The following is a 57,671-nucleotide window of genomic DNA, read 5'->3' on the forward strand; positions in this document are numbered from 1 at the left end:
AGGTTATTGAGGTCAGACTCCATACGGACATGTGAAAGTTCCAAATCCTTAACATCCTCTTCCAGTCTTCTTACCTTGTTTTCAGAGTTACTGTAATCTTTTGTGGGTTTTTCTTCCTTCTCCTCCATTTCATCCTGATAGATATTTAGTGTTCTCTCCTTTCTCTCAAGTTTCATGGAGATATCGTTCTGCTGGGCTTCAATGGAATCAACTGTAATTCCACCTTCCTCTAAACCTCTTAAACGTTCACTGTATTTTTCAATGAACTCTTCGTTACTTTTTACCCTGTTTTCCATCTGAGATATGTACTTGTCAGTTGCATTGTACTGATCTTGAAGCTCTTTCAGGTTAGATTGAAGTTTGCTCTCATTATCCTTAAGGAAGACTTCCTTCTCTTCGATTTTATTTATCTTTTCTGATAGTAACTTCGCAAGATCATTTTTGTTCCCATCCATGCAGTTCTTGAAGGGTGAATCATCTGGAATCTTACTCCAGTTAAGTTGGATCTTAGCTTCGAGTTCTGCAACATCCATCATGAGTGAATCCATACCACCTTTTTTAGCCAGATCCTTCTTGATTTGATCGATCCTAATTTTTAAACCCTTTTTAGTGTTTAAAAGTTCTCTCAAGGGTTCCAATTCTGTTTCATTGTAGGGTGCTGTTAAACTTGCACATTCTATTTCCATATCCTCAAGTTCAGATTTCAGGAGCTTAACATCCTCATTCCCACTTTTAATTTCAAAAACACCATTTTCCAGTTCTATTCTAACGGATTGATAGGCATTCCAGCTCCTATCTTCTCTGTCTAATGTGAATTTTTCCCCGTCAAGGTATATTGAACCCTCTAATCCTCCTGAAGCACGGATGTTCAGGCCAATAGCATCCAGCTTGGTCCTGGTGTCCCTTATACTGTTTTTCAGTCTTTCAATTTCATCCAGCTGGGATCTTGAAGGTGCATTGATGGATCTGTACTGTTCCTCCTTGGATTCAAGTTCCTCCTTAAGTCCATTCATTTCCTTAAGTATGGAACTTTTATCCTCAAGCTGAAGCTCCCTCAAAACTGTACTGTGCGCTATCCTCGCTGTTGTTTTTTCCTCTGAAAAATCTTCTATGGTTGATTTAATGTCTTCAACTTCTTCTTTAACCTGTTTTATACTAGATTCAGCTTTCAAGAGCTCTGATTTTCGTAATTTTTTCTCTTTTTCTAAGGAATCATTTTTAGATTCCAGATCATCTATCTCTTCACTTATATAGGTGATATCGTTGATCTTTTCCTTCAGGGTGTTGTAACGTGTGTTGAAATTTTCAACTTCTCCAACTAACCTTTCCCTTTCTTCTTTATGAGTTCGGGCTTCTTCAATGGTTTTTTGAAGATCTGAAAGTTCTTCACGTGCTTCATTTAAGCGTAAGGTCTTCTTTTTCTTCATGAACTCGTTGTCTTCAAGGTTACGCATGAGCTCATCCTTTCTGTGAAGTTTATCCCTGGATTTTTGGAGTTCTTCCTTTTCCTCTTTCAAGGATTCTTCTAACTTTAACAGGGGAGATTTTTTTCTATCCTTCCTTGTTGCTGTGTAGTACTCTGAAAATCTTTCATTCAGTACTTCAAGAATTCTCTTTTCTTCCCCAGACTCTATTGATGCACCGATCATACGCTGGAGGGATGAGAAGGTTTCACTGTTGAGTTCATCAATGATTATGGGTTCTCCCTGAACCATCCAGAGGCACTGGCTTACACCCCAGAACTGGGGTTTGGTATCACCTGTTCGAGGCAGCTCACCACCTGTGATACCTGCAACAGCCCTGTCTGCAGCATCCCCCTCAGATAAACGCTCCCAACCATTCGAGTTCCACTTCTCAAGGGCACTCATTGGCTGGATGAACCTTTTGGTTACCTTGTAACGGTCCCCATTATTTCTAAAGGTTACCATGGCCTGAGGTGCCAGCTGGGAATCGAAGGGGATGAGTGCTTTGATGTTTTTGGATCTGCTTGAGTGTTTGGAGAAGAGAATGGTTCTCAGGGATTCCATGAGGGTGGTTTTACCACTTTCATTGGGGCCGTGTATAACATTCAAACCATCCTGGAACTGGATCTCCACAGGGTCCCTGAACTTCTTCCAGTTCTCAAGGATTATATTTTCCACGATCATTGTGAAACCTCCTTAACCATCTGATAAAGCATTAAAGACGCTCTTTTAAGAACTTCTGGACTGGCGTTCTGCACACTCTCCATATCCCTGATGTCCCTGAAGATGGCTTCAGCATCCTCAGCTGATATGCCTGAAAGCTCCTGTGTCTTGGGATGATACTTCATAAGGGCCATCAAAGCCTGGAAGGTCTTTGGAACGTAGGAACCCTCGGGTATCATGGCCTGGAACTCCAGCATGTTCGGCTTCAAATAGAGATCATCCATGTTGAGGTTGAAAAAGAACAGATCATCTGCTTTGAAGTTTTCAAGGTAATCGAAGGAATCCTGACCAACAACACCCCTCAACTTAAGGTTCAAAACCAGATTTTCCTGGTTCTCTAAACTTGTTTCAAGGCTTTTTATATCATCTAAACCGTTGATCTTTGATTCCATCTGCTCCCATCTGAGCTTACCCACACGTGCTGGTTTTATCAATGGTTTTTCACCCCTCTCAAGGTCAACCATCACTGCATTACCACTGTTCTTCTCACCAAATTTGGTTGTTTCAGGAGTTCCCGGGTAAAGGGTTTTTTCTTCATACTGGAAGAGTGAATGCCATTCACCAAGTGCCAGGTAATCAAGATCTGCAGTATCAGCCCTCTTTGGATTGATTGGGAAGTTAGACTCATCTGTGAAACCTGGTATCTGGAGGTTTCCATGGGCAAGTCCAATTGAGATCTTGTTGTCCTCCCTTTCTATCCATGCTGTGGGATCCTCCTTGGACTGTTTCTGCTTCACAGGACATGGATAGAGTGTAACATCACCTGGAAGGTTCACGGGTTCAGCCTCCTTTAATATGTGGATGTTACCAGCTGCATCCCACACAGGGTTGTTGTAGGCTGAATCCCTTGTGAGTGGGTCATGGTTTCCAGGCAGTATGTAAACTGGTGTTCCAATACCTGATAGATTCTGGCATGTTTCATGGATCAAACTGGAATCAACTTCGTTGCCATCGAATAAGTCCCCAGCCACCAGTATAAAATCAACATCCTCTCCACTTTCCAACAACCTTCGAACAGTTTCCATCCGAATTTCACGTGCCAGGTCAGCTTTACCCCCTAACCTGGAGTACTTAATTCCCAAATGCCAATCTGCAGTGTGTAAAAACCTCACCATATCTATGAATCCTCCCTTTTGAAAGTTTCATGTTATTATTATTGCTGTTTGCAGATTGTATTAACTGTTATTTAATGGTTATTATTTGAGTTTGGGAGGTTTGTAAATCTGAGGAAGGAGTTAAATTGGTTAATATTTCTAGATTGAATATTTAAAGAAATAAAATTAAAAAATAAGTTAAATCAATACGTTATTTATTTAAATATAAAATTTTATAAAGGAACACCTTTTTTAATAGCTTCATTAAGCTCTTGCATCATGAAACCCATTCCTTTACATTTACTGAGTGGATTGTAAATATTTTTATCTGTAAAAATATCATTAACCATCTTAGTATAGTTCTTACCACCTAAAACAACAATATCCTCATATTTATAGAGTTTTTGTGTTGAATCAGCAGCCTTTAATTCATCAATACTTATGGGATTGGATTTTTTGTTGTTGAAACTCACGTTGTAGGGTTCAGGTACGATATCATCTGGAAAGAGAAAGCCATACTTGGCTGAAAGTATGCACCAAGATTCTGGATAAAACTTCTCAGCATATTCACGACATTTACCTGCAAAGGACCCAATGTAAACATGTTTAGCCATTGTTGGTCCAGTTTCTGGTTCTTTATCCCAAATCTTTTTACTTCCACAGGGCACTACACAAATCGTGTTCTCACTCATAGTTACCTCTCCAAAATATTTTTTAAAATAGCTTTTATGAATAAAAGTAGATTCTCCTCTTCAACACCATCCTTACCTGGAGTTAGAGGGAAAGCACCAACAGAAGGAATTGGCTTGGAGGAGATCTCATGAAATATCCTTTCCTCATCTCCAGGGTACAAAACGTAGGCACCCTCAGTGAACAGTATGGCATCCTTGTAGGTGTGCATCTTGTAAACATCTCCATACTTATACTTACGTGAGATCTGTTCCTCAGCATCCCTCTCATTTACCAGCTCTTCTTCAGCATCATAAATTTCATCTGAGGGAAGGTTTGAGCCAATTTTCTCATAAAAATCAAGAACCCTACCCTCAGACTTGTACTTGGCATCGAAATGAACGAAATAAGTTTCACCCTCAAATTCTATGAAGATAGTATAATCTGGCCTAAAAGGTAATGAATAAGATTTATATTTGGTGTTTTGAGAGAATAGACGATTGTACATGAGATTCAATGTTATTTCCCTATCATTGAATTTGATGTTAAATTTTTGAAGAGAATCACGACCCCTTTTAACTTTTATGGACCATTTATCCTTACTGATCTTGTAGATATCAGTGTAAACCAATTTTTGGTTACTTAACTTGTTTAAAACTTTTATAAGCTTGAAGTAACACCAGTACTCATAGAGTTCACTTAATTTACGCTCATATCCCTTGATACGATCCTCTACCTCGTCCCACTGGAGTCTGAAGGAAAATTCGAATTGGATGAAGTACTTAAATATGTCTCTGTAACCTTCCCTTTTCTGTATAACCTGTGAATTTAGGGGTAAATAGTTGAGTTTACCAACATTTCTCACCCATTTTTCAGATAAATAATCCTGAACTATTCTCTGATACTTGTAAAGCTCATCAAGAACGTAACCCTCATCTTTAAGCTCTAAAAGTTGTTTTATAAGATCTTCTATCAGTTTGTCCAGTAACTCCAAGAAGTACTTGAGAAAACGATTCTCAGAAGTGTCTATGGTTTCATGATGGTACCTTTGGGTTATTGTATCAGGAACGTATCCTTTTAAACTACTTGGCCAATCCTTGGGTGTATCATCAGATTTGAAAAGGTGCTCTGGTCTTGATATAACATCCAACATCTCTGAAGGTCCTAAATTTGATGCAAAACTTGCAGGAACAACCTCCACGTAGCTTTCCAAGAGACTGTACATGTTCCTTTTTATGTACTCGTAGGCTGTAGGAAGGTTTTCAAGTCTGAACAAATATTCCAAGAACATGAAATCTTCATACAATGTTTCTTTAGGTTTTCTGTGAAATTCAAGGTATTGGGCTAGAGGAGAATCCATCTCGTAGATCATGCCAGAGGCAACTTCAGATAGATCCCCAATCATGGCAGGGTAATGATCCAGGTAACCTATCTTCTTGGACCGAACCTCAAAGGGACAGGGAACAGATTCAACACCACCCATCTCAACATCGAAGAAGGACTTTCCAACGTAACTGTGAAAATTGAGAATCCCAGCACACTTGTAACTCTCATCAGAACTGATCTTGAACCTTAATTCCTCAAAGATTTTGGCTTTACCCTGTTGAATTGTCTTTAAAACTTTGGGTTCATCTTCAAATGGGATTTGGGTTTCAAATAATACTTGATACTTGGTTTCTTCAAGGAGCATTAACTTAGAAAGATCATTTAGTTCGTTGTTGGAGTGGTACTGAATGGGTGTTTCATCGTCTGGTTTTTCAACTAGGGGAACATTCTCAAGGGTTAAAAATCCCTTTTTAAAGGTTTCTCCATTTTTTAAACCATTTGTAATGGCACTTATAGTTAAAAGACCTAATTCATTCCCTTTTTTATCCTGAAGATGTATAAGAACTCTCTGTTCCACCATTAAAAAAGTCCCCTAATTTATGAATGAAACATATCTCTGCTCGTAGAGTACCTTATCCATCTCCTGGATCTTCAAGGCAGATGAAAGATATTTCACGTTTTTATCTGATTTCAGATCTCCGAAGTAACGGGGTGAAGGTTCCACAGCCTCGGTGTAACAGAGTTCAAAGAGCTCCATTAAAACATTCTCAAGAACCCTCTGGGACCCATGTAACTTAGGTAACATCTTCTGTTTGATCTGAGCATCGAAGTAACGCATCCAATTATCCCAAATCTCTGGGCCGCCCTCGTAAATCCAAGCAACGTACATGAAACGTAATATCTCATCGATTACCCTGAAACCAAAATCAAAACCTGCCTTTCCAAGGACTTCCTGGAAGTTGTTGACTTCATCTGCCAGTACATCCCAAAGGTAGTCTCCTCCCTCAATTTTAACATCCTCTAACTCTTCTTTTAATTGTGAGAGTTTACAATCTCTGATTTCAAGGTTAGAGAGTGGATCTTCAAGGTACTCTGTGTTACCTGTTAACTGGTATTTTCCATAATCATTCAACATGTAACTTTTAGCAGGGGAAGTTGAAAATTCGATGGTGTTCGCCCTATCCAAAACCTTAGGACTGAACATGTAGGTTGTTTCATCCACGTTAACCGTACCAACCACTAATAAGTTACCCGGTATTTTCAGTTCATTGGGAACGTTATTATCCTCGTTTGAATGTAATGGTATGGCCTCTTGACTTTCCATGGATGATAAAAAGTCAGCGAAGTATCTTTCAACATGTGAAAGGTTCATCTCATCCAGAATTAGGAAATGTGGAATTTGGGAGTTCTTTGAAGCTTCTGTGATTAAGGTTAGGGCTGTGGTTTCTTGGTAGTTCTTGGTGATGATGTTGTAGAAACCAAGTAAGTGTCTGTTTTCAGTCCAGTTTGCACCTACAGGGACGATATTGTAGTTTGAGAGCTGATATCTGGCAAAAAGTTGAGCTAACTTAGTTTTACCAGTACCAGAGTTACCAGTTAAAATAACGAATGGTTTCACCTTCAAAGATAATAAGAAGTTTTCAACTATCTTTGGATCGAAGAAGTAACCTGATTCAACTAAAAATTCATAGAATGATGCGGATGGGAGCTTTTCAGATCCATTGTCTTCATTAGATATGTTTTCTCCGATTTTGGACCCATTTTTCATTCTATCGATCATCAAAATAAAATCTCTGACTTTTTCAGGTAGCATAGGATCATCCAATCTACCAATTACAACAACGTCACTTTTTTTATCTCCATCTTGAACTGAAGTCCATTCTCCTTCATAATTTTTTTCAAAAAACGCCTTAGAAAAGTTTCCACCGAGTTTACCTCTATGAATCACGTAGATATTTCCTGATTCATCATTTGCAAAGGCTCCTGCTACCGATCTTCTAATTCCAGTTAGTGGGAAATTTATTTCACATATAATTGTATGCCCTGAATCTTCTTCAGGTTCTTCGACTCCAAAACCATTCCAATACCTACTCGTTTCAATCTTTCTTGAACATAACCAAATCCCAAGTTTGTTTGACCAATAGAAATTTCCTTCTTCCTGGCCGCCTTGAAAACCAGCTTTACCACTAACAATTTTATCAGCAGCGTTTTTGAAAATTTCAACAAATTTCTTTTGACTTTCTGCTATTTCACTTTCATTTTCGATTATTTTCAGAGGTTCATCTTCTGAAACGAGTAAATCGTACATATTTAAAACTTCTTTTAAGTCTGATTCAAGCTTTTCTTCTGATGGTAAATTGTTTAAACTGTAATATTTTGCATAGATGTTACCTGCTTCGTAGAAAGGTGCATTTGGGGAATTTTCCACTTCTAAGTCTATTGATTCTAAAAAATTATCAGATACTTGTATTAAACCATTTAATTTGTCCCTAAAATTTTTTGATTTTGTATTTAAAATTTCATTAGCCCTTCTATTTCCATATTTGTTCTTTAAATCAGTAGCACCTTGATTGAGTGAAAGATAAACACCACTCATATCTTCTTTAAACAAATAAACAGGATAAAATCCTGATTGAGCGCTTGTGGTTATTCTTTTATCAAATATTGCAACCCAGGGGGAGTATGTCCAATTACCCTGACCTGCTGAACCAGTTATTTTGTACTTGTTGGGTTCATCTATAATTTTCTTAAGGTCCTTTGGAAAATTAGTTCTTAATGCGGTTGCTATGGGATTTCCAGTGAAATTTTCATTCATAGCCCTTTTATAATTATTCAAAACCTGTTCAATATCTTCCTTTAACATAAAACGCCCCTTCAAGATTAAAATCAACTTATGTATAAAACTAATTCATTATTAATTACTTAAAACTTTTTATAATCTGAAATAAAAAGTAGATCTGTGATAGAAATGGTGAAAACTGAAGAATTTGTCAATCAGATCTATGGTGTTATATCAGAAACCTTCAAAACAGAAACGATCCATCTAAAGGGAAATAATGGGGTTAACAACATAGTTTTGTTCGATGAACCTGAATTGATCCCTGGAGAAAAGAGTAGGTACAGAATAGCTTATCCTACCATGGCAGTTTTTAATGGCGAGAAATTGATTTTGATCATTGAGGCAATTAGCAAAGCACCTACACCACCTAAAGAAATCGTTGGACCAATTCCAGTGTGCATGATAACCAGAAAAATCATCATCAACAAGAAAAATGGACAAAACTTGGAGTACTCTTTGGCAGATAAAGATTCTAAGTTCCTGCTTTTAGTTGTAGTTCCAGATCAAGGTGAAGGTAGTCCAAAGAGTGATCAAATCTCAGATCTGAATGAGAAATTCAAAGGAGTTTTAGATTTGGATAGTGAATATTCAAACCTTGAGGATTTTGCTATATGCGAGATCAGTGATATTGATTCGGTTTTGAACAAACTTTTGTTGGATAATAATGAAAATATCCAATAATCTTGTGTTTAAACACTATTAAGACTATAAAAATAATAAAATCGGATTAATCAACATCAAACTGGCCAATAAATCTTGGTTAATGGAATTAAAGTCCGAGCCTCTGAATCAAAGTTATCGTAGTACTGTAAAATTAATTTAACCAGTAGATCTAGGTCAACCAAGGTTAATGGAATGTTAGATCTGTCTGCTTCGTATCGGGCATCCTTCGAGAAGCCTCCGGTTGATACGTACAATCCCTTATCACCCTCTCTTAATCCGCCACTAAAGCTTCTTATTTCCCTTGAACCCATTGATCCATTTCTATGCTTTACTTCAACCACTATTCTTGGTTCCTCTAGGCCTAAACCATCGGGAGATGCTATTATGTCCCTACCCCTGTCTGGGCCTTTAGCAGATACAATTGTTTTGTAACCCATACCTCGCAATAAACCTGCAACTAACTCCTGCATTTCATCCCAATCCAATTTAACAACCTTATCCTGAATAAACTCCTGGGACCTGGAAATTACATCATCTTTTAAGAGATCACTTTCTTCAGAATCTTCTTCAACAGCCTCGGAAACCTTTTTACCCTTTAACAGGTTTAATATCTCCTTTGAAGCCTCATTGTTTATCTCAAAAAGAGTTGAAATAGCTCCCAGTGTGTTCTTTGTGGAAGTTGAGAGATCGTCTCTGTTCACTTCTCCTTTCCATTCAACCTTCCTAACATCACCATATTCTCCTGGTTTTTCTTCACAGAAGTTGGGTTCATAGATGTAATCTGAACTTATTTCCCCCACGAGGTAAACCCTTTCATCGGTATTGTAGGAAATAACAATATCACCTATTTTAATGTCAAAGCGGAATTTACTGATTTGAGAGGATACTATACTTATCTAACCCTTACTTTTTTCTGGAAATCTTTCTTTAATCTTAGTTTTTATGGAACTCGGAGTTTCAACATTGGATAAATCTCCTATTTTCCATCCAATTGCAACTGCACTTTTATCTTTAAATTTATCAATTAAAAATCCGCCTTCACCTGCTCTTACCATCCACATTTTCTTAGACATGTTATCATCTTACTCTTAAAATTCCATTATTTTGTCAAAATTTTGTTCAAACATATTTACTGGGGTTATATTTATGTAATTTTCATTTTCTATGGGTGGTGTTTTAACAAAACTCATATTACCCGGATAAACAAGTAATCCCTCCACATCATACCCCTTAAAAAGAGGAGACCCTTTCAAATCTTCTAAATAACTTAGTACCTTGTACAAAGATTCTAATTTTGGAATATAGCTTTCTTTTAGTGTAAATTTAACATCTCCAATAAAAGCTTTTTTTACATTATCAGATTCTATCATTATGGTTATATCAGGTTTTATCATAGTGTTTAAGCCTGAATCACTTATTTCACTTATCAATCCGCCATAATATGTGGAGTGTGTTCTGGCATCTAATTTTATTTCCCATATCACATTCGCAACCACGTCATTTTTTCTAAGTTTTAAACACATTTTTGCAGATATTAAATTAAATGAACCTGTCTCCACTTCCTCAAGTACGAAACCATTTTTTTCAAAGTTTTCACAGATCTTAGCAATTGACCATATTTCATAGATGGTGTAAAATTCATTCAAAGCCATTTCAACGCCTTTATCTAAACTTAAGGCTGCAATAAAGTTTATATAAATAATTATGTCCTTAACTACTCTGAAAACATTGTAAATATCCACATAAAACTTGTTGTTTTGTGAAAGTAATTTTTGTTTTATCTGTGAATCATCCAGAACTTCTAAAGTAAAAAAAGACCAGAGATCATATTTATTCATCAAAGAATCGCTGCTACGAAAAATATGATTGACCCTTTCTTTAAGTTGCTTATCTGTACCTAATTTTTCTTCAATGAGCTTAGATGCATATTTCATGTAGTATGCAGATTGAAACATCATCTGATTCAGTAATGTTTCATGTGTGTGATACTTTTTAGTGTACAGGTTGTAGGGTGATGTGTTGATTAAGGAGGATAAAACTAAATTTGAACCATTGTAATCCTGCTTAATGTTGATTTCTTTGTGTATTGGGCCGTTGTGATACAATTGGAGTAGTGAATTTTCCAGTAGTTTGACGTTGTGATTCAGGAGATTGACTAAAAATTCATAGGATATGGGAAAGTTATCCAAAAATTGATATGAAAAATTATCAATGGATTTTAGATCCCTTCGCATAACTTTAACAACATAACTTAAAAAGGAATTTACGTCGTCAAAGACTTTATTTGACACGTAACTGTAAACATCTTCTGGAGTTTCCTTGCCATTGGAAAGTTTCCAAGGGGCTACACGTATTTTTTCAATTATTTCATTATCGTATTCTATTATTATATCTCCAAATGTGTCATACAAATCTTTAGAAAGTTTTTTATCATTTCCAGAAATTCTGAGATATATCTTTCCTTTGTCAAGGAGTTCCTTGGCGTTAAGTCCATTGATACGTATCTTTTCTACGTCATCTAAACTATCAATCTTTATAAGGCAATGATTCAAAGTTACGTCGTTATCCCAGTAATATTTGTAACTATCAGATTCCATTGATATCACTGGTACCAAAGTTTAAACTTTCCAATTTCCTCATGGAATGTTCCATGCCATAGTTCTCTAAAATTCCTCTGATGGTTGAGAAGTTAAGATCGTTCTCAAAGAATGGAACCATGATGGATGAAATAGATAAATCTGCAGCTTCTTCTTCAAAGTACGATGAAAATAACAAAGTTTCTTTAAGAATACCAATTCCTAAAGGTTTTATTTGGTTTAGATCTATAAAAACGTTTATTATTTTATTTGCAGCTTCTGAGTCTCCTTCATACTTGCAGATATCCATAAATTCCCTTCTAAATTCTGGTGAGATATCCAAATCATTTAGAAGCTGGTGGTTTGTTGTTATCTCAACGAAGGTGAACCTTCTTTTAAGGGCATCTCCCAACTTAAATAGAAACGTTTTATCGTAGACATTAAGTGTTCCCACTACTCGGAAATCTGTTAATCTCTTTTTTAATTCCTCTAAATCAAATTCTTCATCTATTTCCCTTTTTAGAATTTCTCTTATCTGTTTGACATCATCAACACGATGTTCCTTTTCTAAATAAGTGAAAAATATACCTAAAGCAGTGTCAATTTGAGTTCTGTTTATCTCATCTAAGATCAACACTTTTCCAGACAACAGTGCATCTAAAAGGAACCTTCTCTCCTTGGAATAAATTAAATTACCTTCATCTGTGACTTGAGGAACAATTCTGCAAACTAAATCGTAATAATCAGTACCAGAATGAACAGTGTACAATGAATAAGCATTCTTCTCAAGATATTTTTCACTTAAGATCTTAGATAAAACTGTTTTTCCAGAGCCTGGAGGGCCATAAAATATTACATTTCTACCCCTTTTAAGTTCTCCCAGGGCGATCTGCATTTCTTGATTGTAATTAGTTTCTAAAAATTTTAAAAACTTGTTTTCTGGTTCATGATGACAACCGATTTTCAACCATTTATCAAATTTTTCTTGATCAAGGGCATAGTTACCTAGTTTAGCACTGCACATCCAATGGGAGAAAGCGTCAAATAACTCAAAAGTTAATTCTGGGATTTCATCTGATAAACGTTCAACCAATCCTTTCAGTTTATCATTGTTATTAATATAATCTGTTAGTTCACCAGTTATCTTATCATCAGTACCTAGGATCTTCATTAGGAAGTTGAATGTTGTAACTGTCTTTCTATTTATGAACCAATACTCTGGATCCAGGTAATACAAAACAGGGGTCAACATTGCGGACTGGAAACCTTTTTTGTATGGGCCATTTTTGAATTTTTGGATCAGCTGTTTTTTTACTTCTTTATCATCTGTCTCAAGCAAATTACTTATTAATTCATAGATTGCCAGTGTTAATTCGGGCAAATCTTCTTTTTTATAACCAAAGGCCCTAATATCACTTACTGCTGCAGGAGCGATAGATGGTTCTTTAATGGGCAATAAATAATTGATCAGAGGATCATTTAAATTGTATGCTGTGTTTTTATCCTTCTTTAATGTTTCAAAGCACTTTTTAACTTTGGCACGTTCAAGCCTATATTTTTCTGTATGTTCTTGTCCTTCTTCAGTAACTAAATAGGTGTCTTGGAATTCATTGAACAATGTTTTTATTATTTCAATGGATTTAATTCCAGTATCCTTTGAATTTTTATTATTCTCCATAAAGTCAAATATATCTTTATAATAATCCGATTTTTTAATGTAGGCTTCTTTGATTTTATTCCACTTTATTTCCTTAAGTTCTGTTACAGTTTTTCTATCAAAGAAGTTTTCTTCATCTACATCCAATTCATCAGTTATTAACCAGTTAACTTTTCTAAAATGGAAATATTCCTCATCTGGATCGATTTTAAGTTTTTCTGCTTCTTCTGGACTTATATAATCACTTTCAATTATGCCTATGCTCAAAATTCCTTTATAACCAGCATTTGCAACAACTATATCCCCTTTACTTATCACTTTTCCAAAATTCCATATCATAAAACCGTTAATTCCAGCTCCCTCGGGATACCACTCTGCAAATTTGTCCTTAACCTCTTGTAATGATTCAAACTTTGAATAATCCATTTTTACAAATTCAGGACATCCAAACCATCCCACTCCAATATAACCCCTTTCTTTAAGAGTTCCCCATATTTGGTTCCTTTTTTCATAGTTTCCCGGAGTTATTTTCCAGATTCTTTGGTTCATTTGGATTTTATTTTCAAGTTCATCCTTAAAAATTTCAGAATCTGAATATTCTAACGGAGGTAAAAATTTGTACAAGAAATGCATAAAGCAGACAGTATCCATTTCAACTTTTATATGTTCTTCCTTGAATTTTAGGATAATATCATTCAAATACTCGAATTTCTGTCCAAGTGAAAGGTTCTCATAAGACTTGTTAAACTTATTTGAATTGAAATCTTCATTTATTAAACTTGCAAAGTACTCCAGATGTTTGGTTTTATATATTGGTAAAATTTTAGTGGGATTGTAACAGAATATTATTTTCTTTGCTATATTTTTATCTTCACCAAAAAATTTTATATCCTCCCAAGGTGCATCAACCTTTTCTGCTATGGAAAAAGAATCATCAACCACAATTTTGAGGAGTTTTTTGAAGGAATTTAAATCATTCCGGGCATTTTCAGCATATCTAGCACTCCCACATCTTAAAAGACCAAAATCTTTCAATCCAAACTCTATGAAATACAAAAAATAAGGCTTTTTACCAGGATTGTAAATAATTTCAGGAGTAATGGAATCGATCGTCTCGGGGTGTTCTTTATATGGATATAAACTGAGAAATTCTTCGTAGTATCCTCTTGAATCTTTAAAATCTTCTTCAAATTCTTTTTTAAAATTTTCAGCTTTTGAATTGAGTTCTGTTATATCCATATTTCCCCACCAATTGCAAACTTTATTTTAATTTATAATGAAAAATTAACTTCTTTTTAAACGTTAATTAATAGATATCATTAGTTATTTGGTCCCTTTAAAATGAAAACCTTTTCTTACTTCCCTTTTTACTCAATCCCTTGAACTCCTCTGCATTGTAACGTTCCATTTCATAGATTTCCTTGGATTGGGTGGTGATAATCTTTTGAACTTCTCCCTCTTCAATTTCAACCTGAACCAGACCCTCCCTTGTCACATACTCCAGTATCACAGGTTCATTGATCTTTTCATCAACACCATCTTTATTCCTTTTTTTAACTGTGAACTTCCTTCCAACCCTGAAATAGGCATCCATAACAGATTTCCCCTTTTATATTTTACTTTTAATGTCTTTTAGTAATTTATTGAAGTCTTTATCATTGATAACAGGTTTTATTCCATCAAGAGGGACCTCCTCTTTAAGGTTGGCATACTTGATTCCACCGTTGGTTTGGGACATCACTGGGTTTTCAAGTTCATAAACCCTTAAAATCCAGATATAAGCTTTGTTCTTTTTTAAGTAGGATTTAACATGTTCATTGGTCCAGATATGGTAGGGTTTCAGGGTTCCTATTCTCTGGGAGGATTTTTCGATTATTTCCTCAACCTTTGCAAAGTACTTAACCTCCTTGTTTTTACCATCAGTTTTTGGGAGGCTATTCTCCTTTGCAAACCCTTTAAAATCCTTTTTGAAGCTGTCAAGGAAGTTGTCCTTGTTGGCGTAACTTACAGTTGGGTATAAAAGAAATTCTGGAACGTTTGTTCCATAGTTACGTATTAAAATAGTTTGTTTTCCCTGTCCCAGAGCTTCAACTGTTGCATTCCATTCATTGAGACATTTAGTGATGTTCATTTATAACACCAGATCATCCTTTATTCTTCTCAATCATCTTGAACTCGTCTTCGTAGAGGTACTTACCTGAAACAGCAACGAAGCGTTTAGGTGTCACTGGTTTTTTGAATTTCTGGAAGTTTTCAAACTCAATAACATTCATTTCAGTTCGATTTTTAGCGTATTTTTTGAGTTCTTCAGCTGTTATCATGAGCTGATTTTTGTACTTCCGTGTGATGGCTGCAGTTTTCATCTTCTGAATGGATATGATATCTGCCCAGCCAGTGTATGCTTTTGCTCCGTGGGATTCATAGATTATGAATTTATCTCCCTTTTCAACCTTTCCAAGATGGGATTTACTCACAAATACAGTTTTTCCATTGTTATAGATTCTTTCTGCATATTCTGTTGGTATTGGATGCGAAACGCCTTTTATTTCCATATTATTTCCCCCTTATTATGGTTTTAATAATATATGTTATCCTTTTGATATATTACTGTAAAAGTGTTTTGACTTTTATTTTTCGTTGTTTAATTATACCAACAGTATTTTGTTATGCGTGTGTCCCATGACTTTTGGATAATAACCCTTTCGACTTGAATGTTTTTTAAAGATATATATAATATCAACATAATACTCTTATTATCTTATCATTTGATAATCATTATCTAATGATTTTATTTCTCTTAAGGGTACTAAGAAATGGATGGTTGATAATTTGAGACCGCCAAAAATGATTGACAACAAGAAAAATGGAACTGTGTATGAGGAATTACAGGAAAATCTTAAAAAGGGGTCTAAACTTTCTGTAATCTCTGCTTACTTCACCATGTACGCATACTACGAGTTACGCAATGAACTCGATAAAATTGAGGATATGCGCTTTATTTTCACAAAGCCCACATTTGTAGAAAGGGACAATGAGCAATACAGAGAGTACTACATTGATAAAAACAATGAGAAGGACATCTTAGGGAATGAGTTTGAATTAAAACTTCGTAACGAACTGAAACAGGGTCATATAGCTAAAGGATGTGCGGAGTGGCTTAAAAAAAAGGCAGAAATTAAATCATTCAAAAAATCCAATATTGCACAGCCCCGTATGATCTACATGGAAAATCCTGATGAAAATGTTTTTATCCATGGAAGTGTTGATTTCACAACGGATGGGCTTGGAATAACTCCATCTAACCGTCCTGATCTGAATACATGTATGTACGGAAATGAAGAAACCTTCCAATACCTTCAGAACTTCAACGATCTGTGGGAAGATGAAACACTCCTCATGGATGTTAAGGAAAAAGTTCTAGAACAAATGCAGGTGATGTACAAGGAAAACCCTGGAGAATTCATCTATTTTGTCACAATATACAACATATTCCATGATTACCTTGATGAATTAAGTGAAGAGAACATTGTAAAGACGCGTACAGGTTTTAAGGAAACTCAAATATGGAATAAGCTCTACAGATTCCAGAAGGATGCTACTATTGGTGTAATAGATAAAATGGAAAAGCACAATGGTTGTATTCTTGCAGATAGTGTTGGTCTGGGTAAAACATTCACAGCACTAGCTGTTATTAAGTACTATGAGCTTAGAAACGACAGGGTGCTTGTTTTAGTTCCAAAGAAACTAAGGGAAAATTGGACAATATATACGCAAAACGATAAGAGAAATCTCTTCATAAACGACAGATTCAACTATGATGTTTTGAATCATACAGATCTAAGTAGAACAGGTGGAAACTCTGGAGAAATCAACCTGAAAACTATCAACTGGTCCAACTACGATTTAATCGTTATAGATGAATCCCATAACTTCAGAAACAACCCTGCTGTTAAGGATAGAACCACCAGATACGAAAGGTTGTTGAATGAAGTTATTAAGGCTGGAGTTAAAACAAAGGTCTTAATGTTATCAGCAACACCTGTAAACAACCGTATGAATGATATAAAGAATCAAATAGCTTTTATAACTGAAGATAATGATAATGCATTTTCTGGTGTTGGATTGAACAGTGTCGATCAGATTTTAAGAAAAGCACAGATGGTGTTCAATGAATGGTCAAAACTTCTAGATGAGGATAGAACAGGTGAAAAATTCGTTGACATGATGGATCTTGACTATTTCAAACTGCTGGATACCCTAACGATTGCCCGTTCAAGGAAACACATCGAGAAGTACTACGACCTTGATGAGATAGGAACCTTCCCAACTCGCAAAACACCAATCAACCAATACTCAGATATTGATGCTTTGAATGAGTTCCCACCAATTAAAGAGGTTAATAACTCCATTAAAAGGCTTAATCTTGGGATTTATTCTCCAATGCTTTACCTTTTACCAGATAAAAGGGAAGCCTACAGTGAAAAATACGATGAAGCAGTGGGTGAAGGATTCTCAATATTTAAACAGAGTGACCGTGAAAGACAGATCGTAGTTTTAATGCGTATCAACATGTTAAAACGTTTAGAAAGCTCAATTCATTCCTTTAAACTCACCATAAGCACCTTACTTGAGAAGATCAATGCTCTAATCTGGAAGATAGAAAACGACGATATAAACTACGATCCAAACATCGATATTTCCCTCATTGATCCAGATGGGGATGAGTACGATGACATGATGTTTGGTAGAACTAAGAGGGTTCTCTTTAAGGATATGGATCTTATCAAATGGAAACAGGACTTAAAAGCAGATAAAGATAAACTCTCATCCCTTCTTGAAGAAGCAGAAGAGATAACACCAGAAAGAGACTCCAAACTTCAAGATCTGAAGAAAATCATTGAACGTAAGATCAACAATCCAATAAATGATAATAATAAGAAAATTGTGATATTTACAGCCTTTGCAGACACCGCTAATTACCTCTATGAGAACCTATCTGGATGGGCAATGCAGAAACATCATTTACACTCTGCACTTGTTACAGGCTCTGATACCAACAAAACCACTATGGATGGTGTAGGAGCAACAGATCTAAACAACATTCTCACGAACTTCTCACCAATCTCAAAGGAACGAGCTAAAATAAACAGTAACGTCACAGAGGAAATTGACATACTCATTGGAACTGACTGTATCTCTGAGGGTCAAAACCTCCAGGATTGTGACTATCTTATCAACTACGACATCCACTGGAATCCAGTGCGTATAATTCAACGTTTTGGAAGAATAGACAGAATCGGATCCAAAAACAATGAAATACAGCTTTTAAACTTCTGGCCAAACATGGAACTGGATGAGTACATAAATCTCAAAGAGAGAGTTGAAAACCGTATGGTCATGGTGGATGTATCAGCCACTGGTGAAGAGAACATCATTGAAGAAAATGAAACCAAAAAAATGAACGACCTGAAGTATCGTAAAAAACAGCTGATGCGACTCAAAGATGAGGTCATTGACTTAGAAGAGATTTCAGGTGGAATATCCATAACAGACCTTACATTCAACGACTTCAAGATAGATCTCATGGAGTACATGAAACACCATCGTAAGGAACTGGACGAAGCACCCAACGGTATATATGCAATTGTCGAGATACCTAATGAACTTAGAGATACAGTAAAACCAGGTGTTATATTTACCTTAAAACAGGTGAAGGGCTTTGAACAAACCAAGGATCAGAACCCACTATTCCCACATTACATGGTTTACGTTTCAGATGATGGAACAGTACAACTAAGTTACTTACACGTTAAAAAGATATTAGATTACTACAAAAAGCTCTGCCTGGGAGAAAGGGATGTTTTAGTGGAACTTGTCCAGGAATTCAACGAGGAAACCTATGATGGACGTGATATGAGCAAATACTCAGATCTACTCGAATCATCCATAGAAAACATTTTAGGTAAAAAAGAAGAAGCAAGAGTTGCAAGCCTCTTCAACAAGGGAGGTACTGCCATGGTGAAGAATAACTTCTCAGGACTTGAAGAATTTGAGCTTGTGACCTTTTTGATAATGAGATGAGTTTTTAACTTTTTTATTCCTTTTATCAATGACAAGAGGGTGAATAAATGTCAAAGCTATCTGAAATTACGGATATTCCAGTCAAATGTGAACTTGGAAACACTGTATTCAAAAAATTCTTCTATGAAAACGCCAAACTGAACAGATCCGACAGGGACCTTTTCATCCAATCCATTGATAAAATAAAATGGGAATACTGCTTAAAAAATGAAACCATCAACATAAAACCATTTAAAGATGATATTCGAGAGTACAGTGAAGTGGAAATTTTAAAGATAGGACTTAAAATTCCCAATAAAACCAAACGCATAGCTGAAATAGTGATGCGAGCCATACCATATCCAATGGTTATTATTTTTCAATATGGAAATCAAATACAACTTTTCACGGCTCATCAGAGGCTGAACCTTTCAAATAACAACAAAAACGCCCTTGAAGAGTTGATATTCACAGACTGGATAAATCTGGATGATCCAGATGAAGCTGATGAAAAACTGTTTGAAAATTTAAATATCAAAAATTTGAGCTTCACCAACTTTTACACCTTTTACAAGGATATTGTAGATGCATTGATCAAATACAATGTTTCAAAACTCATTGGAGAACCTGTAGCTGATGATGCAGATGAAGTAAAATCACTTTATGATGATTTAACATCATTGGATACTGAAATTGAAGCTATAAAAAGTCGAATGGGGAAGGAAACACAATTTAACCGAAGACTTGAAATGAATATAAAAGTTAAAGAATTGGAAGATCAGAAAAAAGAATTAACTGATAAATTGAATTAGATTTATGCTTATTATTAATTAAAATTGTAGGAAACTTGATTTAAAAGCTATAGAGGAATCAGAAATGCAAGAAACTAAATTAAACGGCGAAAGTCTGGACATATTATCTGGAAACGTGTCCAAACTCAAGGAACTATTCCCAGAGATCGTGACAGAAGACAAAATTGACTTTGAGAAGCTGAAGGAAGTTTTAGGAGAATACCCTGAGGAAGATAAAGAGCGTTACAACTTTACTTGGAAGGGTAAATCTGCATCTCTTCGCTTGGCTCAGACCCCTTCAACAGGCACACTCCGCCCATGTAAAGAGGAAAGTAAGAATTGGAATAATACTGAAAATCTTTATATTGAGGGGGACAACTTGGAAGTTCTAAAACTTCTTCAGAAGAGTTATTATGGTAAAATAAAGATGATTTATATAGATCCACCTTACAATACAGGTAAAGATTTTGTTTATAAAGATAATTACAATGACAACTTGCAGAATTATTTAGAATTAACAAAACAGGTTGACAGTGAAGGAAACAAGACTAGTACAAATAGTGATACTCATGGGAGGTACCATACTAATTGGCTTAATATGATGTATCCTCGTTTAAGACTTGCTAGAAATTTACTGACAAATGATGGGGTTATGTTTGTTAGCATAGACGATAATGAAGAGGATAATCTTAAGAAATTATGCAATGAAATTTTCGGCGAAGAGAATTTTGTATCTACTATAATATGGGAGAAAAATTTTGCTCCAAAAAATGATAATAAATACATTTCTACAAGTCATGAATATGCATTATGTTACGCGAAAAATAAAAATAAGTTTTCAAGAAATTTATTGCCTCGCTCTGAGGAACATAATAAAGGATATAAAAATCCTGATAATGATGAAAGAGGTATTTGGTCATCGGGTACAATGTTAGCAACTACATTTAGTTCTAAATATGTATTTGGAATTAAGAAACCAAACAATGAACTTGCTTATCCTCCTGAAGGGAGATGTTGGAGATACTCTGAGAAAAAAGTTCAAGAATTAATTGATGACAATAGAATATGGTTTGGTAAAGATGGAGGTAATGTGCCCCGTATAAAAAGGTTTCTTTCAGAAGTTCCAGATGGTATTGTACCTCAGTCATTATGGAAACATACTGATGTGGGGAATAATCAAAATGCCACAAATTTAGTAAAATCTATTTTTGATGGTAAACATATTTTTACTTTTCCTAAGCCTTTAGAATATCTAAAAAAAATGTTGGTTATCGGTACAAATAGTAATGACATTATATTAGATTTCTTTTCAGGCTCTGCAACAACCGCTCATTCAGTAATGGATCTCAATGCTGAAGATAATGGTAATCGTAAATTTATAATGGTTCAACTTCCTGAGCCCACTAGTGAAAAAGATGAAGCTTACAAAGCAGGTTATAAAAATATCTGTGAAATTGGTAAGGAACGTATTAGGAGAGCCGGCGATAAAATAGTTTTTGAACTTAAAAAGGACACTCAAACGTCTTTTGATGGTAAAAAGGCTTCAAACTTAGATATTGGTTTTAAAGTCTTCAAATTGGATAGTTCTAATCTCCAAAAGTGGGATCCGGATTATGAAAACCTTGAGCAAACTCTTTTAGATAGTGTTGAAAATCTAGTTCCAGGTCGCAGTGAACTTGATCTAGTCTATGAAATCATGTTGAAGTATGGTATTGATCTAACTCTTCCAATTGAGGAGTTCACAGTTCAAGATAAAAAGGTTTATTCAATTGGTTTAGGAGCTCTTTTGATTTGTCTTGAGGATAAAATAACTTCAGATATGGTAAATGAAATAATTAAACTGAAAGAAGATTTATCCCCTGAAATTATGAGGGTTGTTTTTAAGGATAATGGATTTTTAAGTGACAGTGATAAAACCAACTTCAAAGAAACCCTTAAAACAAATGGAATTGAAGAATTCGTGACCATCTAAGGAGTTAAAAAATGAAGTTTAAATTTAACCCTAATCTAAAATACCAAGATGCAGCTGTGGCATCTGTGGTTGATCTTTTTGAAGGTCAGAGATCCATGCAATCTAACTTCACAGTTTTAAGCTATGGTAAACAGGTAGGATTATATGATTCAGGTCAAGGTATTGGGAATAGATTGGAATTGATTGAAGAGGATATCCTTGAGAATCTCCATAAAGTCCAGCTTAGAAATGGTTTACCCCAAACAAAGAATTTGGGCCATCATAACATGGATTTTGACGTTGAAATGGAAACAGGAACAGGTAAAACCTACGTCTACCTGAAGACGATCTTAGAACTTAACAAGAGCTATGGATTCACCAAGTTCATAATTGTTGTTCCAAGCATAGCAATCAAGGAAGGAGTTTACAAGTCCCTTCAGATGACAGAGGAACACTTCAAAGGATTATACGACAATGTTATTTATGATTACTTTATCTACGACAGCCAGAAACTGGAGCAGGTTCGAAACTTCGCTGTAAACAGCAACATTCAGATAATGATCATAAACATCGATGCCTTTCGTAAAAGTTTCACAGACCGTGAAAAGGAAAGTAAAGCGAACATAATCCACAGGGAAAATGATAAATTAAATGGAATGAGACCCATTGAGCTCATCCAGGAAACCAATCCTATTGTCATCATTGATGAACCCCAATCTGCAACAAGCACCCAGAAAGCCCAGGAAGCTATCAGATCACTCAATCCTCTGTGCACGCTGCAGTACTCAGCTACTCATGTGGAAAAACATAATCCAGTTTATAAACTTGATGCAGTGGATGCATATGAACTGGAGCTTGTAAAACAGATTGAAGTTGCATCCTTTGAATCAGTTGATTATCATAACAAAGCTTACTTGAAACTTGTATCAGTTGATAACAAGAAATCTCCAATAACTGCAAAAATTGAATTGGACACCTACAAAAATGGGAATGTCAAACGTAAAACTGTAACAGTGCGTCAGGGAGATGATTTAGCATCTAAAAAGCTTGGAAACCGTGATATCTATGAAGGGTACATCGTTGGTGAGATCTACTGTGAGGAAGGTAATGAGTATGTTGATTTCACAAACAAACCAGATATCCTGCGTATAGGCAAAGCCATTGGAGACATCGATGACCTTGTAATTAAACGTCAGCAGATACGAAAGACCATAGAAGAACATTTAAATAAGGAATTACTCTTAAAACGTAGAGGAATCAAAGTATTGAGTCTGTTCTTCATTGACAGGGTTGCAAATTACCGCTACTACGATGAGGAAGGGAATCCTCAAAAGGGAATATATGCTGAGATCTTTGAGGAGGAGTACAAAAAACTCATCAAAAAGCCAAAGTACAGCACCCTTTACAAGGAAGTTGATATTGAAACAGCTGCTGAAGATGTTCATGATGGTTATTTTGCCCAGGATAAGAAAAAGAAATTTAAAGATACACGTGGAAACACTTTAGCGGATGATGATACTTACAGCCTCATAATGAAGGATAAAGAAAAACTTCTAAGCTTTGATAGTAAGTTAAAATTCATATTTTCTCACTCTGCCCTTCGTGAAGGTTGGGACAATCCAAACGTCTTCCAGATATGTACCTTGAATGAAACGAAATCCTCAGTTAAAAAGCGTCAGGAAATTGGGAGAGGATTGAGACTTTGTGTTAATCAGGAAGGAGAGAGAATAAAAGGTTTTCAGACCAACACTCTAACGGTTATGGCCAACGAAAGCTATGAAGATTTTGCTAAATCCCTGCAGAAGGAGATTGAAGAGGATCAGAACATCAAATTTGGAGTTATACAAGAACACACATTCGCAAACATTACTTACAATAACAAACCCCTTGGTATGGACGCTTCTAAGGAATTATTCGATTTCTTCCAGGAGAAGGGTTACATCAACTCCAAGGGAAAGGTTACAGATGAATTGAGGGTTGCACTGAAAAACAACATTCTTGAAGTCCCTGAAAAAGAGAAGTTTATGCAGGTTAAAAAGAAGATAGCTGCTGCAGCCAAAAAAGTCACTGCAAAACTCAACATCAAAAACAACGCAGACAAAAGGGAAGTTAAGCTCAACAAGAAGGTTTACCTCAACCCTGATTTCAAGGAATTTTGGGACAAAATAAAATACAAAACCACATACTCAGTTGATTTCAGCACTGAAGAATTCATTCAGGAATGTTCAAAGGCCATGAAGGAAATTGATGTTAGACCTCCAAAGTTAATTTACAGTGCAGCCCTAATTGATATAAAAGGTAAAGGTATTGGAACCGAGGAAACTCAGCACAGCACTGTGTATGCTGATGAGGAAAAACCTGATCTACCTGATATTGTAACATTTCTACAAAATGAAACTGATTTAACCCGTAAAACAATTGTTGATGTCCTTATTAAAAGTGAGACCCTTGATCAGTTCAAGAAGAATCCACAGGAGTACATGAATGCAGCTTTGAAGATCATCTCAGCTCAGATGAAACACATGATAGTTGATGGCATCAAGTACACCAGAATAGGGGACAATGAGTACTACGCACAGGAACTCTTCGAGAACACAGAGTTATTCGGATATTTATCCAAGAACATGCTTGAAAGTGAGCGTTCCATCTACGATCATGTGATATATGACTCTGAAGGTGAAGCAACCTTTGCAGATAGGCTTGAAAAGGATCCAGAGGTTGAACTTTACACTAAACTTCCTGGATGGTTCAAGATACCAACTCCCCTTGGAAACTACAATCCAGATTGGGCAGTACTCTTTGAAAATGATGGTGAAAGGAAGTTGTACTTCGTTCTTGAAACCAAGGGAAATACGAGTTACGAATCCCTGAGACAGACTGAAGCTGATAAAATAAAGTGTGGTAAAAGACACTTCGAAGCTCTGGGCACTGGAGTTGAATTTAAGGCAGTTGACAGATACAACAGGTTCAAAGAAACGATTTAACTCCCAAAACATCCCTTTTTTTATATTTTAACTAAATATTCTCTTTTTCTTATTTATTTAAACATTGTGCACTGTAACTATTAATTCAACTAACTTTTAAGCTAACTAAAACCTTTTTATGCAGTTATTCTCATACAATCTGTTATGTCTTCAAGTGAAAAGCAGGATCTGCTAAAAACAATTACAATGAAAGAACTTAAAGAGATATGCAAGGTCAATGGGCTTAAGGGTTACTCTAAATATAAACACAACGAATTAATCAAATTTGCAGCAAAGAACCTTAAAATATCTCTTCCAAAGCTTAAAGCTACTGTTGAAGAATTATCTGAACAAAGATTAGTGTCTAAAATCAAAGATTCAGAAGATTACGTTCTAAGAAAGGTTGTTAACATAGAATCCTACGATGATGAATTAGTAACAGCCACAGTTGGAAATCATAAGTTGAAGCTTTACAACTTTGGAACTGAAGATTTTTCATATATATGTGATGGTAAATGTCCAGAGTACATTTACCGTGTGAAACATGGCAGATCTCCCTTTTGTAAACATTACCCTGCAGTTATTGCAGAACTTATCTATGAAGAAAAGTTAGATCCAACCCTAACTCAACCCAATTTCATCTCAGGCCAAAGACTGGAAGCAGTACAGGAAATTGTGGAAAAACGAAGAAAGGAAGATGGAATTGTAAAATCATCTGGAAGAAACATTGAAGATTCCCTAAAAAATATCAGAGAAGATATTCTAGAAATTTCTTGCAAGAACGATGCTCTGGCACGGGAAAAATATCATGAAACAGCTGAAAAGGTATTTAAAACCCTGGTGGATGAATGCTTCCAGTTACTTGAATATGAAACAGTATTCAATCGACGTAATGAGGGATGGGACCTTCTTTTGATTGGAACTAACGCACCAAAACCTTACATAGTTGTTGTAAATTGTAAACCTGCTGATTCTGGGAGTTACGGTACCCATAGAAATCCAAATTTTGTGTCCAATCTAAAGAATCAGTGCATAGACATGTGCAAGGAACAGTTAATGGGAGTTTACAGGGACTACGTGAAGTACATGGTTGTTGTAGCACCTGACTTCAACCAAGACGTTATCCAGTTGATCCCAGAGTTCAATGAAATCAGTGGTGGAGTAAAACTTTCACTCTTACCAATATCAACCCTGCTTTACCTTGTGGAAAACTACCGTGAAAATCCAATTCTAACACATTACAACTCAGAATGTCTATTTAAAAGGGACATAATAACAACAGAAGATGTTGATGAACTATTTAAAAAATCTGAGGAACATATTGAAGAACTGACTTCCAAGGCAAGGAAGGTTCTAAGAGACAGGATGACAGAGATATCCAAGCACAACACAGACTCCTGTTACATAAAAATCGATGAAGTTTTTTTACAAAGAACCTTAGAGGAGGTTATCTCAACCCTAAACCCCTATCTCCTTAAACAGGGCATGAGTGAGTTTACAGGCGTTAAAAATGTTAACATAAACCATGATTATTATCTGCTCTGGGAAAGGGTTTTGAAGGGTTTAACAGAGGAATTCACAGAGATATTGAAGGAACAGTCACTACTTCAGATTCAAAGATCCGCCTTAAAGGAAGATGTTATCAGATATTTAGGAATATGAACTTCCTTTTCCATTTTTAAACCTTTATTCTAATTTTTCATTTAAAATTCATTTTGATATCTTTTATTTAGATTTATCCTTAAGCATTTAATAGTAAAGGTTATTTTTTAAAAGTTTTATATAAACACTTAAATCTTAGAACAGCTTAAAATCATGTGATTGACATGTATGAAGAAAATAATGCATATAATTCTGCAGCATTAGATGAAAATTTATTAGCTTACCTTGCAGGGGTTTATGAGTCCAGTGGAGGTGTATTTCTCCAACCCCAAAGCAGTATGATACTTTACATAAATGGGTATCATGACTATTTAGTGGCCATTAAAAACATTATAAATATGGATTCTAGTATTATTTCAACCCCTAATTGCCGTTTACATTTATATGGAGATTTAGCCTGTGAATTCTTAAAAAATGTGTACCCATATTTAATAAGTACCAGGGATCAGGCAAGATTACTAATTGAGTATGGAGAACATATCAAAGCTAGAAAAGGCTCTAGAATTGATTCGAAAGAGAAAAATTATCGTCTCGAAGTTGCAAAAAAACTTAAAAGTTCCAAATTCGAGAAGGGTATTGATCTGAGTTACGTGGATGAGTGGATAACCAATTACTTCATAGGATTTTTTGATTCCAAGGCCAAACTCAATATAAAGAATAATAATAATGATTATTGGCTCAACATCAGTTTAAACGTACAAAACGAAGAATTGGCTTTATTTTTACAAGAAATCTATGATATTGGCCATATTTATCAAGCAAGAAACTCTATTAAATGGGATTTAAACTATGGTGAAGCTTACGATCTTTTAAGGGATATCAATCCTTATTTAATTGGCAAAAGAAAACATTCTGAGATCTGTTTAACATTTCATAGATACTTTCAAGAGGCACAAAAACCTTTGAAGGATGAAGAAATTCAATTCATTGAAGGTTTAAAGGATGATCTTAAAAATTTGAAGAAGTTAAATTCCTCGAAGGGAAAAACTTCAAATGGAACTAAGGTACTTATGAGCCTAATGGTCTGTGAAGATCTTGTAGAATCCATGGATAAACTCATATCTAAATCAGAAAATAATTTAAATTACAATGGTATTGTTAAAAATTCAATAAGATATGTGAAGCTAAATGAATACAGGTTACGAAACTTCAAATCCAAGATATGTGAAAATAAACTGAAAAACCATCAGTTAGGTCTAAACCTTGAAAATGATTTAATTGAATTTGTTAACCAAAAATCTTCCAATCGTAGCGAATTTATCCGGACTGCAATGGAAATCTATTTGGAGGATATAAAACTTTTAAATGGGATATAATTACATTAAAATCAATTTTTTAATTTTTAATCTTTTCTAATTTCAACTTCTTCTTAATTTCAAGTTCCTTAACTTAACTGTTTTTTTATTTTATTGCTCCCATTATTTTTATCTCAATTAATAATCAACTTCAAATCTTATAACCCGACTTTACTCATCCAATCCTCATCTCCAATCCTTAAAATTGGTGGAACCAATGAGTTCAACTGAATTCTCACTCAGAAGCCTGATGAGATCCTCTGGACTGTAAAGAAGTTCCATTTTAAGCTTAGCATTGTCTTCATATGGCAAGTAGTTTATGAATTTGTTTTTAACGAATTTTCCAGTTTTTTCATGGATTAAGGTGCTTATTTCAGGTTCACTGAGTATATCCTTAACGTTGCCCATAAGCTCTTGAATCATGTCGAAGCTTAAATTATCCCTGAATTTGAATGATGAGTAGTAAGCACTATTTTTTATATCGTATATGTCATGATAAAGACTGAAAATGATGGATAAAAGTGCATTAACCTTTAAACCTGCAAATGTGTATATGTAAACCTGGTTTGAGTCTATTTCCACGGGAATTATTCCCTCTTTAAAACCCACAGAATCAGCATGTTCAACGTATTCATGGATCTTATCCTGTGAAAGTTCATCGAAAGTCTTAAGAATGTCTTCATCGTAGTTTCCAAGTAGAATCTCGTAGATCTTTCTACTTATCAAATGATCCACAACTGCACCTTCAGTGTACCAGTCTGGAACATTTCCCTTAGGTCCCCTTTGAACCTTAACATTGAATCTTTTGTGGTCTATGTCTTTGACTATCCATGGAACACCTCCTAGAATGAATTTAGTTCCCTTCTGGAGGAAGTGTACGACGAAAAGTAGATCCAGAGAACCTATATTCTTAACACCTTCCCTAACAGTGTACTCCATACTGGGACAGAACACACTGTAAAAGCTCATGAAGTTACGTCTCCCAAATTTCTTCTCGAAGTTGTAACCCAAACTCAGATTTCCATTCATGTTATGAACAAATTCCCTCTCTTCCATGCTTTCAATTATGGATTTAAAATCTTCTTTGCTTATCTTTGAGAACACGTAACTACTCTTTAAACTATTAAAGAGTTCGCCTTGTTTTATTTTACCCTTTTCAAATATTGAACTTAATATCTGATGAAAATAGATGTCTTTGGGTTTTTCTGGAATTTTAATATCCTCGATACGGTTTTCCATGATTAAACAGATCTCAGCCAGGGTTATGAAGATCTCCTCATCCCTCTTGTAAAAGACTATGGACTTTTGTTTATTGGATCTTCTTCCACTCCTTCCCACTCTCTGCAAAAAAGAGCTTACATTGTATGTGGGCCTGATTTGAACCACAATATCGATATTTCCAATGTCTATACCCAGCTCCAGGGTGCTGGTACTTATCATAAAGCCATCTTTAAGGTGCTTGAATTTTTTTTCACTCTCCTCACGTTCGTCACGATCGATGGAGGAGTGATGTATGTAGATATTGTTTATTTTAAGGGTTTTTCTCAGGAGATTGTAATATCTCTCAGCATCCTTCCTTGAATGGACAAATATGAGTATTTTCCGGCCAACGTACCTCTCTAAAACCTCACAAATATCTGTATCTGAACCACAGAGAACTTTGTAATCAAAGGGCCTTTTTGAAGGATCAGTTACGATCTCTGCAGGTTTATCTGGATTTAACCATTTAGAAACAGTTTCAGGATTTCCCACGGTAGCTGATAATCCCACAATTGAGACAGAATCGTTAAAATAAGCTTTCATTCGATTTATGATGGAGTTGAGTTGTGTTCCACGGTCAGATTCTACGAAGTAGTGTATCTCATCCACTATCACGTACTTCACATTCTTAAAAATCCTTTCCTTCTCTTCGGAGGATTTGTTCATGAAAATAACCTCAAGGGATTCTGGGGTTATTAAAAGTATGTCCGTTGGATTTTTAATGAATGCCTTTTTTTTAGTGCCCGGAACATCTCCATGCCATTTGGTAACTTCTAGATTGAAATGATTGCACCAGTTTTCAATTCTTTCGTGCATATCATTTATAAGGGCCTTTAGTGGGGATACGTAGATGACACTAACAGGTTCTAAATTGTTCGTGATGATATCATCGAAGATAGGAATGAGTACAGCTTCAGTTTTACCTGAAGCAGTTGGTGCAATAACCAAAGTATCATTCTTTTCCTTGATCACTGGAATGGCCTGTTCCTGAATGGGATTCAGGCTTTTCCACTTCAATCGATTCCCAAGGAAGCCCTTCATCCTGCTGTTTAAAAGTTCAACAGCAGAGTCGTTACCAGTCATCTTCTAACGCTTCTTCTAATTCAGTTTCCTTTTCTGCAAAGACCTTCAAGATATCCTTATCTGTGCTAAACTCTTCTGGGTTTTGTTGTACTGTATCCAGGACACTGACGAAGGATCGGATGAATATTCTTGGTGTGACTTTTCCTCCGGTTAATCCTGCATTTTCTTCGTGTGTGAGAACAATTTCCTCAATCATGGGACTTATTTTTTCTTTAGAATTCCATTCAAACACTTCTTCGTGCATGATCATAAGTCTTCCAGCTATATCCATAAGATCATCCTTTTCAAATCCTTCAAGGGTGAGGACAGGTTTTCTCAAATCCTTAAGCGAAGTATCCAGGGCATCTTCTATTCTATCGTAAAGAGCACCATAAGCTGGAACTCCCAACTTAGGATCATCAAAGAATTGAGGGGTTCCAGCCATTACAAAGAGAGTGTTTTGAAAGTTACCTAAACTACATTCATCATATATGTCCCTGATGTAGTTGTAAGCAGTATCTCTAAGTTTTTTTGTATGTAAGTTCATTATGTACTCTGTTTCATCAATCAGAATAACTAATCCGGAGTATCCAATGGATTTTATGAATGCTGCAAGTGCTTCTAAGAATTTGAAGGTGTTTTCACGGTCTATATCTCCTTTAACACCAAATTTTCTTTTCTCTGTGAAGGGTATGTTGGAGTCTCCCCTTAACCATGCTTGAGCATACTTTGCTGTTTCATAGTCACCAGCGTTCATGGCCTTTTGGTAATTTTCTATTGCAACCACGAATGGATTGGAATGTTCACGTGCAAGTTCAAGATCATTCTGCATATTTTCCGTAACGATCAAATTCTGTTTCACAGGGTCTGTTGTCTCATTGAATGCCATCATTTTGAGTTTGGTTATCCATCTCTCGATTATGTGCTCAAGGGATGTTCCTGTTTTGCACTTGAGATTTTTTGCAATGTTTTTGTAGACCACTTCAATCTTGTTGAATGGTATATCCCTACTTAATGTCACTTTAGAAACTACAAAATTATCCTCAAATGCCATCTCCTCAACAACCTTAAGGAAGAAGGATTTACCTGATCCATATTCTCCATTGATGAATTTAGTGATAGCTTTTCCTTCATCTACTTTTTTGAGTAAATATCTGAATTCTTCTATCTCATTTTCCCTACCAATGCAGACTTCTGATGCACCACTTGATGGAACATTCCCATTTTTCATAGCCATTATTATGTCTTCGTAATCCATAGACACCACCTACTCCAAACTTATGTAACTAAAATTCCTTTTTTTACCTAAACGACTGTATAAAACTACAAATTTATCAGGGTCCCGTGAAGCTTTATGTTTTAAACCAAGTTTCCAAACATTTTTAGCATAGAACTCTTCTATTTCTTCATAAGTTTTTGATATGCCATATTCATTTAGAAGTTTCTTTAACAATTTAATGAAAAGCTTAATTTCAAATTGGTTCTTTTGTTTTTCAGTTATACGGATAACATTGTATAATCCATTGATTGAATTTAAAAGGAAATCTTCCAGTGTAAATGACACATTCTCGAAATAAGCAGGATACTCCTTGGTCAAACTAACTTTACGAAGTATAGTTTTAAAATCATCCTCAGTTATCTCCCTATATTCTGCTTTAAAGTAACTTGCTGATTTATTTTTATCTGCAACAAATTCTAAATCATTTGCTATATTTTTGGCAACCACTGGATCCGTGAAATACTTCATTCCCTTGAGTTTTAATTTTTTTGGACTTTCATAATGATTGTAAAGTGATTTACCATCCTTGTAAGTTTCTTTAACCATGGTGTAAGCAAAGAAACTAATATTTTTCTGTTTATCAAGATCTAACGTTGAAAATAAAATAATTCTATCGTTGGGTTTGATATCTTTTAAAATCGTGCTGCGTTTTTTTTCAGCACCTAAGGTTTTTGAAGCATCCAATTGTTTCAACAAGCCTTTATCGAACTTATGGACCCAGTACCTAGGTTCATGAGATACATTTTCTTGGTCATTCAATCTATTTTGATTTATACTTCCCCCTCCCCTGAACGCGTCGATAAAACACAAATGTAATAATTTATTTACCTATATCTTATATTAAACATATTAATGATTAGTCCTATTATAAAATAGTAGGTCATTACAATTAACTCCTTAACATATTGACTCACAGATCATGAGAGATAATAATATGAAATTAAACGTCTTAGAAAATCCCAGTAGCATCAAAATAGCTGATAACAACTTTTTTAGATTATTAAAGGATTCTTCAGTTAAATTTGGTAGAATTAGTGTTATCTATGAATTTTTTGATGGTTTTGGAGTGCGGAATTTCCATGAAGATGTGAATGTGTACAGTTTAAAGGAAAAAAATATCTGGTTTTCACACACTCAAAAGGACAAAAGATCACTCTACGCATTTGGGCTTAATGAACCTAAACTGAATGATTCGAACCTTCCCCTTTGTGTTCTTGACTTTTCTATGGAAGGTTTAGAGAAAAACACCATTGCAACCTTTGCAGAAGATGATGAAAACAACCCCTTCGTTTTAATCAGGGTAAATTATCCTGAGTTAAGAGGAAGGCCATTCAATGGAGTTTTAATTGAAAAAGAAAGGATCAAAGTCCTGGAAGGTAACAAGAAGAGATACTTCATCAGTCTTGGTCAACTAGATAGTTCTAATTTTCTTGAAAATATTGAAGAGTTCCTTGAGGAGATGGATCGTATAACACCTACAGATTTGGATGATAACTTAGGATCAGAAAATACTGATAAAAAGGAAAATAAGGGTAGCTATTGTGTTTTATGTGGTAAAATATTACCTGAACTTGAAAAAACACAGTATCCTGAATTAAATCTTTTTCTGAATGAAAACCCGGATGTATGTCAAGATTGTTTGGAAGAACTTTATGCTGGTAGGGCCCTGAAGGATATAATGGAGTTAATATCCATAAAACTTTTCAACGAGAAAAGTCTCCTAAAAAGGGTGGATAATCCTGATCTCTTCAAATCTTATCTACACGTTTTAAAAAAACAGGTTATTGTTAAGGAGTTCACACGGGATGTTTACATCTTCAATAATGAAAAGGACGTAGATGAATTAGTCAATAAATATGCAAAATTTGCAGCTAAAAGCTTAGATTCAGATGTTAATTCAGATTCAGACGTTTCAAATGATTTAGATATTGATGCTTCTTCAAATTCCAATATTTCAGAAGATTTAACTTCAGAGGATGCTTCAGAAGACATAAATATAGATATTCCTTCAAATGATGATAATTCGAATGAAGATACACCTGTGGGCATAACTGATTCAGAGGATACCTTTTTAAATCCTGATGATTCAGATAAGTTGGATGGGAATGTTTCTTCAGATGAAACTGTTTCAAATCCTGCAGATAAAAAAGTATGTGAGTTATGCGGTTTGGAGTTACCCCTAGAAGATTTTTATAAATCTGATTCCTCACCTGATAATCTCGCAACGAAATGTAAAAAATGTGCTAGAAAGTCTTATGCCGTCACAGCTCTGGAGGAAATCAGAGAGTACACTGATCCAGATACCCCATTCAATAAAGAAGACCTCTTAAAGCAGTGTAACGACCGCATGAAGTTTCTGGATTATATCTGGACTTTACAGGAGTTTGATCTAATAAGTCAAGATGAAAAACAAGATTCGTACACCTTAAAGCCGGAAGAGGAATTAAATAGTTTCATAAAGAAATATGGTGATAAAAAGCCAGAAATAATTACATCAGAGATTGCAGAACCTTCTAAACAAAAACAAACAAAGAAGATAATAAAGGAATGTGAGATATGTGGCAAGAAATTACCAGTATCCCAATTCTATGCCTCTACAACATCTGAGGATGGTCACAATTCAAAATGTAAAGAGTGTTCTAAAAAATCCCATGCTATAACCGCTTTGGAAGAGATCAAAGCTTACGTTGAGCCAGATACTCCATTCGATAAAGATGATCTCCAAAATCAATTCGAAGATAGAACGAAGTTTTTGGATTACTTATGGACTCTACAGGAATTTGATTTAATAATCCATGATGAAAAATTGGATGTTTATGCTTTAAACTCTGAAGATAAATTAAATTCATTTATAGAAAAATATGGGGATAAACCTGAGGAAGAACAAGAAGAAACCGTAGAACCTGAAGCATTAAAACCTGAAGTACCACTCCCTCAAGTAAAAAATCCATATGAAAAAAAGCTTCTTGATGATGGGTTTAAGGAATGTGAATTATGTGGTAAAAGGTTACCACTATCTAATTTTTACAAATCCTCAACAACTGAAGATGGATACGTTGGAAAATGTAAGGAATGTTCAGAAAAAACCAATGCAATGAAAGCATTGAATGAAATCCAGGATTACGTTGAAGTTGGAAAACCCTTTGATAAAAGTGAACTATTAAAACAAATTGATAATCCTGTAAAGGTCAACTATTACATATGGACACTTCAAGAACAGAATCTATTGGAGTATAATCCAAAGACCGGAACTTACATCTTGGAAATAAATGACCAATTCAAAGCGTATCAAAATTTAGTGAATGAGACACCTGACAATAGATCAGATTCAGAAAAACCAGCAGAAGTCTCTGAGAAAGATTCTTCAACAGTTCCTAATGAAAAAGATCCTTTAAATGTTGTAGATGTTCCCGATGAAGATCTAACTCTCGAAGAAGAAACTTCCAAAGAAGAAGATTCAGTCTTAAGTCCTGTTAAGAAAGAAATCATCTATGTTTCAGATGACAATGGATCCCCTATCAATATCTTGATGAAGGGAATAATTGAAAATGAAAAAATAATGTCCACTTTAAATGAGTTAGGGCCTGTTATCTCTTCAAACGTAAAAAAGCTTCTCATAAACTGTTACATGGAAAATTATTCCGAGATAATGATAGATCTGGAAGTGAAGGATGGTTCCGTTGATGAACTATTGAGTTTCCTGGAAGGAGAAAATTGGAGTAACGTCAATTACAACAAATAAATTCCCTATTTTTTACTCCTTCAGTCCCACGTAACTCAGGATAATATCAGTTTTATCCTCAAGAACCTCTAAAGATTTCTCATAACACTCTTCAACCACGGATTCAAGGTTTCCTTCTCCCTTCCAATGCTTTTTTAAGCATTCATATCCTAATTCCTTTGCAATCCTCTTAATAACGTAGGTTGTGATGTAAATATCATCTATGTATCCGTATGGCCCGTATACCTGTTCTGGAATTATATCCATGGGCACAACGTAGTAGGCGATGGCAGCACTTATTCCAAGTCTTAACTCTTTACTGATACTACTTTCTTCAAGCATTTCAGTTAATAGTTTGAAAAGTTTAGGTCCATGATCAATGAATGAAGCATATTCACCTTGATATGATTCTAAGTTTTCAGATAGTACGTCATAGAAATCTTTAAATTGATTTTCCATATTTTTCACCTTTTAAAGATATAATCAATTATTCTATAGTATTATCTAAACTTAAATAAGTTTATTCCTTAATTTTTAACGATTCAGGTTTCATTTGGATGATATTCTAACACTTTTTCCAGAATTTTAATTGTTATTTAATAAAGTATTATGGATAAATTTCTTCTTTGTTAAAAAACAAGCTTCTCTGAAACTTATTAAATTTCCTATAAATTTATATCCTCCATCTGAAATATTACGAGTAGAGATGATCCTATGCCATACCTTATCTGCGAACAATGTAACGTCTACTATGAAGTTAATTCAGAGGAAGAAATCACAAAATTTGGTAACTGTGAATGTGGAAACCCCTTAAACTACTACGAATCCTTAGAGCTTTATCTGAAGGGAAGAGGGAAAATCAAAAGGCTTCCACAGCATGACAGTATAATTGGAGAATTACTGGATCTCTATGAATCAACCGTGCTTAAGATAATCCTCTACGCTGTTAAGGAACTTCCTAAGGATATGGCAAGGGGCAGAGTTGTAGTCTTTCTCAGGGGATCAAAATCCTCATTCATAGTGGATGAAAACCTGAACCAGCTGAAAACCTACTCAGTACTCTCAGGCATATCCCGGAAGAAGATGGATAAACTCATGGAGATCCTTGTTGAAAAGAAGTTTCTAAAAACCAGAACAGTGGATGAGTATCCAAACAACGATGTTGTATCATTAACTGATGAAGGCAACAGCTTCATATTCAACAAAGAATCATTGGATATGGGATTATTTGAAAACAAGAATGTTGATCTGATGATTGGTGTTGATGAGGAGCTTTACAGTAAACTGAGAAGCCTGAGAAATCGCATAGCAGAAGATATTGAAATGCCAGCTTACATCGTTTGTGCCAATGCACCACTCATTGAGATGGCAAGAAAAATGCCGGTCAAGCCTGAAGCAATGCTTTCAATCAAGGGTATTGGTAAAAAATTCATGGAAAACTACGGAGAAAGTTTTTTAAATCTTATCAGGGATTACAAATCTGGAAAAACAGTTCACATTCCTAATCATAAAAGAAAACCTCAGAAAAAGAATGAAAAACCATCTGAAATTCAGGATCCATTCGATTTTCACAACATAATCCTGAACGATCCTCGTAACATTATGCGAACCCATACAGCATTTCTTTTAGGTGAAACTAGGGACAGCAAACACGTTGATGTTTTATGTCAGGCAACAAAGGATGATGACGGCAATGTTAGACGTTTAGCTGCAGCTGCACTGGGCAAGATAGGGGACAAACGTGCTGAAGATGCATTGATAGATCTTCTGCAGGATCCGAAGCCTCAGGTACGGCAGTATGCAGCAACTTCACTTGGGAAGATAAAATCTAGAAAGGCATTACCTTACCTTAGAAAATTGGATAACGATCCAGTTGTTTATGTTCAGGAAAACGTGGAATGGGCCATCCAAAAAATAAGAAAGGATTAGATTGAGACTTTATGTAATTTCATATTATAAATCTTTTTTCAGTGAACTCAATTTATTCCTAATAGAGATTATATAAACTTTTTTGATTAACTAATTCTAAAATCTGAGTTTAATAAGGGGAAAGAAAGGGTTATTATTACTTCTAAACTCTTAATTATTACTTTTTATTATTTTTAAACAGATTAATGCCATTTAAATAGAAAATAATAAAAAATATAACTTTTTAATATAAAATTTGGGATTTGAATGGGCTACATGATCTGTGAAGAATGCAATGTTTATTATGAAGCTGAAGACGAAAGTGAAGCCGAGGACTTCCTTTGCGAATGTGGAAATCAACTTATTTACGTTGAATCACTAGAAGATTACTATGAGACTGATGATGATTACATTAGAGAACGAATGTCTAATGGTTTAACCCATACAGAGTATCATGCACTCAAACACCTGGCTGAAAAAAGGGAGGCAAGCAAACTATTCTTCACAGGATTATTTATCACTTCTGCAGGTTTAATTTTAGCGATATTCATCCATTTTATATTCTTAATTTTAGTACCCCTTGGCGCGGTATCTGTTTTGTATGGTGATCATAGGAAGCGAATTAAGGATGTTGAAGGTTACTCATGGATCAGGGGGTTGAAGGGTGAAAAAACAGTTTTTAAATACCTTGAAACCCTTCCAAAGGAATATTTTATCTTTAACGATGTTAAGTTGTATGAAAATAAAGGTAACATAGATCACATCGTTGTTGGTCCTAAGGGAATATTTGTTATAGAAACTAAAAATTACAGTGGAAGGTACTGTATAAAAGGAAATAAGTGGTTTTACTACAAAGATGGGGAATATAAAAAGTTGTACAGAACTCCTGCTTCACAAATTATAACCAACGCTGTTGATCTCAAAGAATTCCTTGTAATTAATGGGATTCCTGTCAGTGGATTGTGGGTAGGTGCAATTGTAGCTTTCATAAACAATGATTTCCGCGTAATAGAAAAACCAAAATTATACAAGGTTCTTCTGCCAAAAACAGTTCCGAAGTTTATTTTAAATTCCAAAAGAAAACTAGATAGAAAATTAATAAATAGAATTGTACTATTATTGGAACCTTACTCCACAGATATATCCGTAAGCCACAAGATAGATAAAAAATCAGAGTGTAATACTCACTTTTTTAAGAGGCTCAATTTAGGTATATTACATCGTAATCACAAGTAAAAATCAGAGGAAACTTTTCCTTTTTCAGAAAGAAAAATCCAATGCCCTACCTATTTTTTAAAAAAAAATCTGAACCCTTCTTCACCCAACCAACCTCAAAACCCCTTCCAATCTGTCAAAGGGCACTAATATTTCAGGTTCTTTGTCGTAGTGGTAGGAGTTGTACCTTGCAAGCCCAGTCTCCTCATTCTTACCGTTGTAGAAGTAACAGACATCATCCACATTTATGAAAAGGGGTAGAACTTCCAGATGATCCTTCCTGCTGCTCGTTGCCAGGTATAGTTTGCTGTTGTCCAGTGGAGCGTTACTGTCCAGGTTCATGGGCCTGAAGGGGGATCTGGTTGTCATGTACCTCTTAACTGTGTAACTGTACTCACCATTCTCCATGGTGCCCTGAACCGGGATCACCAGGAAGATGTACCTGTAAACATCCTGGAGAATATCCCTGACCTTGAAGAGATCCTTCAGGAGAACCTTGTATCTCTTCTGGTACTCATCCTCTGAAACACGTGGACCATGACCCTCCCACACGTTACGGTGCTTTGAAACTTCCTTGAGTAACATGACTAGTTCAAAATTTGATAAACTTTCCAGAAATTCAACCTTAGGATTTCCAAAGAATTTAAGGCAATTATCACGTCTGTAACTGTTTATGAGTTGGTTTCGAAGTATGGATGCCATGTTGTAGTAGAGGTTGTTCCAGATACCGAAGGATGGTTTTTCAAACCAGTCCTCACGGTACTCCTTCTCCTTTTCAAGGTAACTTGAAACTTCCCTTTCAAAGAATATCCTGTCCGATGCGAATCCACTGAGGATCAGGTTGAAGTTGAACTCTGAGAGGGCTTCAAAGAAGTTCAGAAGGTACTTCACCTTGTGCTCGTAGTTGAAACTGCTGACACCGGCCCAGAGTATGGAAGCCAGTGGATATGGTAGGGTTTCCATCCAGGCTTCAAGTTCGTACCCATCAAGATCCTCTTCAACCTCCTCCAGGATTTCATCTTCATCAAATTCTCCTCCAAAATCCCAGTACCTCTCATTTGCATTGAGGACTATGAGATTTTCAAGGGTTCGTGTCATGGCTGTGTAAACAATGGAATCCAGGTTTTCATCTCCAGCCCAGTCTGTGGGCACAAGCATGATAACATTTTTAGCCTCCCAGCCCTTGAATTTGTGTATGGTACTGATCCTCAAACGTCCATTACCTGAAACAAAGGTTTTCTTGTTACGCCACTTCTTACCTCAACGAAAACATGGTCAACATCAACCCCCATTCCCCTGAAGAAATCAACGAGTTCAATACCTGTACTGTTTTTAGGGACCAGTATAACGATTTCAGAGTTATCCTTAACTCCCAGCTTCCTTATGGTGTTGTAGGCTTCCATAACATCAGAGAGCCAGTTCCCCATCTGGATGTTCCTCCACTGGAAGATTTTAGAATCCTTGAGAAGTGTGGCCTGGGAGAAATCCATATGAACCGACTGATCAAGACCGTACTCTTCACTGAACCTGTTTGAAACCTGAGCTATCTCCTTTGGAAGTCTGTAAACAGTGTTCAACTCTGGCCATTTTCCCCTGAACTTCACCTTACCCTCAAAGTCCCCCATGTTGTCGATCCAGTTCAGCTCCCTATCGTAGACATTCTGTTTCTTATCACACACGAAGAAGAGTTCGTCACGTCCGTTCAAAAACTGTGATAGGAGATGGTACCAGTCCCATTCATAGTCCTGACCCTCATCTATGAGTATGGAATCGAATTTGAAATTATCAATGTCACGATCCTTGATTGAATACTCCACTATGAATGGTGCATCGTTTATATCATCCATTGGAACCATCAGCTCATTTAGAATGTCACGGCAGAACCCATGAAAGTGTCTGAAGGTTATGTTGGACCATTCAAAGTTGTAGGGTGTTTTATCCACGATACTCCTGATGTAGTACCACAAGGTTCTGTTGTAGGTGATGACCAGCACTTTATGACCCTCTGCAGCAAGTTGAGCTGCCCTGTAAGCCACAACCAGTGTTTTTCCACTACCTGCTGATCCTCTAAGCCTCTTATGTCCTGGCTGTGGTTTAGAACGTTTCTTCTGTTCGTCTGTTAGTTCAAGATCCGTACGTTTTTCCCTGTGGTAGGGTGGTTTCAGCCATGATTCAAGTTCATCTGCCCATTCACTCTCCATGAACTTGCTGGTTGGATATTCAACACCCGGCAGGATCTCACCCAGACCAACCTCATCCAAGTCATCGTAACCCCCAGCAGCAAGGTAAGGATATTCAGAGTACCTTTCACGAACCTCCTCCCCTCCAAGATCATGGACGTAAACCCCAATTTGAGTAACAACGAATATTTTGGAGTTAATATCCATCTTCTCAGCCATATCTGGTACCAGTTCCTGAATGATCTTGTTCCTGTAGTAATCAAGCTGTTTTTTATCCATTTCAGGGCTGACACTTTCTGATAAGCTCTCCATGACCCTGTAGATCATGAATCCTTTATCAGGGTTTAGGAGTATCAGATCTGGGTAGGATCCATTCAAACAGGGTTCAACAAATATCTTCCAGTTTTCAGGAATATTCCTGTCTAAAAAAGAAATTAAAGCTCTTTTTGCCGGGTTTAATCTATCTTCCAGCTCTTCCCATGAAGGATACATCCTATCTAAATCTATAAATGCCAGGCCCCCTACCTTTGTCTAATCTGAACAGTATAATTACTGGATATCACTAAACATTCTATGATTTCCAATTATATTTATACCTTGGTAACTAAATCCATGAAAACAAATGTTCAACCTATCCCATCTAACTGTGATTAAGAGGGACTTGAACTCCCTTAGATACCCTGCAAAACTGAGTTTTTACAGTCTTTAATTCCACATATTCACTCATTGAAAGAGTTAAAACCATAAAAACAGTTACTACCTAAAAACACTTACAACCCTAAAATAATCATACAAACGTTATTTATATAATGTAGAAATTGATACGCTTTATCACAGGAACCTATGCAATAAAATGAAGGAATCGTTATGGAAGATGAGAACTACCTCTTCACAGTTGGCCACAGCAACGTGGACATGGAAAACTTCATGGAACTAATCCGATCCCATGGTATAAAGTTGATCGTTGATGTGCGCAGCTCCCCCTACAGTAAGTACGTTCCACAGTTCAACAGGGAAAACCTGAAGGCAAAACTGGAAGATGAAGGTGTGGGCTACGAATTTTTAGGTGACAAAATAGGGGGCAAACCAAAGGATGAGAAGTACTACGAAGATGGGAAGGTTGTTTACAGTCTGATCGAAGCTGGTCCAGCCTACAGGGAGGGAATATCCAAGCTTATGGAACTTCTAAAAACCAGGAAAACCTCTCTCATGTGCAGTGAAGAAAACCCCTTCAACTGTCACAGGCACAACCTCATAAGTCAAACCCTCCTCAGAAGGGGAGTTAAGATCCTCCATATCCGGGGCAACGGAAAACTTGAGAAAGCCAGGATGAACGACGTCCAAACAACCCTTTTTTAATGAGTGGTAACATGGAGATATACATAGGTTTACCAAAAAAGTGGCATCAAACATTCCGGATTGAGACTTTCAGCAAATATAATAAACCTTAAAAACATAATAAAAAGCGGTGAAAATATTGACTGAAATAGAAAAGGAACTCAATGAAATCAGGTTCATGCTGGAGAAAATCGAGGGAATAATAGATTCCCGTCTGATTGGGGTGGAAGAACCAGAGGAAGATGAGGTAGTGGCAATTGAGGCCTATGAAAAACTGAAAAAAGAAGGGAAACTTCAGTTAAATGAAATATAAAATTTTTATAGACAAGAGGGCTCAAAAACAGTTGGAATCATTAAGTTCTGATTCTAATAGTGCCATACACAAAAAGCTTCTTAAACTTAAAGAGGGGTTTCTTCCAGAACTTGATATTAAGAAGTTAAAGGGTTACAGAAATCATTACAGATTGAGAGTGGGTGGACACAGAGTCCTTTTTGAGCTTCATGAAGGTCATGAAATAATAATTTTTGCTGTTTTACCCAGGAAGAAAGCTTATAAATAACCTCTTATTTTTCGTGATTAATTCTACAAATATCAATTTAAACTCGTTTTAGTATTTAATTCCTATAAAACCATTTTACAACCAAAATAAGTTTGTAAAATCCAGAAGGTTGTACCTTCAAGTTACAATCCACACTATGTCTCAAGGATGGATCCATAACATGTTTACGTACCGTAAACTTTTTGTTTACGCATCATGAACAAATGTTTAGGAATTGTAAACTTAATTTTTTTAAAAAATTTTTAATAAAATCAAAAACAACTTTTTTAAACTACAACTTTTAAAATCTATTTGTACATCTTACAAACAGCTGGAGGCTCCCTGAAGCTCAGAACCATCTTCACGATACAGAGCAGGGTTAAGATTCCCAGTATCACGTATCCCGGTAAAGTGGAGCCTAAAAATCCTGTAAGCACCACCAGAACTATTATAACGTAGTAGGGTAGTCTGAATATCTGAAGAGCCCATTCTTTGCAGGTTTCCATGCTGTAGGAGGATATGAAGACTATGGTGAGGGAGAGGAGTGCAAGGCCCAGGGAGCAGGTTAAAAGCCATACCTCCCCTGCAGGCATGAATCCTGTTCCAAGGTATATGATGTGTTTCATTCCAACTGCTGTTGAAACGATTCCAAGAAGCAGTGGGAAGTGTGAGTAGAGCCAGAGCTGGTACTTGGCCACCTGATGCCCTGCCTCCTGAACATGGGCCTCAGCTCCTCCTGACTCCTCGAAGTAACCCCACCATAGGCTGAAGGCTATGAGAAGCCCCATGAAACCTGTGACTTCAGTTAAAATACTGGGCCCTGCATTTATAACGGTGAAAACAACGCTGATGATTGTTTCACCTATGAGTATAATGGTGAAGAGTCCGAAACGCTCGGGTATGTGGGTTGGATGGGGTGGAAGGGTTACCTGGAGCTTTCCAGATGTGAGGGGTGTGAGAACATCCACGAGAAGACCCAGTCCCCAGAGTGCAAAGCGCAAAGGTGGAGGTGTGAAGGCTGAAACCACCCATATCATGGCAGCAGCACCAAAACCCACGACGTAACGTTTGCTGAGGCTGTGGGCTTCAGGCACGTGCCTCCAGATGCGGAGGTACTCTGCAACCAGTATGAACCTTAAAAATGCATAGGAAAGTGCAAATCCGAATCCTGAGGCTCCAAGAGCATCCTTAACATTCACGGTCATCATGGCAACAACCAGTATCTGAAGCATGGTCAGAAACCTGTTGAACATGTCGTCTGCACCGAAACGGCTTAGGTAAAATGTGTGACCCACCCAGCTCCACCACACTGCAAAGAACACAGGTATGTACTCCAGGAAGATGATGGGAGAGTAATCTGCAGTGAGGTTCAGTGCAAGCTGGGATATTGCAGCAACGAATATCAGATCGAAGAGGAGTTCCAGCCAGTCTGCATGCCTCTCAGATTCCTCATCGTAGGGAGCATTGAGATTGGGTTTGATTATGAGATCCTTTCTAAGCCTCATGATGATTACCTTTGGGTAATAATATGAACCTCACTTTTAAAAACTGTTTCATAAAAAATGAACCCGCATGAAACATCCCATATTTTCTTCTGTAGAAAACCATTTAAAAAATAGTGTTTTTTTAGGCATGCTCCCCTACCACTAGGGGGATCATGGGAATGCAAGTCCTTAAAAGGGAATGTAAATCCTTAAAAAATAGTTTAATTAATGCCATGACTTCAAAGGAAATACTATTACAGCAAACATTACTGCAGCCATTAAAATCCTTAATTCAATCCTCTGTGGGTTTATAAGGGTTACATATAAAAATACAAGTAAAATAACTGTTTTCAGGACTAGTTTTAGGATTTTCCATGATTTATCACTTGTTTCCACCATAAACTCATCTCCCAAGGGATCTGAACCACTCTGGAATCAATCCCAGCCATCCCAGAATCCCCAGGATTATGGTGATTAATGCAATGATAATGTAGGTCATGTTGGAGTAGTTTGTAATATCAGTCCCTTCTACTGAAGTCCAGATCAAGGTGCATGTTAAAAGGGAGATTCCCATTAAAATTGCAAGAGTATCCTCATGATGTTTGTTAAGGAGTCCTGAAACTATGAAGTAGATTCCAAGGATGATAATGAGGATGGTTGTAAGTGTGAAAGGCCCTGGAATTAAGGCTACTGAGACCATAAATAGTCCTAATATAACTAACCATGGTGAAACTTCTTTGTTTTTAAATTTAACCATTTTTAACCACTTATTAATTAAAATATCTTTAATTCAACCATTTTTCAGGTATGTAACCCAGATACTTCAAGATTCCACTACCTATGAAAAGGAAGGATAGGATCAAGTAGAAAGTATCAAGGGGAGCCTTTTCAAGGGCAGATACAGCTAAAATGCATATTAAAAGCACTGTGCCCATTGAAATTGTTAAAACATTGAAGTATCTCCTCATAATTCCAAGTAAGATGCTGTAAATTCCAAAGATAATTCCAAATATTGTGAGTGTAACTGGTTTATCCAAGGGTATCAGGGCTATTAACAATATTAAGGCTCCAAAGATTATTATTCCTGGTGAAAAATCTTTATTTTCAATATTAAACATTAAATCTCCTCTCTTTTTATTAATATTAATTCTTAGTTAGTTTTTAGAGTAAATTTAGAATTTACTTACATTTTAGTTATGTACAATTATTTAACTTAAAAAAATGAATTAAGGGTTATAAAGAATTAAGTAATGCCGTATAACCACCAACCTTCATTTACATGCTTTTTTCCCACAGTATTTAGGTAAGTATATCCTAAAACAAATGCAACTCTTCCAGCGGGATGTACAACTCCTAATCCTCCAATGATTTGTGCACAATGTGCTCCATAGTAATAAATTTTCCAAAAATTGAAACTCCTATTGTACCATGCTTTTTTCTTCCATTTTTTCTTCTTTTTCATTTTCTTATTGATACGGTACTTCCAGTTCTTACCCTTTATCCCCATCATTTCATCCTGGCTCAGAGTCCTGTTCTGGGGGTTTGCAAGGGTTGAATCTGTATCGTTGCAGGTATCTTCAGGGGTTTCTGGTGCACTGTCACTTGAGGATTTTTCTGGATCATTTTCAGTGTTAACTGCAGATCTTTCCATATCACAGGTTCTGGGATCATCCACAACCAGTGCGTAGCCGTTGTACTCTTCTTCGAACTCTTCACGGGTTAGGTTAATGTTTCCAAGGCTTGGATCTGCAAGGAGGACTGTTTCATTGTTTATATCGCGTATCACACTGTAGTGGGCTCCTCCGTTCACAGTCATGTACACAATATTATTACTTTTAAGATCATTTGATGATATTTTCATACCTGTTGCATTTAAACCTTTGGATCTTGCTGCCTGAAGCAGTCCGTACATGGTTGTTCCATTCTCATCAGTACCCGCAAGAGCTGCAAGTTCCAGTTCTGTTGCATTGAGCCCCATGTTGTTCAGGGCGGTTGCAAGGGATGCAGGTCCGCAGGTGTAGTTGGTTGTTTGCATAACAACGCCTGTTGTGTTACTGGGAACATCAGATAACGATTCATTGATCTGCTCTTCTGATGTGTTCATGGAGCTGTTATCCTCTTGGCCCAGGTCTAACCTAACCTTCTCTTCACTCAGAGCTGTCAACTCTGCGGTTTCATTTTCAATGGGAATTTCAAGCTCTGAATCAGTTCCTTTACCCTTTACATTTACCATATTGCTGTTCTGTGAATCTGCAGAAACTGCAACTGCTATGGAGGGTGTTGTACAGAGTATCACGGTTGCAATCAGCAGGGCTGCAATTCTATTCATGTGCTTATCACCTCATTTGTATTACTACAACTTAGTTAAGTAATACAATTACTTATATTTTATTAATTTTACTAAAATAAGTATTATTAAATACTTCATGTTCCTGAGATAAGATCATTCAAAAATGAAAATGATTAAAACAGTCTAAAATTAATTTTCATTATTTTAAATACATTTTAAGGTTAAAAAAAATTAGATCATCTATAAAAATATCAGAAAACCTTTCGTCCATGAATTTAAACCCCTCACTATTAATATAAAAAGGGACAGATTATAATAACAAGTTTTCAGTATGGGAGTGAATTAACATGGGGTTCAAGTACCTGAAAAAGGATGAGAAACGCATCAAAAAAGAGCAGGAAAAACTGGATGAAAAATATGAGGACCTTTTGAACCAGGCAGAGATTGAAAAACTTGAAAAAAGGCATGATGAACTTGAAGGGAAGGGTGAAGCCCTGAACTTCAAGGAGAAGATTCTTCTTGAAACCTATGAAGAAGTTATTGAAAAGAAGAAGGATAAAAAATAAGAAAATCCCTACTTTTCAAATTTCTTTTAGTTCAATTAACTGTACTAGTATAAATTATTGTACTACCATTACTAGGTATAATTCATTGTACTGATCTGACCTTTTAGATTTTAGAAAATTTTTAACTATTTTTATCCAGTTCATGGAAAATATTCAAAAATCAGTTTAAATGCCCCAAAAACTCTTAATTCAAATAGAACTGCCCCTATTTCTAAATTGATCCTCAATTAATTGTAACTTGAAATTATTAATCAATGTTGGAACTTCAGGTATCTTACCAAGTTACATGGGCTGAAGAAGAATCATTTGATGAACCCTTTTTTTTAGGAATACACTTTGAATAACGCCTTTTTGCTTAAATTACAAACTGAGAAAACTGATCCCGCCGCCATGATTTTAATACCTTCTCAGAGGCTTTTAAATTAAAAAAAGAGCCCAATATGCCCTGTTTTTTATAAAATGAATCCCAATCTTTATATATCATGTTGAAGTGATTAAAGGAAGTACCAAAAAAAGTTCTAAAATAACCTTTAGGAATTTAGAACGTGGAGGCGGTACAATTAATAGAAAAAGGACATATGCAGCGGTATTCTCGTTGTGTGTGATATTCAGTGTCCTGCCCTTTGCAGGTGCTGTTCAAACAAGTGATATTGTAAAAGATAGTTTAAAAGAAAATTTTACTAAAAATACCAATGAAACAAAAACTGTTGCAGATAACAACCTGAAAACAGAAGCAAGCATGTACAACGTGGCCAAAGTACAGCCATGGTTCCAGGATCAGGGCTACTACACACGGGCAATCAATGGATCCTACAGTCACTACAAAGACGGGACTGAAAACAGTTCCACAGATTCTGAAATAGACAACACATGGACAACAACCCATATGGCAAGATCCTTAGGACAGGTTTTAAACAACACCCTACCAAAATCTTCAGAGAATGGAGTTGAAGTTAACTCTTCATTAAATTCCAGTGCGAATGACAAGGCCAGTGCAAAAAGAGTTGTAACCAAAACTGCAAGGGTAACAGTAACCAAAAACACCATCAGCGGCTGGTTCATGCCCACAGGTATTTATGGTTCAAACTATGCATATAAATGGTACTACAAAACATGGCTGAACTACGATCCATCCTCAGGCCAATGGGGTGTGCTTGAATACAACCCAAAACATGCTCAAGGTGCAGAATTAACATCCTCAGTAACTGGTGTTGATTACGATGGAGTATCTGGTTATGAGAAGGAATACAGTCCACGCTGGCATCTTTCAAAACCTTAAAACCATTGAGAAATCAACTGTTCCAAAGTCCCCAGGAGTAACATGGGGATACTCACTCTTTTTATTTGTTAATACTTAAAAAATCAAAATACAAGGAAGTTCAGAGTAACAAAAAGAGGAAATATTCATTGAATTATACTTCCTCAGCTGAATAAACAGCAATATCCATTTCTTCAGCCACGATGTTTTCAATAGCTTCGCCGAATGCTTTGAAATGCTCTGTTTGCATGTGAAACAATGCAAATTTTCATATTTCATTATTACAACCTTGTGCTTGATGGAATCAGTGATTGTAATGGTTCCTCTCTGAACTAAAAACTGTGGCATTTTCAATGATGGGCCATGGTGAACACTCTAAAAAAAGCAACGATACTATCAGATGGTACAAAAATTGATTATAAAGATCTACACGTACTTTTAATGGAAGGGGTAAAAAAATTTGATACCATACATGAAGAGTACGAAAAATTACTTGTTAAATTTGTTTTGCTGCTTTTTTTGAGAATAAAGAAATATTAAATTATCTAAAACTTCCAACCAGCATAGTAACCCCTTATTATTGCCCATGATAGTCTCCAATCACCTCTGATCCAGAAGTCCATAGCATCCATTAAAGCTCTAAAGAAGATCAGATTACTATAAACAACCATTTTAGACATGGATACATGTTTTTTCAACATTATAAGGCGGTTCCTGTAGGAATAGTAAAGTGAGAGTTGGCTCAATCTACTAGAAAATCTCTCTTTATGGTATATTATGGAGGAAGGTTGGTAAAATATTTTATAGCCGGCTTTAACCACCCTTAAACAGAAATCTGTTTCTTCAAGCATTAAGAAAAAATTAGAATCCAGCATTCCCACCTCCTCAATAACATGGGACTTAATTAACATACATGCCCCCAGTACAGAATCCACTTCATGGGTTTCATCATATTGTCCCTGATCCAGTTCGCCTATGCCCCTATTTTGGGCTATACCTAAGGGCCATTTCATTTGTGCACCAGCAGAATTGATGTAATCTTTTTCAGGGAAGTAACAGGTTTTAGGACCTACCACTGCCACCCCTTCATAGACCATAGTAGGGGCCAGAAGTCCATTTAAAAAATCATTTTTTACCACGGTATCATTATTCAAAAGCAAAATATAATCTGGCTCAGTGAACTTCAAGGCGTATTCAATACCCAGATTGTTTCCACAGGAAAAACCCAAATTTTCCCGGGCTTTAATAATAGTTACCTCATTTTTAGTGGAGTCATCAGGTTCAGCCGTTGATAAATTCGCCTGGAAAATTTCTTTTACTTCAAAATGTTTTTTTAGGTTATCATCTGTGTCAAATACCAGCTCCAAGTATTTCCTTATTTTTAGAACGGAATCATCGTAGGAATCATTGTCAACAATTATTATATCATAATTGGGATAACTGATTTCCCAAAGTGAATCCAAACATTCCAATGTATCTTTCCACCCATTCCAATTCAAAATAACTATTGAAACTCGAAGATCATCCATTCCATCCCCCCAAATAGAAATTATAAAAAAGAAGTAACAACTAATTGATAAAACAGTACTTCATGCCCCTACAATTGGACAGAAGGTATGGGCCTTATCAATTTTATAAAAGAATCCCCTCTTTTTGGCAGATTTAAATTTTTAGTAAAGCCAAATGTAAACAGAAGGATGTTTAACTTACAACCTCCCGAATAATATTTATAATTTTATAAGTATCCACTAAAGACAGGGTCGGGTATAAAGGTAGGCACAGTATGCTGTTAGAAACATCAGTGGCTGTTTTTAAATCATATTTCCTGTTCAAATCGTTTGATTTATTTTTAAAGTATTCAAAATCCGCAGTTAGTGGATAGAAGTATTTACGTGGATAGTAACCCCTTTGTGACAGGGTTAATTGTACCTGGTTCCTTGTTTTCTCATCCTCAAAACAAACTGGCATGTAGGCATAATTGTACTGGGAAGCCTGAATTTTTTGGAATTTTACATCCAGATCTTGCAGATTCTCCACGTAACACTCGTAGATAAGTTTACGTATTTGAATATTTTTTTCTATATTTTTAAGGTTACATAGTCCCATTATGGCCTGAAATTCATTCATTTTGGCATTGGTACCGGGTAAAATCACTTCTTCTAGGGAAGTGTCAATACCATGGTTACGAATCAATTTAATTTTTTCCTCCACTTCAAGATCATGGGTTACCAGAGCCCCTCCCTCAATGGTGTGGAAAGCCTTGGTAGCATGGAAGCTCAAGGTGGATATGTCCCCGTAGGAAAAAATTGAACGATTCTTGTACTGGACATTAAAGGCATGAGCACCATCATAGATAACCATGAGATCCTTATCCTCTGCAATCTCCTCAATGACCTCAACATCACAGGGATTACCATAGGTATGTACTGCCATTATGGCTGAAGTATCAGGGGTGATTTTCCGCTCCACATCCCGGGGGTCAATGTTAAATGTTTCAGGATGGATGTCTGCAAAAATTGGATTTAATCCTTCCCATAGTAAGGAATTGGTGGTGGCAGCGAAGGTGAAAGGTGTTGTAATAACACTGCCCTTTATATTCAGGACTTTTAAAGCAATTTGTAGGGCTAAAGTACCATTAGAAACAAGTAAAAACTTTTTTAAACCCATGAATTCCTTTAGTTTTTTTTCCAGTAACTGTACAAACTGCCCATCATTGGTTAACCATTTACTATCCCATATCTCCTCTAAATAATGTACATATTCATTTATATCAGGTAAATCTGGAAGGGTAACATTAATGTGATTTTCATTTGAAACTTCGGTACTGATTTGAATTTCAGCCTCAGACTCCAAATCCTGGGAATCTAAATCTAACATACCTTCTATTATATCTGGAATATAGTTATCTTGAAAATATTTAGCTTTAGTAGTGGTGTTATGATTGTATAAATCATTTATAGGGTATTTTAAAAATAAATAATCCACAATATTCTTCAATGGATGAGAATTTGCCATTTTTGACCCTCCTGAAAAAAGTATTAGGAAATAGATTTTTTTAATCTATCCCCCTACAATTTTTACAGAGTCCTCAGCCCAGAAGTAGTAGTGACCCCATGGACAATCAGGATAGGTCCAGCACTCTAAGTTAGCGGATGTGGAATCAGAATTGAGACCTAAATCTTGCTTATTGAAGTGGCAGATTAAATCAATATCTCCATCAAAGTCCACATCTTCATAAGCCCAACGCACTGGACTGGCTCCAGCAAACCTTATAGTACTGGGGTCCACCCAACATGCATCAAAACCGTTTTCAGTTAAAATAGCTACAGCTACCACGCCATTACTTTTGATATTAATGGCGTTGGGATCACTCCAAGGTTTAATATCTATATCACAAGCTACGGCCGTAGAGACTGTAGCTAATACCATTATGGCGGTCAAAAGACCTACCATTCCTGTTCTTTTCAAATATCTCCCCCCAATTGATATTAAATCAAAGATGTAAGCTTGAAAATTATCAGGAATAAACCCACTCCAATAAAGGGGATAATAGATATTATACCAATATTATGAAATAAGGTAATGATTTTTAATGATCATTTGGAGCTGTTTATTTCGTTAATCCTACCTATTTCTTTTCACTGATTATCTATATTTTATGTATGAAGTATTATATAACAGTTCACACATCTCTAGAATTAGATAAATTTAAATATAAACCCTACTTTTTTTGAAATTGTTGATGCATCTATTAGTAGGTTAGAGCTGGATCCATACCGGTAAGGTTTGTGAATATACTTATGATCCATCTGCAGGAAGAACTGTTGATTCTAGGTTTAATGACCACGTCCAGTGGGCTGTAACTACTTAAAAATAGGGAGATTTGAATCTCCAGAAAGTAAAATTATAACTTACGTCTGGAATACACATGCTTGTTCAGTCCCATGTTTTCTATCTGAGCATATTCCACCACCAGTTCATTCCAGTACCTTAAAATAACCATATCTTTAATGTCATACTGGGGTGTTTTTCCCTGGATATAATCACATACCATGGCAGGTTCATTGAATCCAGCTAGTGCCCGACTGGCCGTAGTTCCTGAACAACGGGCATTGAATTCAAAAATATAAGGAACATCTTCATCCATTCGTAATTGCACATTACATGGTCCATAGGGATTAAGAACCTCAATCACTTCTTTCAAATGATTTTCTAATGGATCATCTTTGATAACGAATGCTTTATAAGTATCTCCACATCTAAGCTGACGTTTCATAATTATGGGGCCTAAAAAATCTCCATCAAGGGATACCGTGCCACAGGTGTACTCAGTTCCCTGTGCATATTCCTGAATTACGAATTTATCTGCTTCTGATGATTGCTGGAGACTTTCCAATGTTTTATTATCTTTGATAACAGTTTTATCTACGGATCGAGCCCCTCCTTTTCTAGGTTTTACTACAACTGGAAAATTCAGTTCTCCATTATAATCCAAAAGGTTGTAGGTCTCTAAAGCAGGAAACCCATTTTTTTCTAAAAAATAATAAGTTTCAAGTTTATCATCTGCAATTTCAACCACTGACGGGTCACTGACCATCACAGTTAAGGAGGTTTTTCTTTCCATCTTTTTCTTATTTCTTGCCAAATAAGGAAGTTCTGCATCTAAACCTGGAAAAAGTACTTCACACTCCTCTTCTTCACATATTTCTTGAAGGCGGGGGATAAATTGAGGTTTATTAGCATAATGTCCTAAATAGGCACAGGGCACCCCATACAATCCAGCTCCCAGCAAGTCACTATCAATTCCAACTAACTCATGAGTGGTATCATTCAATGCTTTTATTATGCTTTGCCCGACTCCTCCACCCACTCCTGTAACTGCCACCTTCATAATATGTCCTCCAGATCAATGAATTTTATTTCATCATCATCTATTTGTACATATCCTCTTTTAAATCCATTTCTACCTTTGGTAATTGAACCTGGGTTGATAATGGTCTTTCCATTATGTTCAAAAAAAGCCTTTTCATGGGTATGCCCAAAAAAGATATATTTAATCTCTGAGGAGGTGTGATTAATTAAGCGCATTAAATCTTTTTCAGACCGTAAATAATCATCCCCCAAGGAATGGATTATGTACATATTTTCAAAATAAATTTCTGGTTTTAAAGATGATAATAACAGTATTTGTTCATCAGAAAGTCTTTTACGAGTATATTCGATGGAATCACGAACTAAAGGATGCTGATTATTCAGATTCTCTTGAGTAATGGACATACGGTCATGATTTCCTAAAACTACCAAATCCACATGGTGGAAAATAAAATCAATACAATCTTCTAGATCCTGCCCATAACCCAGAATATCTCCACAAAAGATGCTTAAATCTGCATCTTTTAATTCTGGTTCTATATCCTGAAGACTTTGCTTGTTAGCATGGAGATCTGAAAAAACCACTATTTTCATTGGAAACTCCTTAAATGAATTTATGTAAATTAATATTAATTATGTCCTTAAATTAGATATAATTGTATTTATTCCTGTAAATTTTAAACAACATTTTTAAACAACATAACTGTTCTATTTTCCCTGTTAAATTTCTTTGCAGTATTTTTTTGAGTTTAAACAGGTTAATAAACCTAGAAAACTCATTTTGGGTACGTGTTTGTGTTATGGTGGGTTGTCCCTTCTTTTTTTTGAAAGATCAGTAAACCTCTTCAAGATATACTAAAAACATGGGTATTACCCATATTTAGAGTGTACAAAAATAATTCAAAAAAAACTTATTTTAAAGCTTGCATTAATTCTTAAAGTAAGTTTAAATAGGTAAGTATGTTTTTTTAAATTATATAATATTCGCGAGCATCTTTAGAGTGAAAATAACCTTTAATAGTAATTTTTGAATGAAATTTACATGAATATTTACTTCGTTATAGAAGACTATAACGAAGTTTATTAAGAACTCAAAATTATCCTGACTGTAAAGAATGGGATATAAGACTATAACGAAATAGACTCAAAACTTAAAATTGTCCTGCTGTAGAGCAAAGGATAGAGGCCTATAATGAAGTAACTCTATTTTACTTATCCCGTGGGGTAGCAAAGGACAGTTTAACGAAGAAAATACGATATTCCCAGTTTTTTTCATTAAAAAATTGTCAAATCTGTTTGTATTTTAACATTTTATGGGATTAACAATTAACCTTCAACCACAGGCCGGCACTCATCAATGGGAAATGGAAAACCATTCCCATTAAAAAAAGAAAATTAGTTGATATTGATTTTATGCACCTTTTTTCCTGGTTTAGGCAGTTTAATGGTTAAAACAGCGTCTTCGAATATGGCTGATGCTTCTTTAACCTTTATTTCCGATGGAAGTGTTAGTGTCCTCTTTGTTTCACCGTAGCTTCTCTCTTTTTGGATGTAGTTGATATCTTCCCCTTCAATTTCCTCTTCGAACTTTGCAGTGATATCTACACTTTCACCTGCAATTCCAATATCAATATCTTCCTTCATCACACCTGGAAGGTCAATTTTTATTATTATGTTGTCTTTGGTTTCAATAATATCTGCTGCTGGTTTTTGGAGAGCTGTTGTGTAACTTGATAGAGTTTTCCCAACTTCTTCTTGTTTAACTTTAATAGTGTCCATTATATCATTCAACAACTTCTCTGCCTGTGTCTTTTTTTTCCCAGCTTCTTCTTGCATATCTTCGGTTTTTTCCTTTACATCTTCTTTCATTTCATGCATTCCACTGGTAACATCCTCTTTTTTTTCAGAAGCACTTGATTTAAGGTTACCTACTTTTTGTTTTGCTTCTTTTTCCATATCTTCGGTTTTATTTCCGATATCTTCTTTCATTTCATTTATTTTACTGGTAACATCCTCTTTTTTTTCAGAAGCACTTGATTTAAGGTTACCTACTTTTTGTTTTGCTTTTTCGTTATTTACCATTTTATCCCCTCAAATTTTTTTATTTAATGTATAAATTAAGTAAATTACATTTTCAAAATGCAACTGATTACCCCTTCTTGAAAACTCTGCCTTTAATTAGAACTTTATCCCAATAACTTCAATCATCTCATGGTGTATTATTTTGTTATTGCTTAATCCCATTTTTGCTGATATCCCCCTTTTTTTAAAATAATGGACTTCACTTGGTTGGTTTCAAAATTCCATTCTACATCTTTTACTAACCTTATTTGGTCTCCAGATTCGTCTATACATCTTTATCAAGCACTTCATCTGATGTTTTCATCTTTTTCTACTCTCCAACGAATCCATCTACATTCAGTTTCAGTATTGAAACTAGAAGCCTATCACTTAATAATAATTATGTTGATATTTATTATTAAAACCTTTTATTTCTGTTGATCGTTACTATTAAAATTTTGTATCTATATTGATAATTATTATTAAAAATTTTCTATACTTGCATAAAAAAAGTTCATTTTCTGATCTACATTTAAAAAATAGCATCCAATGATTTAATATTAAAATATAAAAAACTCATACAGAAGTTGGGTGGTGGGCTTGTGTTGCATTCTGTAATATGATTCCAAAAGGCATGGTTAAAACTTGAATGAATTATCTATTATCTGTGTTAATATCTAGGGGTGTTCATTGATTTACAGTAATTTTCAACATTTTCTGGATTGATAGTATCGAAAACATGAAAAACATACAACTTTCAAGGATTTGGTGTATCCTACAAAGTTAATCTTTGATAGTTTTTAAATTTTCCTTTTGAGCATTTAACTTAAACTGGCAAAACATAACTTTTACCAATTTATGCATATATCCTGGTTGTATAATATGTGGGCTGCAACCAGTACAACTGGCAAGAGTATGAATTCAGAATCTGCAAGTGTTTGGGAGGATTTAATCCTCTTTAAATTAAATTTTAATCCAAAATTTGGATTTTAAAATTTTTCTCCATAAAAAAGAAGAGTCAGTTAGGAACTGGGGTTATAAAAGGTTAAAAATAAGTTAAATCTGATTTAAAATGTTAATATCTGTTTTGTGTCCCAACCTCCCTTTCTGAATTTGTGGTAAAGAAATTCAACCCTTTTTAAACCTATTTTTATTATATTCATATCCACAGGCAGAGATTCAATAACAGTCCGATTAATCCCCTTTAAATCAATTATATCCCAGTATTCACTGCTTGATTTCTGGATTATATCACATTTTCCAGTTATCTGCATCCCTGCAAGGCTTGCCATTCCATTGTAGGGGTCGTGGATTGCAAGGGAAACATTCTGGTTCATGATTAAATTGGCAAATTTTTCCCCACCCTCTGTTAAGATGTAAATGAATCCATCACTGTAGAAGTATTCCAGTGGAGTTGCCCTGACCCTGTTTTTAAATGATGTGGCAAGTGTGCAGGTGTTGTGGGATAGGAGAAAATCTTCCACGTAAACCCTGAGCTTTGAGGGATCCAACCTTTTTACAAGATCTTCCTTGAGATTTTTAAGTTCAAGGGAGTACTCTATCACCTCTTCCATGCTGAAGAAATCCATATCCTCAAATGGAAGGTCAGCTTGTTTCAGGAAGGATTCAAGGGTCTTATAATCCTCCAGATCAAGGTTGTTCAGCTTCAACCGGCCGCCGATGGTATCTTTACTCACAATATTGTTTCCAAAAAGCTTCTCAAGGGTTTTAAGGTTTTCAATACCTCCCTTACGGTCTATGCACGTGCAGAAAAGGGCCACTGGTTTTTCGGAGAGCCAGTCACGATTTTCATTAATGAATCCTCTGATCTTTGGGTCAACATCTCCCCTGTAGATTGGAGAGCCTAAAACAACGAAGTCAAAGTCCTGATATTCAGTTTTGAACTCATCAACAACGCAGTGTACTGCAGGTCCCAGGATCAATGCAATGGTTTTGGCAACAACTCTGGTTGAACCGTATCTGCTCTCATAAACAACGAGTGTTCTCTGCATATCACCAAACTCCTACTTCGTCTTATAAAATACCCATGGATGGCATAATTTTTTAAGATCAGTTAAACAATAATTATTAAAGGAATAATATATAAATCTATACGTTGAACAGTTGAAAATGGTTAGATCTACATATACTCACTCGAAAATCAATGAAACGATTGCCTCCAATCTTTATTCACTTTTTTGGGGATAAAAATTTTCAGAATAAATTTTAAAAATCTTGTCCCATTTTATTCAGGTTCTTCAGATAACCCAAGGTACTTTGCAGCGGTGTTGATGGTTGAACCCTGTATGAGGGCAGATGTTATTGTTATGAAGAAGACAACGTTGAATATCAGGTCTGCACCAGTTACTCCTGCAACTATGGGGTACGTGGCGAGTATTATGGGAACAGCACCCTTGATACCAACCCATGAAATGAATATCTGGTCTTTAAATCCAACCCTGAATGGTGAAAGACATATAAAGACTGCAAGGGGACGTGCAACCAGAATCAAAAAGAGGGAGATTAAAATTCCCACACCCATAACTGGTATCATTTGAGAGGGGAATACAAGAAGTCCAAGTGTTAAAAACATGATGATCTGCATGAGTAGGGCCATACCATCGTGAAACTGAATCTGCTCTTTTTTATGGACAAAATCACTATTTCCAAGGATCAAAGCTGCAATGTAAACACTCAAATAACCATTTCCGCCCACATAATTGGTTAAAGAGAAGATTAAAATCGCTAATGCAATTGTGAGAACAGGGTAAAGTCCTTCAAGGTGAAGTTTGATCCTGTTTATTATTTCCACCATACCCTTTCCAGAGAGAATACCCAGAAGCACCCCAAGACCAATGGACTGTATTAGGGACATTACCATTGCAGGGAGGGAAGTTTCAGGATTG

At 35.8% G+C, this 57,671-nt stretch carries 46 protein-coding genes (2 of these 46 cut by a window edge); 15 read left to right on the plus strand and 31 right to left on the minus strand.

The window, feature by feature from the left end:
• The 5 genes from J2756_RS09685 to J2756_RS09705 all read right to left on the minus strand — a co-directional run.
• On the minus strand, nucleotides 1-2,147 hold the 5' portion of the coding sequence (locus tag J2756_RS09685) for an AAA family ATPase (protein WP_209585120.1). Its footprint begins 538 nt before the window's first position; only the first 2,147 of its 2,685 coding nucleotides appear in the window; its start codon is at nucleotides 2,145-2,147; its stop codon lies off the left edge, out of view.
• Nucleotides 2,144-3,301, minus strand: a complete 1,158-nt coding sequence (locus J2756_RS09690; RefSeq protein ID WP_209585123.1) for a metallophosphoesterase family protein — start codon at nucleotides 3,299-3,301, stop codon at nucleotides 2,144-2,146. Before J2756_RS09690 ends, J2756_RS09685 begins: the two co-directional genes overlap by 4 nt.
• Nucleotides 3,302-3,513: 212 nt before the next feature.
• The gene (locus tag J2756_RS09695; RefSeq protein ID WP_245316026.1) at nucleotides 3,514-3,972 is read right to left on the minus strand and encodes a DUF6884 domain-containing protein; all 459 of its coding nucleotides are present in this window, start codon (nucleotides 3,970-3,972) and stop codon (nucleotides 3,514-3,516) included.
• Between the two features lie 2 nt (nucleotides 3,973-3,974).
• A complete protein-coding gene (locus tag J2756_RS09700) occupies nucleotides 3,975-5,855 on the minus strand; it encodes a DUF2357 domain-containing protein (RefSeq protein WP_209585125.1) in 1,881 nt (626 codons plus the stop codon).
• 12 nt (nucleotides 5,856-5,867) lie between these two features.
• Nucleotides 5,868-8,138, minus strand: a complete 2,271-nt coding sequence (locus J2756_RS09705; RefSeq protein ID WP_209585127.1) for an MrcB family domain-containing protein — start codon at nucleotides 8,136-8,138, stop codon at nucleotides 5,868-5,870.
• Nucleotides 8,139-8,243: 105 nt separating this feature from the next.
• Between J2756_RS09705 and J2756_RS09710 the strand changes: the two genes are divergently transcribed.
• On the plus strand, nucleotides 8,244-8,795 hold the full coding sequence (locus J2756_RS09710) for a hypothetical protein (protein ID WP_209585129.1): 552 nt from the start codon (nucleotides 8,244-8,246) through the stop codon (nucleotides 8,793-8,795).
• 56 nt (nucleotides 8,796-8,851) lie between these two features.
• Here the strand turns inward: J2756_RS09710 and J2756_RS11705 are convergent, their stop codons facing one another.
• The 7 genes from J2756_RS11705 to J2756_RS09745 form a co-directional block, all read right to left on the minus strand.
• Nucleotides 8,852-9,577 (minus strand): restriction endonuclease, encoded by a 726-nt coding sequence (locus J2756_RS11705; RefSeq protein WP_209585131.1) that lies wholly within the window; start codon nucleotides 9,575-9,577, stop codon nucleotides 8,852-8,854.
• A gap of 96 nt (nucleotides 9,578-9,673) precedes the next feature.
• Nucleotides 9,674-9,850 (minus strand): hypothetical protein, encoded by a 177-nt coding sequence (locus J2756_RS09720; RefSeq protein WP_209585134.1) that lies wholly within the window; start codon nucleotides 9,848-9,850, stop codon nucleotides 9,674-9,676.
• Between the two features lie 15 nt (nucleotides 9,851-9,865).
• The gene (locus tag J2756_RS09725) at nucleotides 9,866-11,374 is read right to left on the minus strand and encodes a hypothetical protein (protein ID WP_209585136.1); all 1,509 of its coding nucleotides are present in this window, start codon (nucleotides 11,372-11,374) and stop codon (nucleotides 9,866-9,868) included.
• A complete protein-coding gene (locus J2756_RS09730) occupies nucleotides 11,364-14,249 on the minus strand; it encodes an AAA family ATPase (protein WP_209585138.1) in 2,886 nt (961 codons plus the stop codon). Before J2756_RS09730 ends, J2756_RS09725 begins: the two co-directional genes overlap by 11 nt.
• Nucleotides 14,250-14,346: 97 nt before the next feature.
• The gene (locus J2756_RS09735) at nucleotides 14,347-14,604 is read right to left on the minus strand and encodes a hypothetical protein (RefSeq protein WP_209585140.1); all 258 of its coding nucleotides are present in this window, start codon (nucleotides 14,602-14,604) and stop codon (nucleotides 14,347-14,349) included.
• A 15-nt stretch (nucleotides 14,605-14,619) separates the two neighbouring features.
• Nucleotides 14,620-15,141 carry a DUF1802 family protein gene (locus tag J2756_RS09740; protein ID WP_209585142.1) on the minus strand — a complete coding sequence of 174 codons (522 nt, stop codon included), beginning with the start codon at nucleotides 15,139-15,141 and terminating at the stop codon, nucleotides 14,620-14,622.
• A 13-nt stretch (nucleotides 15,142-15,154) separates the two neighbouring features.
• Nucleotides 15,155-15,562 carry a DUF365 domain-containing protein gene (locus J2756_RS09745; RefSeq protein WP_209585144.1) on the minus strand — a complete coding sequence of 136 codons (408 nt, stop codon included), beginning with the start codon at nucleotides 15,560-15,562 and terminating at the stop codon, nucleotides 15,155-15,157.
• Nucleotides 15,563-15,839: 277 nt separating this feature from the next.
• On the opposite strand from J2756_RS09745, the gene J2756_RS09750 reads away from it, so the two are divergent.
• The 6 genes from J2756_RS09750 to J2756_RS09775 all read left to right on the plus strand — a co-directional run bounded on the left by J2756_RS09750 (nucleotide 15,840) and on the right by J2756_RS09775 (nucleotide 27,753).
• Nucleotides 15,840-19,091, plus strand: coding sequence for a helicase-related protein (locus J2756_RS09750; RefSeq protein ID WP_209585146.1), 3,252 nt, complete (start codon nucleotides 15,840-15,842; stop codon nucleotides 19,089-19,091).
• A gap of 47 nt (nucleotides 19,092-19,138) precedes the next feature.
• On the plus strand, nucleotides 19,139-19,882 hold the full coding sequence (locus tag J2756_RS09755) for a DUF4391 domain-containing protein (RefSeq protein ID WP_209585148.1): 744 nt from the start codon (nucleotides 19,139-19,141) through the stop codon (nucleotides 19,880-19,882).
• 64 nt (nucleotides 19,883-19,946) lie between these two features.
• Nucleotides 19,947-21,833 (plus strand): site-specific DNA-methyltransferase, encoded by a 1,887-nt coding sequence (locus J2756_RS09760; protein WP_209585150.1) that lies wholly within the window; start codon nucleotides 19,947-19,949, stop codon nucleotides 21,831-21,833.
• A gap of 11 nt (nucleotides 21,834-21,844) precedes the next feature.
• Nucleotides 21,845-24,796, plus strand: a complete 2,952-nt coding sequence (locus J2756_RS09765) for a type III restriction-modification system endonuclease (RefSeq protein WP_209585152.1) — start codon at nucleotides 21,845-21,847, stop codon at nucleotides 24,794-24,796.
• A 186-nt stretch (nucleotides 24,797-24,982) separates the two neighbouring features.
• On the plus strand, nucleotides 24,983-26,437 hold the full coding sequence (locus tag J2756_RS09770) for a hypothetical protein (protein ID WP_209585154.1): 1,455 nt from the start codon (nucleotides 24,983-24,985) through the stop codon (nucleotides 26,435-26,437).
• A gap of 164 nt (nucleotides 26,438-26,601) precedes the next feature.
• Entirely contained in the window at nucleotides 26,602-27,753 is a 1,152-nt protein-coding gene (locus J2756_RS09775; protein ID WP_209585156.1) for a hypothetical protein, read from the plus strand.
• Nucleotides 27,754-27,918: 165 nt separating this feature from the next.
• On the opposite strand, the gene J2756_RS09780 is transcribed toward J2756_RS09775, so the two are convergent.
• Genes J2756_RS09780 through J2756_RS09790 form a run of 3 tightly spaced genes read right to left on the minus strand, consistent with a single transcriptional unit; the run spans nucleotide 27,919 to nucleotide 32,017 of the window.
• Complete coding sequence (locus J2756_RS09780; protein WP_209585157.1) at nucleotides 27,919-30,075, minus strand: DEAD/DEAH box helicase; 2,157 nt, start codon at nucleotides 30,073-30,075, stop codon at nucleotides 27,919-27,921.
• Nucleotides 30,065-31,312, minus strand: coding sequence for a BREX system ATP-binding domain-containing protein (locus tag J2756_RS09785; protein ID WP_209585160.1), 1,248 nt, complete (start codon nucleotides 31,310-31,312; stop codon nucleotides 30,065-30,067). Before J2756_RS09785 ends, J2756_RS09780 begins: the two co-directional genes overlap by 11 nt.
• A gap of 9 nt (nucleotides 31,313-31,321) precedes the next feature.
• Nucleotides 31,322-32,017 (minus strand): hypothetical protein, encoded by a 696-nt coding sequence (locus J2756_RS09790; protein ID WP_209585162.1) that lies wholly within the window; start codon nucleotides 32,015-32,017, stop codon nucleotides 31,322-31,324.
• A 250-nt stretch (nucleotides 32,018-32,267) separates the two neighbouring features.
• On the opposite strand from J2756_RS09790, the gene J2756_RS09795 reads away from it, so the two are divergent.
• A complete protein-coding gene (locus tag J2756_RS09795) occupies nucleotides 32,268-35,075 on the plus strand; it encodes a hypothetical protein (protein ID WP_209585163.1) in 2,808 nt (935 codons plus the stop codon).
• Between the two features lie 12 nt (nucleotides 35,076-35,087).
• Here the strand turns inward: J2756_RS09795 and J2756_RS09800 are convergent, their stop codons facing one another.
• The gene (locus J2756_RS09800; protein ID WP_209585165.1) at nucleotides 35,088-35,513 is read right to left on the minus strand and encodes a YkvA family protein; all 426 of its coding nucleotides are present in this window, start codon (nucleotides 35,511-35,513) and stop codon (nucleotides 35,088-35,090) included.
• Nucleotides 35,514-35,768: 255 nt separating this feature from the next.
• Between J2756_RS09800 and J2756_RS09805 the strand changes: the two genes are divergently transcribed.
• Complete coding sequence (locus J2756_RS09805; protein WP_209585168.1) at nucleotides 35,769-36,983, plus strand: HEAT repeat domain-containing protein; 1,215 nt, start codon at nucleotides 35,769-35,771, stop codon at nucleotides 36,981-36,983.
• Between the two features lie 246 nt (nucleotides 36,984-37,229).
• A complete protein-coding gene (locus tag J2756_RS09810) occupies nucleotides 37,230-38,198 on the plus strand; it encodes a nuclease-related domain-containing protein (RefSeq protein WP_209585170.1) in 969 nt (322 codons plus the stop codon).
• Nucleotides 38,199-38,279: 81 nt separating this feature from the next.
• Here the strand turns inward: J2756_RS09810 and J2756_RS11535 are convergent, their stop codons facing one another.
• On the minus strand, nucleotides 38,280-39,389 hold the full coding sequence (locus J2756_RS11535; protein WP_245316027.1) for an ATP-binding domain-containing protein: 1,110 nt from the start codon (nucleotides 39,387-39,389) through the stop codon (nucleotides 38,280-38,282).
• The gene (locus tag J2756_RS11540; protein ID WP_245316028.1) at nucleotides 39,386-40,849 is read right to left on the minus strand and encodes a UvrD-helicase domain-containing protein; all 1,464 of its coding nucleotides are present in this window, start codon (nucleotides 40,847-40,849) and stop codon (nucleotides 39,386-39,388) included. Before J2756_RS11540 ends, J2756_RS11535 begins: the two co-directional genes overlap by 4 nt.
• A gap of 375 nt (nucleotides 40,850-41,224) precedes the next feature.
• Here J2756_RS11540 and J2756_RS09820 point away from each other — a divergent pair, with 375 nt between their 5' ends.
• The 3 genes from J2756_RS09820 to J2756_RS09830 all read left to right on the plus strand — a co-directional run bounded on the left by J2756_RS09820 (nucleotide 41,225) and on the right by J2756_RS09830 (nucleotide 42,255).
• The gene (locus J2756_RS09820) at nucleotides 41,225-41,716 is read left to right on the plus strand and encodes a DUF488 domain-containing protein (RefSeq protein ID WP_209585172.1); all 492 of its coding nucleotides are present in this window, start codon (nucleotides 41,225-41,227) and stop codon (nucleotides 41,714-41,716) included.
• 118 nt (nucleotides 41,717-41,834) lie between these two features.
• Nucleotides 41,835-42,008, plus strand: coding sequence for a hypothetical protein (locus tag J2756_RS09825; protein WP_209585174.1), 174 nt, complete (start codon nucleotides 41,835-41,837; stop codon nucleotides 42,006-42,008).
• Nucleotides 41,998-42,255, plus strand: a complete 258-nt coding sequence (locus tag J2756_RS09830) for a type II toxin-antitoxin system RelE family toxin (protein WP_209585177.1) — start codon at nucleotides 41,998-42,000, stop codon at nucleotides 42,253-42,255. The genes J2756_RS09825 and J2756_RS09830 overlap by 11 nt, the downstream gene beginning before the upstream one ends.
• Before the next feature lie 287 nt (nucleotides 42,256-42,542).
• Here J2756_RS09830 and J2756_RS09835 read toward each other — a convergent pair whose 3' ends face one another.
• From J2756_RS09835 to J2756_RS09855, 5 genes are all read right to left on the minus strand, one after another.
• Nucleotides 42,543-43,739: a low temperature requirement protein A gene (locus J2756_RS09835; RefSeq protein ID WP_209585180.1), complete on the minus strand. Its 1,197-nt coding sequence runs from the start codon at nucleotides 43,737-43,739 to the stop codon at nucleotides 42,543-42,545.
• 204 nt (nucleotides 43,740-43,943) lie between these two features.
• Complete coding sequence (locus tag J2756_RS09840; RefSeq protein ID WP_209585182.1) at nucleotides 43,944-44,117, minus strand: hypothetical protein; 174 nt, start codon at nucleotides 44,115-44,117, stop codon at nucleotides 43,944-43,946.
• A gap of 4 nt (nucleotides 44,118-44,121) precedes the next feature.
• Nucleotides 44,122-44,475, minus strand: a complete 354-nt coding sequence (locus J2756_RS09845) for a hypothetical protein (protein WP_209585184.1) — start codon at nucleotides 44,473-44,475, stop codon at nucleotides 44,122-44,124.
• Between the two features lie 28 nt (nucleotides 44,476-44,503).
• A complete protein-coding gene (locus tag J2756_RS09850; RefSeq protein WP_209585185.1) occupies nucleotides 44,504-44,836 on the minus strand; it encodes a hypothetical protein in 333 nt (110 codons plus the stop codon).
• A 125-nt stretch (nucleotides 44,837-44,961) separates the two neighbouring features.
• The gene (locus J2756_RS09855) at nucleotides 44,962-46,047 is read right to left on the minus strand and encodes a C39 family peptidase (protein WP_245316029.1); all 1,086 of its coding nucleotides are present in this window, start codon (nucleotides 46,045-46,047) and stop codon (nucleotides 44,962-44,964) included.
• Nucleotides 46,048-46,355: 308 nt separating this feature from the next.
• Here J2756_RS09855 and J2756_RS09860 point away from each other — a divergent pair, with 308 nt between their 5' ends.
• A complete protein-coding gene (locus tag J2756_RS09860; RefSeq protein ID WP_209585188.1) occupies nucleotides 46,356-46,574 on the plus strand; it encodes a hypothetical protein in 219 nt (72 codons plus the stop codon).
• Nucleotides 46,575-47,064: 490 nt separating this feature from the next.
• Nucleotides 47,065-47,853, plus strand: a complete 789-nt coding sequence (locus J2756_RS09865) for a peptidoglycan-binding protein (RefSeq protein ID WP_342593132.1) — start codon at nucleotides 47,065-47,067, stop codon at nucleotides 47,851-47,853.
• Nucleotides 47,854-48,377: 524 nt separating this feature from the next.
• Here the strand turns inward: J2756_RS09865 and J2756_RS09875 are convergent.
• The 8 genes from J2756_RS09875 to J2756_RS09910 form a co-directional block, all read right to left on the minus strand.
• On the minus strand, nucleotides 48,378-49,361 hold the full coding sequence (locus J2756_RS09875) for a glycosyltransferase family 2 protein (RefSeq protein WP_209585190.1): 984 nt from the start codon (nucleotides 49,359-49,361) through the stop codon (nucleotides 48,378-48,380).
• 172 nt (nucleotides 49,362-49,533) lie between these two features.
• Complete coding sequence (locus J2756_RS09880; protein WP_209585191.1) at nucleotides 49,534-50,709, minus strand: DegT/DnrJ/EryC1/StrS family aminotransferase; 1,176 nt, start codon at nucleotides 50,707-50,709, stop codon at nucleotides 49,534-49,536.
• Nucleotides 50,710-50,892: 183 nt separating this feature from the next.
• The gene (locus J2756_RS09885; protein ID WP_209585193.1) at nucleotides 50,893-51,168 is read right to left on the minus strand and encodes a hypothetical protein; all 276 of its coding nucleotides are present in this window, start codon (nucleotides 51,166-51,168) and stop codon (nucleotides 50,893-50,895) included.
• A gap of 568 nt (nucleotides 51,169-51,736) precedes the next feature.
• Nucleotides 51,737-52,723, minus strand: coding sequence for an ATP-grasp domain-containing protein (locus tag J2756_RS09890; RefSeq protein ID WP_209585195.1), 987 nt, complete (start codon nucleotides 52,721-52,723; stop codon nucleotides 51,737-51,739).
• Nucleotides 52,720-53,298: a metallophosphoesterase family protein gene (locus J2756_RS09895; protein ID WP_209585197.1), complete on the minus strand. Its 579-nt coding sequence runs from the start codon at nucleotides 53,296-53,298 to the stop codon at nucleotides 52,720-52,722. Before J2756_RS09895 ends, J2756_RS09890 begins: the two co-directional genes overlap by 4 nt.
• Nucleotides 53,299-54,099: 801 nt before the next feature.
• The gene (locus J2756_RS09900) at nucleotides 54,100-54,786 is read right to left on the minus strand and encodes an Hsp20/alpha crystallin family protein (protein ID WP_245316030.1); all 687 of its coding nucleotides are present in this window, start codon (nucleotides 54,784-54,786) and stop codon (nucleotides 54,100-54,102) included.
• Between the two features lie 1,046 nt (nucleotides 54,787-55,832).
• On the minus strand, nucleotides 55,833-56,777 hold the full coding sequence (locus J2756_RS09905; RefSeq protein WP_209585199.1) for a flavodoxin domain-containing protein: 945 nt from the start codon (nucleotides 56,775-56,777) through the stop codon (nucleotides 55,833-55,835).
• Nucleotides 56,778-57,010: 233 nt separating this feature from the next.
• Nucleotides 57,011-57,671: the 3' portion of a potassium/proton antiporter gene (locus J2756_RS09910; protein WP_209585201.1), read on the minus strand. It continues 527 nt past the right edge of the window; 661 of the gene's 1,188 nt are visible here — the last part of the coding sequence; the start codon falls outside the window, past its right edge — the gene reads right to left on this strand; the stop codon is at nucleotides 57,011-57,013.

It is taken from the genome of Methanobacterium aggregans, assembly GCF_017874455.1.
Taxonomy (GTDB): Archaea; Methanobacteriota; Methanobacteria; order Methanobacteriales; family Methanobacteriaceae; genus Methanobacterium_C; species Methanobacterium_C aggregans.

Excerpts from the sequence above, each read along its gene's own strand:
- J2756_RS09690 (WP_209585123.1), bottom strand. The coding sequence starts at position 3,301 with ATGGTGAGGTTTTTACACACTGCAGATTGGCATTTGGGAATTAAGTAC.
- J2756_RS09695 (WP_245316026.1), bottom strand. The coding sequence starts at position 3,972 with ATGAGTGAGAACACGATTTGTGTAGTGCCCTGTGGAAGTAAAAAGATT.
- J2756_RS09700 (WP_209585125.1), bottom strand. The coding sequence starts at position 5,855 with ATGGTGGAACAGAGAGTTCTTATACATCTTCAGGATAAAAAAGGGAAT.
- J2756_RS09705 (WP_209585127.1), bottom strand. The coding sequence starts at position 8,138 with ATGTTAAAGGAAGATATTGAACAGGTTTTGAATAATTATAAAAGGGCT.
- J2756_RS09710 (WP_209585129.1), top strand. The coding sequence starts at position 8,244 with ATGGTGAAAACTGAAGAATTTGTCAATCAGATCTATGGTGTTATATCA.
- J2756_RS09720 (WP_209585134.1), bottom strand. The coding sequence starts at position 9,850 with ATGTCTAAGAAAATGTGGATGGTAAGAGCAGGTGAAGGCGGATTTTTA.
- J2756_RS09725 (WP_209585136.1), bottom strand. The coding sequence starts at position 11,374 with ATGGAATCTGATAGTTACAAATATTACTGGGATAACGACGTAACTTTG.
- J2756_RS09730 (WP_209585138.1), bottom strand. The coding sequence starts at position 14,249 with ATGGATATAACAGAACTCAATTCAAAAGCTGAAAATTTTAAAAAAGAA.
- J2756_RS09735 (WP_209585140.1), bottom strand. The coding sequence starts at position 14,604 with ATGGATGCCTATTTCAGGGTTGGAAGGAAGTTCACAGTTAAAAAAAGG.
- J2756_RS09740 (WP_209585142.1), bottom strand. The coding sequence starts at position 15,141 with ATGAACATCACTAAATGTCTCAATGAATGGAATGCAACAGTTGAAGCT.
- J2756_RS09745 (WP_209585144.1), bottom strand. The coding sequence starts at position 15,562 with ATGGAAATAAAAGGCGTTTCGCATCCAATACCAACAGAATATGCAGAA.
- J2756_RS09755 (WP_209585148.1), top strand. The coding sequence starts at position 19,139 with ATGTCAAAGCTATCTGAAATTACGGATATTCCAGTCAAATGTGAACTT.
- J2756_RS09760 (WP_209585150.1), top strand. The coding sequence starts at position 19,947 with ATGCAAGAAACTAAATTAAACGGCGAAAGTCTGGACATATTATCTGGA.
- J2756_RS09765 (WP_209585152.1), top strand. The coding sequence starts at position 21,845 with ATGAAGTTTAAATTTAACCCTAATCTAAAATACCAAGATGCAGCTGTG.
- J2756_RS09770 (WP_209585154.1), top strand. The coding sequence starts at position 24,983 with ATGAAAGAACTTAAAGAGATATGCAAGGTCAATGGGCTTAAGGGTTAC.
- J2756_RS09775 (WP_209585156.1), top strand. The coding sequence starts at position 26,602 with ATGTATGAAGAAAATAATGCATATAATTCTGCAGCATTAGATGAAAAT.
- J2756_RS09780 (WP_209585157.1), bottom strand. The coding sequence starts at position 30,075 with ATGACTGGTAACGACTCTGCTGTTGAACTTTTAAACAGCAGGATGAAG.
- J2756_RS09785 (WP_209585160.1), bottom strand. The coding sequence starts at position 31,312 with ATGGATTACGAAGACATAATAATGGCTATGAAAAATGGGAATGTTCCA.
- J2756_RS09795 (WP_209585163.1), top strand. The coding sequence starts at position 32,268 with ATGAAATTAAACGTCTTAGAAAATCCCAGTAGCATCAAAATAGCTGAT.
- J2756_RS09800 (WP_209585165.1), bottom strand. The coding sequence starts at position 35,513 with ATGGAAAATCAATTTAAAGATTTCTATGACGTACTATCTGAAAACTTA.
- J2756_RS09805 (WP_209585168.1), top strand. The coding sequence starts at position 35,769 with ATGCCATACCTTATCTGCGAACAATGTAACGTCTACTATGAAGTTAAT.
- J2756_RS09810 (WP_209585170.1), top strand. The coding sequence starts at position 37,230 with ATGGGCTACATGATCTGTGAAGAATGCAATGTTTATTATGAAGCTGAA.
- J2756_RS11540 (WP_245316028.1), bottom strand. The coding sequence starts at position 40,849 with ATGTATCCTTCATGGGAAGAGCTGGAAGATAGATTAAACCCGGCAAAA.
- J2756_RS09820 (WP_209585172.1), top strand. The coding sequence starts at position 41,225 with ATGGAAGATGAGAACTACCTCTTCACAGTTGGCCACAGCAACGTGGAC.
- J2756_RS09830 (WP_209585177.1), top strand. The coding sequence starts at position 41,998 with ATGAAATATAAAATTTTTATAGACAAGAGGGCTCAAAAACAGTTGGAA.
- J2756_RS09835 (WP_209585180.1), bottom strand. The coding sequence starts at position 43,739 with ATGAGGCTTAGAAAGGATCTCATAATCAAACCCAATCTCAATGCTCCC.
- J2756_RS09840 (WP_209585182.1), bottom strand. The coding sequence starts at position 44,117 with ATGGTGGAAACAAGTGATAAATCATGGAAAATCCTAAAACTAGTCCTG.
- J2756_RS09845 (WP_209585184.1), bottom strand. The coding sequence starts at position 44,475 with ATGGTTAAATTTAAAAACAAAGAAGTTTCACCATGGTTAGTTATATTA.
- J2756_RS09850 (WP_209585185.1), bottom strand. The coding sequence starts at position 44,836 with ATGTTTAATATTGAAAATAAAGATTTTTCACCAGGAATAATAATCTTT.
- J2756_RS09855 (WP_245316029.1), bottom strand. The coding sequence starts at position 46,047 with ATGAATAGAATTGCAGCCCTGCTGATTGCAACCGTGATACTCTGTACA.
- J2756_RS09860 (WP_209585188.1), top strand. The coding sequence starts at position 46,356 with ATGGGGTTCAAGTACCTGAAAAAGGATGAGAAACGCATCAAAAAAGAG.
- J2756_RS09875 (WP_209585190.1), bottom strand. The coding sequence starts at position 49,361 with ATGGATGATCTTCGAGTTTCAATAGTTATTTTGAATTGGAATGGGTGG.
- J2756_RS09880 (WP_209585191.1), bottom strand. The coding sequence starts at position 50,709 with ATGTTAGATTTAGATTCCCAGGATTTGGAGTCTGAGGCTGAAATTCAA.
- J2756_RS09890 (WP_209585195.1), bottom strand. The coding sequence starts at position 52,723 with ATGAAGGTGGCAGTTACAGGAGTGGGTGGAGGAGTCGGGCAAAGCATA.
- J2756_RS09895 (WP_209585197.1), bottom strand. The coding sequence starts at position 53,298 with ATGAAAATAGTGGTTTTTTCAGATCTCCATGCTAACAAGCAAAGTCTT.
- J2756_RS09900 (WP_245316030.1), bottom strand. The coding sequence starts at position 54,786 with ATGGTAAATAACGAAAAAGCAAAACAAAAAGTAGGTAACCTTAAATCA.
- J2756_RS09905 (WP_209585199.1), bottom strand. The coding sequence starts at position 56,777 with ATGCAGAGAACACTCGTTGTTTATGAGAGCAGATACGGTTCAACCAGA.